50 protein-coding genes, 1 other RNA gene and 1 riboswitch (2 of these 52 running past the window's edge) are annotated in these 57,671 nt (G+C 61.8%); of the genes, 21 read left to right on the top strand and 30 right to left on the bottom strand.

What is annotated here, in order from left to right; translation table 11 throughout:
• The 3 genes from metE to dusB form a co-directional block, all read right to left on the bottom strand.
• On the bottom strand, positions 1-2,246 hold the 5' portion of the coding sequence (gene metE, locus HDE76_RS11570) for a 5-methyltetrahydropteroyltriglutamate--homocysteine S-methyltransferase (protein ID WP_184507600.1). 46 nt of this gene lie to the left of the window's left edge; the window shows 2,246 of its 2,292 coding nt (coding positions 1-2,246); the start codon lies at positions 2,244-2,246; its stop codon lies beyond the left edge, outside the window.
• Between the two features lie 193 nt (positions 2,247-2,439).
• Positions 2,440-2,651, bottom strand: a riboswitch (cobalamin riboswitch).
• Between the two features lie 58 nt (positions 2,652-2,709).
• Positions 2,710-3,660: an alpha/beta hydrolase gene (locus tag HDE76_RS11565; protein WP_184507790.1), complete on the bottom strand. Its 951-nt coding sequence runs from the start codon at positions 3,658-3,660 to the stop codon at positions 2,710-2,712.
• 93 nt (positions 3,661-3,753) lie between these two features.
• On the bottom strand, positions 3,754-4,740 hold the full coding sequence (dusB, locus tag HDE76_RS11560; protein WP_184507597.1) for a tRNA dihydrouridine synthase DusB: 987 nt from the start codon (positions 4,738-4,740) through the stop codon (positions 3,754-3,756).
• A gap of 79 nt (positions 4,741-4,819) precedes the next feature.
• Between dusB and HDE76_RS11555 the strand changes: the two genes are divergently transcribed.
• Both HDE76_RS11555 and HDE76_RS11550 read left to right on the top strand, forming a co-directional pair.
• Positions 4,820-6,610 (top strand): diguanylate cyclase, encoded by a 1,791-nt coding sequence (locus tag HDE76_RS11555; RefSeq protein ID WP_184507593.1) that lies wholly within the window; start codon positions 4,820-4,822, stop codon positions 6,608-6,610.
• A 27-nt stretch (positions 6,611-6,637) separates the two neighbouring features.
• Positions 6,638-7,252 carry a flagellar basal body-associated protein FliL gene (locus tag HDE76_RS11550; protein ID WP_184507591.1) on the top strand — a complete coding sequence of 205 codons (615 nt, stop codon included), beginning with the start codon at positions 6,638-6,640 and terminating at the stop codon, positions 7,250-7,252.
• On the opposite strand, the gene HDE76_RS11545 is transcribed toward HDE76_RS11550, so the two are convergent.
• The 20 genes from HDE76_RS11545 to HDE76_RS11450 form a co-directional block, all read right to left on the bottom strand.
• Complete coding sequence (locus tag HDE76_RS11545) at positions 7,253-8,542, bottom strand: nucleoside permease (protein ID WP_184507588.1); 1,290 nt, start codon at positions 8,540-8,542, stop codon at positions 7,253-7,255.
• Positions 8,543-9,561: 1,019 nt separating this feature from the next.
• Positions 9,562-9,903 carry a hypothetical protein gene (locus tag HDE76_RS11540; protein WP_184507585.1) on the bottom strand — a complete coding sequence of 114 codons (342 nt, stop codon included), beginning with the start codon at positions 9,901-9,903 and terminating at the stop codon, positions 9,562-9,564.
• Positions 9,904-9,943: 40 nt separating this feature from the next.
• Complete coding sequence (locus tag HDE76_RS11535; protein WP_184507583.1) at positions 9,944-10,117, bottom strand: hypothetical protein; 174 nt, start codon at positions 10,115-10,117, stop codon at positions 9,944-9,946.
• A 548-nt stretch (positions 10,118-10,665) separates the two neighbouring features.
• Complete coding sequence (locus tag HDE76_RS11530) at positions 10,666-11,058, bottom strand: hypothetical protein (RefSeq protein WP_184507580.1); 393 nt, start codon at positions 11,056-11,058, stop codon at positions 10,666-10,668.
• Positions 11,059-11,069: 11 nt separating this feature from the next.
• Entirely contained in the window at positions 11,070-12,266 is a 1,197-nt protein-coding gene (locus tag HDE76_RS11525; protein WP_184507577.1) for a glucosaminidase domain-containing protein, read from the bottom strand.
• A gap of 13 nt (positions 12,267-12,279) precedes the next feature.
• Positions 12,280-12,936 (bottom strand): hypothetical protein, encoded by a 657-nt coding sequence (locus HDE76_RS11520; protein WP_184507574.1) that lies wholly within the window; start codon positions 12,934-12,936, stop codon positions 12,280-12,282.
• Between the two features lie 503 nt (positions 12,937-13,439).
• Positions 13,440-13,973 carry a DUF4189 domain-containing protein gene (locus HDE76_RS11515; protein WP_184507571.1) on the bottom strand — a complete coding sequence of 178 codons (534 nt, stop codon included), beginning with the start codon at positions 13,971-13,973 and terminating at the stop codon, positions 13,440-13,442.
• A gap of 11 nt (positions 13,974-13,984) precedes the next feature.
• A complete protein-coding gene (locus HDE76_RS11510) occupies positions 13,985-15,088 on the bottom strand; it encodes a type IV secretion system protein (protein ID WP_184507568.1) in 1,104 nt (367 codons plus the stop codon).
• An 89-nt stretch (positions 15,089-15,177) separates the two neighbouring features.
• Positions 15,178-15,918: a hypothetical protein gene (locus tag HDE76_RS11505; protein ID WP_184507565.1), complete on the bottom strand. Its 741-nt coding sequence runs from the start codon at positions 15,916-15,918 to the stop codon at positions 15,178-15,180.
• Positions 15,919-15,958: 40 nt separating this feature from the next.
• On the bottom strand, positions 15,959-18,421 hold the full coding sequence (locus tag HDE76_RS11500) for a VirB4 family type IV secretion/conjugal transfer ATPase (protein WP_184507561.1): 2,463 nt from the start codon (positions 18,419-18,421) through the stop codon (positions 15,959-15,961).
• A 57-nt stretch (positions 18,422-18,478) separates the two neighbouring features.
• Entirely contained in the window at positions 18,479-18,784 is a 306-nt protein-coding gene (locus tag HDE76_RS11495; RefSeq protein WP_184507557.1) for a VirB3 family type IV secretion system protein, read from the bottom strand.
• Between the two features lie 18 nt (positions 18,785-18,802).
• Positions 18,803-19,138: a TrbC/VirB2 family protein gene (locus tag HDE76_RS11490; protein WP_184507555.1), complete on the bottom strand. Its 336-nt coding sequence runs from the start codon at positions 19,136-19,138 to the stop codon at positions 18,803-18,805.
• Between the two features lie 428 nt (positions 19,139-19,566).
• On the bottom strand, positions 19,567-20,463 hold the full coding sequence (locus tag HDE76_RS11485) for a lytic transglycosylase domain-containing protein (RefSeq protein WP_184507552.1): 897 nt from the start codon (positions 20,461-20,463) through the stop codon (positions 19,567-19,569).
• A gap of 37 nt (positions 20,464-20,500) precedes the next feature.
• Positions 20,501-21,544 carry a P-type DNA transfer ATPase VirB11 gene (gene virB11, locus HDE76_RS11480; protein ID WP_184507549.1) on the bottom strand — a complete coding sequence of 348 codons (1,044 nt, stop codon included), beginning with the start codon at positions 21,542-21,544 and terminating at the stop codon, positions 20,501-20,503.
• A gap of 32 nt (positions 21,545-21,576) precedes the next feature.
• Positions 21,577-22,761 (bottom strand): TrbI/VirB10 family protein, encoded by a 1,185-nt coding sequence (locus HDE76_RS11475; RefSeq protein ID WP_184507546.1) that lies wholly within the window; start codon positions 22,759-22,761, stop codon positions 21,577-21,579.
• Positions 22,758-23,480 carry a TrbG/VirB9 family P-type conjugative transfer protein gene (locus tag HDE76_RS11470; RefSeq protein WP_255481573.1) on the bottom strand — a complete coding sequence of 241 codons (723 nt, stop codon included), beginning with the start codon at positions 23,478-23,480 and terminating at the stop codon, positions 22,758-22,760. The genes HDE76_RS11475 and HDE76_RS11470 overlap by 4 nt, the downstream gene beginning before the upstream one ends.
• Positions 23,481-23,524: 44 nt before the next feature.
• On the bottom strand, positions 23,525-24,481 hold the full coding sequence (locus HDE76_RS11465) for a type IV secretion system protein (RefSeq protein WP_184507540.1): 957 nt from the start codon (positions 24,479-24,481) through the stop codon (positions 23,525-23,527).
• Positions 24,482-24,524: 43 nt separating this feature from the next.
• Positions 24,525-25,007 (bottom strand): hypothetical protein, encoded by a 483-nt coding sequence (locus tag HDE76_RS11460; RefSeq protein WP_184507537.1) that lies wholly within the window; start codon positions 25,005-25,007, stop codon positions 24,525-24,527.
• Between the two features lie 453 nt (positions 25,008-25,460).
• Positions 25,461-25,814, bottom strand: coding sequence for a YraN family protein (locus tag HDE76_RS11455; RefSeq protein WP_184507534.1), 354 nt, complete (start codon positions 25,812-25,814; stop codon positions 25,461-25,463).
• Positions 25,814-27,694, bottom strand: a complete 1,881-nt coding sequence (locus HDE76_RS11450; protein WP_184507531.1) for a penicillin-binding protein activator — start codon at positions 27,692-27,694, stop codon at positions 25,814-25,816. The genes HDE76_RS11455 and HDE76_RS11450 overlap by 1 nt, the downstream gene beginning before the upstream one ends.
• Before the next feature lie 81 nt (positions 27,695-27,775).
• Between HDE76_RS11450 and rsmI the strand changes: the two genes are divergently transcribed.
• The 17 genes from rsmI (at position 27,776) to lpxC (ending at position 46,297) form a co-directional block, all read left to right on the top strand.
• The gene (gene rsmI / locus HDE76_RS11445; RefSeq protein WP_184507528.1) at positions 27,776-28,615 is read left to right on the top strand and encodes a 16S rRNA (cytidine(1402)-2'-O)-methyltransferase; all 840 of its coding nucleotides are present in this window, start codon (positions 27,776-27,778) and stop codon (positions 28,613-28,615) included.
• A gap of 88 nt (positions 28,616-28,703) precedes the next feature.
• An RNA gene (gene rnpB / locus HDE76_RS11440) (RNase P RNA component class A) lies at positions 28,704-29,070 on the top strand.
• Positions 29,071-29,397: 327 nt separating this feature from the next.
• Positions 29,398-29,844, top strand: coding sequence for a division/cell wall cluster transcriptional repressor MraZ (mraZ, locus tag HDE76_RS11435; protein WP_179477818.1), 447 nt, complete (start codon positions 29,398-29,400; stop codon positions 29,842-29,844).
• 44 nt (positions 29,845-29,888) lie between these two features.
• Positions 29,889-30,845, top strand: a complete 957-nt coding sequence (rsmH, locus tag HDE76_RS11430; protein WP_184507525.1) for a 16S rRNA (cytosine(1402)-N(4))-methyltransferase RsmH — start codon at positions 29,889-29,891, stop codon at positions 30,843-30,845.
• A gap of 5 nt (positions 30,846-30,850) precedes the next feature.
• Complete coding sequence (gene ftsL, locus HDE76_RS11425; RefSeq protein WP_179477923.1) at positions 30,851-31,111, top strand: cell division protein FtsL; 261 nt, start codon at positions 30,851-30,853, stop codon at positions 31,109-31,111.
• Complete coding sequence (locus HDE76_RS11420; RefSeq protein ID WP_184507522.1) at positions 31,111-32,934, top strand: penicillin-binding protein 2; 1,824 nt, start codon at positions 31,111-31,113, stop codon at positions 32,932-32,934. Before ftsL ends, HDE76_RS11420 begins: the two co-directional genes overlap by 1 nt.
• A complete protein-coding gene (locus HDE76_RS11415; protein WP_179477815.1) occupies positions 32,931-34,439 on the top strand; it encodes a UDP-N-acetylmuramoyl-L-alanyl-D-glutamate--2,6-diaminopimelate ligase in 1,509 nt (502 codons plus the stop codon). Before HDE76_RS11420 ends, HDE76_RS11415 begins: the two co-directional genes overlap by 4 nt.
• Entirely contained in the window at positions 34,436-35,839 is a 1,404-nt protein-coding gene (murF, locus tag HDE76_RS11410) for a UDP-N-acetylmuramoyl-tripeptide--D-alanyl-D-alanine ligase (RefSeq protein WP_179477814.1), read from the top strand. Before HDE76_RS11415 ends, murF begins: the two co-directional genes overlap by 4 nt.
• Positions 35,829-36,929, top strand: coding sequence for a phospho-N-acetylmuramoyl-pentapeptide-transferase (gene mraY, locus HDE76_RS11405; protein WP_179477813.1), 1,101 nt, complete (start codon positions 35,829-35,831; stop codon positions 36,927-36,929). Before murF ends, mraY begins: the two co-directional genes overlap by 11 nt.
• A complete protein-coding gene (gene ftsW, locus HDE76_RS11400; RefSeq protein WP_179477812.1) occupies positions 36,929-38,167 on the top strand; it encodes a putative lipid II flippase FtsW in 1,239 nt (412 codons plus the stop codon). Before mraY ends, ftsW begins: the two co-directional genes overlap by 1 nt.
• Positions 38,164-39,237: an undecaprenyldiphospho-muramoylpentapeptide beta-N-acetylglucosaminyltransferase gene (murG, locus tag HDE76_RS11395; protein WP_184507519.1), complete on the top strand. Its 1,074-nt coding sequence runs from the start codon at positions 38,164-38,166 to the stop codon at positions 39,235-39,237. The genes ftsW and murG overlap by 4 nt, the downstream gene beginning before the upstream one ends.
• Positions 39,234-40,676, top strand: coding sequence for a UDP-N-acetylmuramate--L-alanine ligase (gene murC, locus HDE76_RS11390; RefSeq protein ID WP_184507516.1), 1,443 nt, complete (start codon positions 39,234-39,236; stop codon positions 40,674-40,676). The genes murG and murC overlap by 4 nt, the downstream gene beginning before the upstream one ends.
• Before the next feature lie 14 nt (positions 40,677-40,690).
• Positions 40,691-41,629 (top strand): D-alanine--D-alanine ligase, encoded by a 939-nt coding sequence (locus HDE76_RS11385; RefSeq protein WP_179477809.1) that lies wholly within the window; start codon positions 40,691-40,693, stop codon positions 41,627-41,629.
• On the top strand, positions 41,626-42,366 hold the full coding sequence (locus HDE76_RS11380; RefSeq protein WP_184507513.1) for a cell division protein FtsQ/DivIB: 741 nt from the start codon (positions 41,626-41,628) through the stop codon (positions 42,364-42,366). Before HDE76_RS11385 ends, HDE76_RS11380 begins: the two co-directional genes overlap by 4 nt.
• 10 nt (positions 42,367-42,376) lie before the next feature.
• On the top strand, positions 42,377-43,609 hold the full coding sequence (gene ftsA / locus HDE76_RS11375; RefSeq protein ID WP_179477807.1) for a cell division protein FtsA: 1,233 nt from the start codon (positions 42,377-42,379) through the stop codon (positions 43,607-43,609).
• A 131-nt stretch (positions 43,610-43,740) separates the two neighbouring features.
• The gene (gene ftsZ, locus HDE76_RS11370; protein ID WP_184507510.1) at positions 43,741-44,931 is read left to right on the top strand and encodes a cell division protein FtsZ; all 1,191 of its coding nucleotides are present in this window, start codon (positions 43,741-43,743) and stop codon (positions 44,929-44,931) included.
• A gap of 451 nt (positions 44,932-45,382) precedes the next feature.
• A complete protein-coding gene (gene lpxC, locus HDE76_RS11365; RefSeq protein ID WP_179477805.1) occupies positions 45,383-46,297 on the top strand; it encodes a UDP-3-O-acyl-N-acetylglucosamine deacetylase in 915 nt (304 codons plus the stop codon).
• A gap of 228 nt (positions 46,298-46,525) precedes the next feature.
• Here lpxC and HDE76_RS11360 read toward each other — a convergent pair whose 3' ends face one another.
• Positions 46,526-47,008: a DUF721 domain-containing protein gene (locus HDE76_RS11360; RefSeq protein ID WP_184507787.1), complete on the bottom strand. Its 483-nt coding sequence runs from the start codon at positions 47,006-47,008 to the stop codon at positions 46,526-46,528.
• A gap of 27 nt (positions 47,009-47,035) precedes the next feature.
• Between HDE76_RS11360 and HDE76_RS11355 the strand changes: the two genes are divergently transcribed.
• Together HDE76_RS11355 and secA are read left to right on the top strand one after the other, a co-directional pair.
• Entirely contained in the window at positions 47,036-47,965 is a 930-nt protein-coding gene (locus HDE76_RS11355; protein ID WP_184507507.1) for a M23 family metallopeptidase, read from the top strand.
• Between the two features lie 258 nt (positions 47,966-48,223).
• On the top strand, positions 48,224-50,956 hold the full coding sequence (gene secA / locus HDE76_RS11350) for a preprotein translocase subunit SecA (RefSeq protein WP_184507504.1): 2,733 nt from the start codon (positions 48,224-48,226) through the stop codon (positions 50,954-50,956).
• A gap of 66 nt (positions 50,957-51,022) precedes the next feature.
• Here the strand turns inward: secA and HDE76_RS11345 are convergent, their stop codons facing one another.
• The 6 genes from HDE76_RS11345 to lptD form a co-directional block, all read right to left on the bottom strand.
• The gene (locus HDE76_RS11345; RefSeq protein WP_184507501.1) at positions 51,023-51,874 is read right to left on the bottom strand and encodes a symmetrical bis(5'-nucleosyl)-tetraphosphatase; all 852 of its coding nucleotides are present in this window, start codon (positions 51,872-51,874) and stop codon (positions 51,023-51,025) included.
• A 59-nt stretch (positions 51,875-51,933) separates the two neighbouring features.
• Positions 51,934-52,317 carry a Co2+/Mg2+ efflux protein ApaG gene (gene apaG, locus HDE76_RS11340; protein WP_179477801.1) on the bottom strand — a complete coding sequence of 128 codons (384 nt, stop codon included), beginning with the start codon at positions 52,315-52,317 and terminating at the stop codon, positions 51,934-51,936.
• A 71-nt stretch (positions 52,318-52,388) separates the two neighbouring features.
• Positions 52,389-53,186 carry a 16S rRNA (adenine(1518)-N(6)/adenine(1519)-N(6))-dimethyltransferase RsmA gene (gene rsmA / locus HDE76_RS11335; protein WP_179477800.1) on the bottom strand — a complete coding sequence of 266 codons (798 nt, stop codon included), beginning with the start codon at positions 53,184-53,186 and terminating at the stop codon, positions 52,389-52,391.
• On the bottom strand, positions 53,183-54,238 hold the full coding sequence (pdxA, locus tag HDE76_RS11330; RefSeq protein ID WP_184507498.1) for a 4-hydroxythreonine-4-phosphate dehydrogenase PdxA: 1,056 nt from the start codon (positions 54,236-54,238) through the stop codon (positions 53,183-53,185). The genes rsmA and pdxA overlap by 4 nt, the downstream gene beginning before the upstream one ends.
• Before the next feature lie 17 nt (positions 54,239-54,255).
• Positions 54,256-55,605 carry a peptidylprolyl isomerase gene (locus HDE76_RS11325; protein WP_184507495.1) on the bottom strand — a complete coding sequence of 450 codons (1,350 nt, stop codon included), beginning with the start codon at positions 55,603-55,605 and terminating at the stop codon, positions 54,256-54,258.
• 65 nt (positions 55,606-55,670) lie between these two features.
• Positions 55,671-57,671: the 3' portion of an LPS assembly protein LptD gene (gene lptD, locus HDE76_RS11320; RefSeq protein ID WP_184507492.1), read on the bottom strand. 438 nt of this gene lie beyond the right edge of the window; only the last 2,001 of its 2,439 coding nucleotides appear in the window; its start codon lies off the right edge, out of view; it ends in the stop codon at positions 55,671-55,673.

The raw sequence follows: 57,671 nt of genomic DNA, 5'->3' as shown, positions 1-57,671 counted from the left end.
ACCATATGCTGCAGCGCCTGTTCTACCTCGGGCCAGCCGCGCGTCTTCAGGCCGCAGTCGGGGTTGATCCAGAGCTGCTCCGGTTGCAGCACGTCCAGCGCCTTGTGCAGCAGCTCGAGCATTTCCGAGGCATCCGGCACGCGCGGCGAGTGGATGTCGTAAACGCCGGGGCCGATGCCGTTGGGATAGCGGAAGCGCACGAACGCGTCGAGCAGCTCCATGCGCGAACGGCTGGTCTCGATCGAGATCACGTCGGCATCCATCGCGGCGACCGCTTCGATGATGTCGTTGAACTCCGAGTAGCACATGTGCGTATGGATCTGCGTGGCGTCGCGCACGCCGCCTGCCGTAATACGGAAACACTCCACCGCCCACGCCAGATACGCCGGCCAGTCCGCGCGACGCAGCGGCAGGCCCTCGCGCAGCGCCGGCTCGTCGATCTGGATCACGCGGATGCCGGCGCTCTCCAGATCGTGTACTTCGTCGCGCAGCGCCAGCGCGATCTGCCGGCATACCGTTTCGCGCGGCAGGTCGTCGCGAACGAACGACCACTGCAGCATGGTGACGGGCCCGGTCAGCATGCCCTTCATGGGTTTGTCGGTCAGCGACTGCGCGTACTTCGACCAGCGCACGGTCATCGGGGCGGGGCGCGCAACGTCGCCGAAGATCACCGGCGGTTTCACGCAGCGCGAGCCGTAGCTCTGCACCCAGCCAAGCTTGGTGAACAGATAGCCGTCCAACTGTTCGCCGAAGTACTCGACCATATCGTTGCGTTCCGGCTCGCCATGCACCAGCACGTCCAGGCCGATGTGCTCCTGAAAACGAACGACGCGTTCGATTTCCGCCTCGAGCACCGCGTCGTAGCTGGCGTCATCGAGCTGGCCCGCACGATGCGCGGCGCGGGCCTTGCGCAGCGCGTCGGTCTGCGGAAAGGAGCCGATCGTGGTCGTCGGCAGCGGCGGGAGCATGAGTGTTTCGGACTGAACGACCTGACGCGTGGCATACGCCGACCGGCGCAGCGGCGCCTGCGGCCCAAGCGTACGCAGGCGCGTTCGCACTCCCGCATCGACGACGCCGGGTGCGTGCGTCTGCGCATCCAGCAGCGATTGCTGCGCGCTAAGTGCGGCGGTCGCTTCCGGTATGCCGGACAGCACATCGGCATATACCCGCAGCTCTTCGATTTTTTGCCTGGCAAAAGCCATCGATACGAGACGCGATGGATCGAGCGCGGTCTCCGCCTTGAGATCGATCGGCACGTGCAGGAGCGAACACGACGGCGCGACCCACAGACGTTCGCTGCCGACGCATGCCTGCGCCTTTTTCAGCAGTGCGGCCACGTGTTCGGGGCGACTACGCCAGATATTGCGCCCATCGACCACGCCGGCGCTGAGTACGCGGCCCTCGGGCAGCGCATCGAGCACGGCATCGAGCTGCTCCGGCGCACGGACCAGATCGATGTGCAGACCGTCGACGGGCAGGCTGGTCGCCAGCCCGAGATTGTCCCCCAGCGCGCCGAAGTAGCTGGCCAGCAGCAGCTGCGGCGTGCGTGCAGCTGCCAGCGCGGCATACGCCCGGCGATAGGCAGCGTGGTCGTCGCCGTCCAGATCGAGCACCAGGCACGGCTCGTCCAACTGCACCCATGCCGCGCCGGCATCGGCCAGCTGCCCGAGCAGTTCGATGTAGGCATGGACCAGATCATCCAGCAAATCCAATCGATCGCTGCCGTCGACGCTTTTCGACAGCAGCAGAAACGACACCGGCCCCAGCAGCACCGGCCGCGCGGTTTGACCCTGCGCCCGCGCCTCAAGGAATTCGGCCAGCGGCTTGTTGGCATTCAGGGCGAAGCGCTGGCCGGCTTCCAGTTCCGGCACCAGGTAGTGGTAGTTGGTGTCGAACCATTTGGTCATTTCCAGCGCGTGCAGATCGTGACCGCCGCGCTTGTGGCCGCGAGCCATCGCGAAATAGCCGTCCAAAGGATTTTCATTGAATACCGGCCGATAGCGCGCCGGTATGGCATCGAACAGCACGGCGGTATCCAGCACGTGGTCGTACAGGCTGAAATCGTTGCACGGCACCACGTCGGCACCGGCATCGACCGCCAGCCTCCAGTGCCGCCGCCGCAGCATCGCGGCGGTGTCGAGCAGCGCCTCGGCGCTGCTGTCGCCGCGCCAGTGCGATTCGAGCGAGCGTTTGAGCTCGCGTTTGAGTCCGATGCGTGGAAAACCGGAATAAGTAACGAGTGACATAAAAATTCCTCTTGCATGATGGGCAAAGAGGAACGAAGGGTGGTCGGCAACCGCGCCGCGCCGTTGACCTTCGCCCCCGCGGGCGAACCGGCGCTTGCGCGGGGCGTGCGAAGACAGCGCGTGGGCCGCAGACACGGCGACGCGATGGCTCCGGTGTTTCCCCGCGGAAACGCCAGGTCGGGCGGAAGTGCGTTGCCGCACTTCCGGCTGAGGCAGGTATTCGGGCTCGTGGACGTTGCGCTTGCGCCTACTGTCCGCCGCTTCCCGGGCTATTCGCCCAGTGCGTGTGACGGAGTTCGTTTCCACCTACCGCTGCGGGGCAGCGCCGGCTTGGTACCGGCTTCCCTTTTCATTTCATCTCTCCATTCGCATAGAAAGATGAAAACCTTCAGCGGGGCTGAAGTTAGTCCGGTGTCGGGCTCAAGTCAATGACGCATTCCGCTCAGCTGAGGCGCTGACTTGCTTAACGGCCATCGAGGGCGGCTTGCTTGCCGCCGTCACGCACGGCTTTGTGCTCGCGGATAAAGCGGACGATGTCGGCTAGCGTCGGCGCGTGGTGGCGCAGCGGTCGTGACAGCGCGAACAGCAGCGGCGAGTGGCCGATGCCGGGATACAGCTTGAGGGTGACGTCCTCATGCTGCGCCAGCATGGTCTTGTCCAGCGACAGCGCATTGGATGGATCGACCTCGTGATCGCCGGTGCCCTGCAAAAGCAGCATTGGCGGCTCGTGCCCGCTGACGTAGCGAACGGGCTGCGCACGGGCCTGCTCGGCCAGCGTGTGGCCGAAGGTGCCGAGCATGTCTTTTTCGCTGGCGGGAATCGGCATGAAATCGTAAACCCCGGCCAGCCCGATACATCCGGCCAGATCGCGCGGCTGCATACCGTACGGCTTCAGCCATTCGGGATCGGTGCTCAGCAAGGCTGCGATTTGGCCGCCGGCCGAGTGGCCCATCACGAAGAGGTCGTTCGGATCGCCGCCCAGTTCGGTGGCATGGGCATGCGCCCAGGCCACCGCCCGAGCGCCGTCCTGCATAAAAACATCCATGGTCACCTGAGGGTATTTGCGGTAGTCGGGTATCACTACCAGGATGCCTTTTGCGGCCAGCGCCGTGCCGACAAAGCGATACCACTGGCGTTTGCCGTGGGTCCAGTCGCCGCCGTAGAAGAACACCACCATCGGCGCACGGGCACTGGTCGGCTGCCCCGTGTTTGCCGGCAGATAAACGTCGAGCGCCAGATTGTGCGGGGCATCGAACACGATATTGCGCTGCTGCTCGATGCCGCGATGCTGGTCTGTGCTGTTGAGTCCGGCAAACAGCGTCGCCCGGCAACCGCCGAGCAGCAGGCTGGCCAGCAACGCGCCGTGCCGCAGCCACCATAACAAGCGGTCGGAAGGCGACAGGCGCAACGTCATCGTCGACAAGCGTGATAACCGCGGTGGATGGGATGCCGATGATGCGCCGATCCCGTCGCAAGTGGTTGCGACGCTTGCAATACGACGGCGCGTTCAGGCGGCCAAACGCACGCCTGCACTCAATGCTTCGAAATAATCCCGGGTCAGCCGCATCTGCGCCTCGGCCGATTCGGCCTGATTGACGACCTGCCGAAACGCGACGTTTTCCGGCCGATCCTTGGCATACCAGCCCAGATGCTTGCGCGCGATGCGCACGCCGGCCAGCTCGCCGTAGAAGGCGTAAAGCTGTTCGAGATGACCGAGCAGAATCGTGCCGACTTCCGACGGCTTCGGCTCGGGCAGCAGTTCGCCGGTGGCGAGATAATGCGCGATCTCGCGGAAAATCCACGGCCGCCCCTGCGCGCCGCGGCCGATCATTACCGCGTCCGCGCCAGTAATATCGAGCACGTGGCGGGCCTGTTGCGGCGTGCCGACGTCGCCATTGGCCAGCACCGGAATGCGCACGGCCGCTTTCACCGCGCGAATCGTGTCGTATTCGGCCTCACCCTCGTACTTGTCGGCACGGGTGCGACCGTGCACGGCCAGCGCGGCGATGCCACTGTCTTCGGCGATATGGGCAATCGTCAGCGCGTTCTTGTTCCGGCGGTCCCAGCCCGTGCGTATCTTAAGCGTCACCGGCACATTCACCGCCTCGACCACGGCGCTGACGATACGTGCCACCAGCGGTTCGTCCTGCAGCAGGGCAGAACCGGACCAAACGTTGCACACCTTTTTCGCCGGGCAGCCCATGTTGATGTCGATCAGCTGGGCGCCATTGGCGACGTTGAAACGCGCCGCTTCGGCCAGCATCGTCGGGTCGTAGCCGGCGATCTGCACGCTGACCGGCTCCGGTTCGCCGGCATGGTCCATTCTTTGCATAGATTTGCGCGTGTGCCACAGGCGTGGGTCCGCGTTGGTCATTTCCGACACGGCCAAACCGGCGCCCAGCCGTTTGCACAGCAGGCGGAAAGGCTTGTCGGTGACGCCGGCCATGGGAGCGAGCACTACCGGCGGATCGATGCGGTAAGGACCTATCTGCATAAGCCCATTGTAAAGGTCGCACCGGCATTCGTCCGGTTGACTATCATGAAGCCACGGGCACCTGAGAGATGAGTAGTCGATGACGCGGGGAATCAGGGGGCTGGCTTGTCTTCTACTGGCATCGATATGGCCGGTGCTGGGCATGGCCGCTGCGCCGATGAACAGCCTGCGCGGTCGCGCGGTTGACGACCCCCACGGTTTGATCAGCGACGTGCGGACGCAGTTGGATCGTTCGGGCTCGGCTCTGAGTGCGGCGCAGGAAAGGGCGCTGCTGTGGGGCATGGGTACGGCGGCCATCAACGCCAACGACGATGCGGCGTTCGCCGAAGCCACCCTGCGCCTCGATGGCTTGGCGAGCGCCAGCAACGATGCGGTGGCCACGGCCGCGGCAGGCTTCCTGCGTTCGCGCCACGACATCACCAACGGCACGGGCGATGGTATGGGCGAGGCATTGCGCGCGGCGGACAAGGTGCTGGGCAACGCCGATCCCGAACTGGTCGCCTGGGCGCGCTTTCAGCTGTGCGATGCCTACACGCTGGACGAAAAGCCCGATCGTGCGCTGCCGCTGTGTCGTCAGGTCAAAGGCGACTATCAGGCGCTGGGCGACGAATGGGGCGTCGCCGACGCCGAGAACGACGAAGGTCTCGCGCTGGCTACGCTCAATCGAGTCGATGAGGCGGCCAAAGCCTACGAAAGTTCGCGCCGTCATTTCATGGCGACCGGTGGCGCGCGCATGGCGGTGTCCGTCGGCGACAATCTCTCACAGATGTATCTGAAGCAAGGCCGCGCGCGCGAAGCGCTGCAGCTGTCGCAGACGTCCTTGAAGCAGGAGCTGGCCGACGGACGCATCAGCGACTCGATCGACTCCAACACGGATATCGCCCGCGCGATGGCAGCGTTAGGCGAGCATCGTCAGGCCTATGCGTTGATGAAAGCGACAGTCGCCAAGGCCCGCGCTGCCGGCATGAACGGCCAGCTGAGCGATCTTCTGGAAGTGGAAAGCAATCTGGCCGAGCAAGCCGGCGACCTGCGCCAGGCGCTCGCCGACGAGCGCGAAGTCGTCAAATTCGAGAACGCCACCAACACGCCGGCGCTGCGCGCGATCGAGGCGGAGCTGGAGCAGCGCTACGCCGCACGCGAAAAGGAGCTGCGCATCAACGATCTGGAGCGCACCAATCGTGATCAAAACCTGGAATTGAAAACCGCGCAGGCCGAGGCCGCGCGGCGCGACGAAATGCAGCGTCGCCAGAAGCTGGCCAATCTCGTGGTCACCATCGTGGCGGTCGGGCTGGTGCTCTTTGCCGGGTTGCTGTTCATGCTGCTGCGTGGGCAGCGCCGGCATGCGGCAGAACTGCGTGCGCAGGCCCTGTGCGATCCGCTGACCGGCATTGAAAACCGCCGCGCGTTTCAGCAACGCGCCACGGCGTTGCTGGCAAGTCATCGCGATATGCGCGATCCATTGCACGTATTGATGCTGATCGACTTCGACCACTTCAAGCACATCAACGACACCGTCGGTCACCAGCAGGGCGACCGGGTACTGGTGCTGGTCACCGACTATCTGCGCCGCGCCATCGGCGCCGCGGGTCACATCGCCCGCATCGGCGGCGAAGAGTTCATCGTGCTGTGCCCGAAGCTGGGTGCGGAGGACGGCATGCGACTGGCGGAAACCTTGCGAGCCGGCGTTGCCGCGCTCGCGCTGCCGGTCGAGCTGGGCGTGTCGCAGATCACCATCAGCATCGGCGTCGCGCTGTTCGACGGCGAGCGCTGCCACGACGTATCGAGCTGGATGCGCGCGGCGGACACCGCGCTGTACTCGGCGAAGTCGTACGGTCGCGATCGAGTCGTGGCCAGTACGCTGGTATCCTGACGCCCTTCATTCTGCGGACGCCCGATCATGCTGCGCAAATTCCTTTGCGTGTTGCTTCTACTCCCCGCGCTGGCTTCGGCCCACCATTCGCAAAAACATGAGGCCGACGACAGCTCCCGCGGTCTGCGCAACGTCATCGTGCTGATCGTCCGCCACGCGGAAAAACCCGAGCAGAGCGATGGTCCGAACAGCAGGGGGCTTACGCCACGGGGCGAGCAGCGCGCCGAAGCGTACGCAAATTATTTCGATCCGCTGCGCATCGACGGTCAGACGCTGCAGCCGCAGCGCCTGATTGCCACCAGCGACAGCAAGAACAGCGAGCGCCCGCGGCTGACGCTGACGCCGCTTGCCGCGCGTCTGCAGCTTCCGCTGGAGCAACCTTTCGCCGACAAGCAGGTGGACAAGCTCGTCGAGTCCTTGCGCCGGCAGAACCAGGCCGCCGTCGTGCTTATCGCCTGGCATCACGGTGAGTTGGGCAACCTGATCGACGCGTTCGGCGGCGATCTGAAAACCCTGGTCGGGAAGGACAAATGGCCAGGCGACGTTTACAACTGGCTCATCGTGCTGCGTTTCGACGATCGCGGCCAGCTGATGCCGTCGAGCAGCCATCTGGTGCAGGAACATCTGCTGCCTGGCGACTGATCAGTCGGCGATAGCGCCAGTCGCGGTATCCCGGGCGCCGTGCGGATGTATCACGGCGTTGCGATCATGCCGGTGCTTGAAGAGCAGCGAAAACAGCACCGCCACGGCCAGCGCGTAAAGCGCGAACGTGATCCAGATACCGTGCCAGTCTTTGCTGCCATCCGCGCGGATAAACCAGGCGTCGATGATCAGGCCGCTGAGCGAACTGCCCAGCACGGCGCCGATGCCGTTGGTCATCAGCATGAACAGGCCCTGCGCGCTGGCGCGTATCGCCGGATCGCTCTGTCCCTCGACGAACAGCGAGCCGGAAATATTGAAGAAGTCGAACGCCATGCCGTAGACGATGCACGACAGCACGATCATCCACAGCTGCGGACCGGGATTGCCGTAGGCGAAAAGCCCGAAGCGCAGCGTCCATGCCAGCATGCTGATCAGCATCACCGTCTTGATGCCGAAGCGCTTCAGGAAAAACGGAATAGCCAGAATGAACAGCGTTTCCGACACCTGCGAGATCGACATGATGATCGCCGGATAGCGCACAGCCATCGTGCCCTTGTACGAGTCCACCGTAGCGAAATCGTGCAGAAACGTATCGCCATAGGCGTTGGTCAGCTGCAGCGCCGCACCCAGCAGCATCGCGAACAGAAAAAAGATCGCCATCTTGCGATCGCGGAACAGCTTGAACGAGGTCAGCCCCAGCGTATCCAGCATCGATCGGCCACGCAGCTGGCCCAGTTTGGGTCGGCACGGCGGTAGGGTGAACGCATACGCGCCCAGCAGCAGCGACGCGCCCGACGCGACATAGAACTGGCCGGTCGTCGTTTCCAGATGCAGCAGGCTCACCACCCACAGCGCCGCGATGAAACCGATGGTTCCCCACACGCGGATCGGCGGATAGTCGATCACCACATCGCGCCCTTCAGCCTTCAGCGCGGAATACGCCACCGCGATCGATAGCGATATCGTCGGCATGTAGCACATCATGTTGAGCAGCATCACCCAGAAAAACGTCGTCGGGTTGTCGATCAACGGCGTGGCAAACAGCACCGCTGCGCCGCCAAGGTGAAGCAGGCCGTAAAGTTTTTCCGCATTGATCCATTTGTCGGCCACCATGCCCATCAGCGACGGCATGAACAGCGAAGCGATACCCATCGTCGAAAAAATCGCCCCGAATTGTGCGCCCGACCAATGCCGGTTCTGAAACCAATAGGCGCCAATCGTGATCAGCCACGAACCCCACACGAAAAACTGCAGAAAGTTCATGGCGATCAGGCGCGACTTGATACTCATCGATTCCCCATAATGACTGGCCGACCTCAGTACATCTGTTTAAGCTACGGCGAAGGTCGACATACAGCTATTGACACACAGCTACTGACAAAGGGTAGAGGCTGCAGCAATTGAGGGCAACCCGCGCCCAGCGTTTTTAGCACGTGGGCGGACCCGGCAGTTCGTCGAAAATAATGAGCAGCAAATGCCTCCGGAAATCACCGGTACCCATGCCGCGCTAGAGAATTTCCGTTGCGCCACCAACGTCTTCGACGTCTGTTGATCTATTGCCGGGCGTGAAGCCGGGGTGCGCTCACCGAAACCATGGCTACAGCCATCAAAGAGCGAGCCACTGTCGGGTATATCGAGTCGCAAAATCCAGAGTATGCGTTTGCTAGCCTGCTCGATGATGTAGGCCACTGGTTTTTGATTATGCCGTCTCTGTCAGTGGTTCGGTCAGCAACGCAGAGTCGGCTCTCGCCGATGGTCTGGGAAGCATGCGCCGTAAATGATCCGTGAGTTTCAGTCTCGCAGACTCCATCAAAGGCCTTCCACTGAAAGGATTGCTGACTAACGCGGTGTGGTTGGCTTACTGATCCGCCGGAATGGAATCTGCTTGGCTGGTGCAGGGTAGAAGTAAGTAAAAGTTAAAGGCAAGAGCGAGGCAGTCGCTGGTAATGTTTCGTAACGAACTGCATGCTGAGGTAATGGGTATGGACAAAACGAGCGCACATGGCGGGCTTATCGCATACCGATGGATTTACCGCATTTTTCGAACTCGCACAGACGGATTAATTCGCACCGTTATCTTCAAGGCCGTGCGTGTGCGGACGTCCGTCAAAGGATCGACGCTTGCTAGCGCTGCCCAAATGTTGCTCCCGATTCGGCGTAGCGCCGGTTTTTTATAAATACTGTCGCCTTCAAGCGATACGTCGAAAAATCTCGACGCCATATCAAGGTGGTATGCCGCCCGGACAGTGAGCGGCATACCGGCGATGGCGCTTTCGATCGAAAGGCAAGGATTTCCTCATTGCAACGGTCTACGGCGTAGCGGCATACCCGTGTTTGGCCATGATAGTGGCGATAACGCCGGGGTTGGCGGCTGCGCCCGGGACACAGGTGTTCAGGAAAGCCAATCGCACGTTGTAGCTGTCGACAGAGTCAAAATAAGGGTCATAAACTGCCAGGCCGGTGCCATCAGGCAGATACCAGTAAGCGATGGGAACGGTGCAGGCGGGATCAGCGGCGCTGATGCCGAAACCGGAGGTGCCGGCCATACACATGAGGACCGTACAGGGTAGTGGGATCACTTGAGCCTGGGCCGATGTGAAACATGCAGCCAAGCCCAATACGAGGATGGCGGCGAGGGTACGTGGCTTCATGGCAAATCTCCGATTTGGCAATATTGGCTGGGCAATCTGGCTAAACATGGCGAGCAAACGCCTTTGACGGGTCGTCCGTTTTTACCCGCACACAGCGTTCGTGCGCGTCTAACGCAATCAGTCCAGTGATGTTTTCTTCCAACGCATCCGTTACAGCATCGATTGCGGTTGACTGATTTTTACCGAAGGTGACGGAACTCAGGTTATGCGGCATAACTGTTCCTTGTTGTTTGCTCGAGGTACCCGTTACCCGTAACGGTCAGGTTGAATTTTTGGCTCTTCTCTCACTAACGCGACTAGATGCGGATGCACGGAAGCCTTTCGGCATCATGGAATGCAAAACCCCAACTACCAAACTGTACGGTAAGTCCTTGCGATTCTGCATTGTTTTTATTGGCCTCGCAAATTTTGAGCTGTGCCCGTTCGTCGAATCAGCTTACCGCCCCCTCCAATAAGTATATGTCCTCACTCGATACGAGGGATGCGTGTATTTAACTGCTATACCCTGCAATTTATTATTCATGTCCAGTGTGACAGCTGCCTGTCCGCTCACCCGGCGAAATTGATATTGCTTGGCGCATCCCGTTGAAATCGGTTGCTGTTCAAACAGTTACACATAATTCCTAAAAACGTGGTTATCCCCATTTTTGATATGCGATCACTCAACGCGGCTCGTCCGGCGCTAAGCTCGTTTGGCATATTGGGTCCCGTTCTGAAGCGCCTGAAGCTTTCTCGTTCTTCCGAGTCGCCCGGAAGTAGGGGTCAGTTGATGATGCCATGGCGTAGGCGACAGGCGAGAGTCCGCCGAGTGAGCGATGGGATCGTTGGTGGTAGTAAGCGGTGGCGCCAGTCTTCAGTGTAGTGACCGAGATGCCGTTCGGGTTTTGCCATAATCCTTCTCCTCATGCCGGTGGCTACCGTCACGATGAATCCGATACGCGCCATGTTGACCGTAAAGCCGATCATCGAATCGCGTCCCGGAAAAGGGATAAACGCCTGGCCGGTGACGAGGCGATAGCCCAGGATCAGCGGGCCATTGTCAGGCAGCGACCGGCCGCCGGTGAGGACGATCCACCACAGCGAAAGATCGGCCATGCGCCTGCGCGCATGGCCGATCTTTCTGCAACGGATCCGTGGCGGCACGATCGTATGCATGGCGACCCGGCTTACCGCGACATACCCGGGGTGGCCTGCGCCGGTGCGGGGGGCTGTGGCGGAGTCGCCGGTTGCACCTGCGCCTGCTGCTGAGTCAGCAGTTGCACCGCCGCGCTGCTCTTGTCGATCGGCGTATTGAGTGAGGGCAGCGTAGGTACTTCAGCGTACTTGTGTACGGATGCGTCGGTCTGCACGGCGAACACGCGCGATCCGCCGTCGGTGCTGAGCGCAACATGATCGATGCGGGTCATTCCCTCCTTCTTGGCCTCCACCACCAGCGCGGCAGCGAGATTGGCGCTGTGCTGGTCAGAGGTACGGCCGGCCTGGACATCGAGCTGGCGCACGCCGGCCAGCGCTTGTTCGTAGAGCGCGTGATCGGGGTTTTTGGGATTGTCGAGACCCGGTGACGTGGCTTTGACGTGCGCAGATCGTGTCTGCAACTCGGTGTGCAAAGCTTCCTGCGTCTTCGGCCCGACCTTGCCGTCCACGGTTAGATGGTGATGGCGCTGAAACGCTTCCACTGCCGCCTGCGTGGCCGGGCCAAAATCGCCATCGGCCTTCAACGGCTTTCCCTTGGCGTCGGTGTAGCCGAGGTGATTCAAGTCCGTTTGCAGCTGGCGCATGGCGGCGCTGTTATCGCCTTGTCCATGTACCGGCGCCGCATCGTGGAATGCCGTATTTGCGCGGTTGGCGGGCGTAGTCTGGCGATGTTCCGGAGCGGCCGACTGCTCTTGTGCTCGCTTGACGGCCCGCTGCATGGTTGAGCCGCTATAGACGGCGGCCAGCTGCTCGGCATACTTCGGATCGGTCGCATAGCCGGCTTTTTGCAGCGCGTTAGCTTCTTTTTCGAGATTGCCTTTGGTGCCTGGATCGAACAAGCCGCTTTTGGCATAGCGCGGGTTTTCCTGCAAAAATTTTACTCGGTCGTTTAGCGATTCCTCGACCGAACCGTAGACACGAAATTCCGCGTTTACCATCACCCTTTTGCCGTGCTCGAACTCCGGTACCAAGAAGGTTTTGGTCGGGCCATGCCAATCCGGCGATGCCTTGATGTTGAAAATATTGTTGGTGCCCGGCAGCACCTTTTCGCCCCAGCCCGTCTCCAGCGCCGCCTGCGCGAGGATCAGCTCTTTGGACATGCCGGTTTCCTGCGAAACCTTGGCCGCCGCTGGATACATATTCGCGATGAATTGCTCTTTGTCATTCATGCCGTGACTCCTTTCAAGGTTTGAGGTTGTCGTTCAAACGCAGCGTAAAAGCTGCTTGGTGAGCATGATCGGCATCGAGCAAATCGTGGCCCGTGATAACAAGACGGTCACCATTCCAAGCAAAATGGTTTGCGCCTTCGTCGACCCAGACGGAATACGCGGACGGCACATCGACATCCTGTTGAAGTTGCATGGCTCCGCTTGCCGCATTGAGCTTTACCACGCGCAGCAGGGTCTGCGACAAGGTCTGCTCCGATTGCGTATCGGACTGCAGCAGGATGTATAGCGAGTCACCGTGGCGGGCGCAGTGCGTGGCGCGGCTTTGATACATGTCCGCGGGCATATCGAGTCGCGCGATCCAGAGTACGCGTTTACTGGCTTGCTCGCCTACGTAAGCCACTGGCTTTTGATTCATGCCATCTGCGTTGGTGGTGCGGCCAGCAACGCAGATGCGATTGTCGCCGATTGGCTCGGAGGTGTAGGGCGTAAAGTGATCGGGAAGTTTCAGGCTGGCGGAATGCTGCGATGGTGTCTGGCTATAAGGATTACGGGTTAACGCCGCGGGGGTAGCTTGTTGGTCCGTTGGAGCAGGATTGGCACGGCTGACGCACGGCATCACACATGCAAGCGCTAAAAATAAAATCAATGCAAATGCTAAAGTGTTTTTCATCAGCAAAGTACCAGCTACATTTTTGTTTGGTATCGTCGATCATGGCACGCGGTATTGCCTGACGCGTTAAAGGACAGGCCAATGATCGCGATTTTTGGACGCTGCTTGACGCCGTTGAACGTTATGCTAAGCCTATGGCAATCCGCACCGATAGCTGATCCGAGCTGAGGCCGCTTTATCTAAGTTTGCTCCAAGGATTACATTGTATCTCTTTGGACTAACAAGCATTGCAGCGCATTGCGATAAAAGAGTTCAACCTTGCAAGTCAATCCATTTATCGATTGGCAATCCGCCATCACTGCGTTTTTCGCGCTGTCTGGGCTTGCTAAATCTCTGACTGCACCGAGGGCGTCTTTTTGTAATTCTGAGAATAGCAAGCCAATGATCATGCCAGCATTCGGGCGGACTCTACGGCGCTTGAAGTTGGCGGTCTTTCAGGCTAAATGTCAAATAGCGGGTTGATATCGACGCCAGAATCTATGGCTGAGATGAAGATCATTGACCTATTGGACCAACAACGGTTTACTGCATGCTGAGTAATAGACGTGGCAATTAGCTGTGTTAGCAGTGCATGTTTTCATGGCCAATTCAATGGCTTTATCAACAGATGCTGCAGCATTAGCATTGAATCCATTATCGCCTACCACCATAGCGGCGCATTCATTGTCGTAAGCTATTTGGATCTTGCACTGCAATCCACCTTTTGCCTGACATTCAGCCAATGCAGATTGTTGCGCTAAATCCTTGCCGGCTAAGTTGGTAACAGCTCCAAGAATACCTTTAGCGCCGTCTGTCGCAATCGCCCCCCACTGAGTAGTCCAGTGCATAGGCGGCCGTAGCGGTCCTTGGGACTGATTGCCGTTCGTCCAATTACACATAGGCGTGGGCGCTAGACCATTGCCGCCCGGAGATTCGCCGACCTGCACCTCGCCTGGTCCTGGGCCCGCTCCGCACGGATGTGTCTGCGCCTTGATCGGCGATGACACCAAAAACAGCAGAGCAAGGAGACTCCATGCTTTGACAGTGCAATGATTCATGGCTCGCTCCTTCAACCGTTGGATGATGGCGGCGCTGTAGGCGCATTGCCAAACTGTGGATTGGTACGGACACCGGAATCGGTCGCAGCGGTTTGACGGGGTTGGACAAGGCCGGGGTTGTTGAAGCCACTGCTACCGGCTTGGAATCCAGACTGAGCGGATTGCCCTGTATTTGATGGCGGCATGCCATACGACCCCGCCGGTTGTCCCTGCGGCCCGGGCCGGCCGCCGCCGATGCCGCCGCCGAAGGCGGAGAAATGCATGAAGTTGCCCAGCGTGCTGGAAAAGAAGTTGCCGGCCATGGGCGGCACGGAGAGGACGAGCATGGTCATCATGACGCCGATGCCGCCTTGTTCGAGAGACTGGGTGGATAGCCCCTCGCTGGAGACGCCGATGAGGTTGTTGATGGCGTTGCTGCTCCACAGGGCCACCGCCGCGCGCAGGGTGACCTGCAGCACGATGGCGGAGATGAAGCTGAGCATGGCCAGCGAAAAAAGCGTCGCGATGCCGTACATCAACCACTTCTCGAACAGCGCCTTGGTCTTGTTGAAGATGAGGCAGAGGATGAACAACGGTCCCAGGCCGACGAACAGGGCGATGGCGAAGTTGTACATCAGCATCAGCGTACCCACCGCGACCGGCGGGCTGGCGGTGCCGAAGATGGCAAAGTCCGAGGCGCGGGCCTTCTGCGTCACCGTCTGCACGTCGCCGGGGGGCGCCTGGACGGCATCGATGGCCCCCATCGCAAAAACGGTCTCGGCGAGGTTCTTGTTGACCGCGTCGATGATGGTGTCGCTGTTGCCGGTGAACATCTGGTTGAGCTCGCTCGGCAAAGTAGTTGTGGCCAGCGTATGGATATCGCTGCCGAAGATGCTCATGCCGGTGGCCACTGTCACGATGAATCCGATGCGCGCCATGTTGACCACCACCCCCATCAGAGGTTCGCGCATCTGGCCGGTAACGACCCGAAAACCCACCATCATGATCCAGATGGTGATCATCAATAACGCGATGCCCGACACAAACTGCATCATCTCATTCATGAGGTGGATCATGAAATCGTTGATGGCGTTGTTGATGTAGTTAAAGACCAGTGCGTAGATGGCAAGATTCATGACGTTCTTCTGTCCTTACGCGGTGAGCGGTAATCCATGGTGTAACGATGCTCGACGGCGGAGTGATGAGGTGGCGAGGGTTGCTTGCCTTACAGCGACGGTTGATAGTTGAAGGCGGCCGTCAGTGCGGCCGCCTCGACGGCATCGCCGGCCAAGTCCGGTTTGGCATTCATCACAGACTGGGCTAGCGTCGATTGCATGGCCTGCAGCGAGCTGATGATTTCGTCGTCGGCCTTCATCTGCGTTTGCCAGTTGTTCATTTCGGTGGTGAGGGCGTTGCTGTAGTCCTGTTGCATGGTCTGGGCGCGCCCGGAATCGGCAAGGGTACTGATGGAATTGGCCGTGGCTTCCACTTGGCTGGTGAACTGGCTGCCGCTGCTGCTGATCTGGGACAGGATCTGCAGAGTCGAGTTGTACTTGCTGACCTGGGTGTTGATGATCTGTGCGCATATCTGCTGCTGGCTTTGCATGGCGGACTGGTTGAGCAGCGAGGTGACGTTGTTCAGCAGATTGCCGACAATACTGTTGGAGCTGCCGCTGCACTGGGCCTGGACCAGCGGGGCTGGATCCATCGGCTGCAATGTATTGGGCAGCAGCGACATGCCGCTGGTCAGGCCCTTGATGCTCGATAGCATCTGATTCAGCTGGGCGACTGCGTTGGCATACTGTTCGCCCTTTTGGAATGCGGCCATTGCCGAGCTCCAGCCTTCCTCAACCGTATCCTGAGTAAGCACCCCGGTCTGCGCCTGCGCGCCGGCAGCGGCGAAGCAGCAGGTCAAGGCAAACGCGATGGCGGTCTTGCGGGCATTGTTGAATGATGTTGTGCGCATGGCGATTTTCTCCGTGATAGGTGAAAGGTCAGCTATTGGATCAGCGCGTAGCGCTGCGAGCGGTGCGCGTTGGGGTGGCGGATTTTTGCTTGCCGCTGCCCTTTCGTTGTTCGTAGAAGTTTGTCAGCCATTGCTCGGGCGTGAGCTGGTTGGCCGTTACGCCCTCGGCTTCGGCGCGCTCGGCCAGCACCCGGTGCATGATTTCGATGTTGTCGGTGGAGGCGGAGATCACCGACAGCGCGTCGTCCATGCCGCGAAGGTTGAGCTGGCATACCGCCGCAGCATGGCCCTGCTTGACCAGAAAACAGCGCGAGCGTTCATCCAGGGCAACGACTACGGCGTACTCGGCCTCGGTCAGTTTGAGGCCGTTGATATAGTCGTCGCGACTGGCGTTGGGATTGGGCAGGAGGATCATGGTGGCCGTCTGCTCGATCAGCGAGGCGGCGATATCGCTGGCGAGCGCGTCTTCCGGGCTCTGTGTGGCGAAAATGCCCAGGCCGTTCTGTTTACGAATGGTTTTCTGCTTGTTTTTGGCGAACTCTTTCAGCCCGCCCTTGCCGTCAAGGATCTTCCAGAATTCGTCCATGACATAAATGAGCGGGCGGCCGTCGATCAGTTCTTCCAGCCGGTGCAGCAGGTAGTTGATGACCGGCACACGCACTTCAGGGTTGTCGATGATGTCGGTGTAGTCGAAGCCGATGATGTTGGCTTTGGAAAGGTCGATGGTATCCACGGGGTTGTCGAACACCCAGCCGAGTGAGTTGCCTGTAGTCCACTTTTTCATGCGTACATAGAGACCATCGTCACCCATGTTGGGCAGGCTCTTCATGAAATTGGTAACGTTGCGCAAGTGCATCGGTGTGTCCAGCATGCTTTCCACTGCGCGGAAGATGTCTTCCTCCTCGCGTGAGGAATACACGCTTTTACCGGCCATCACCTTGATCAGATCGGAGAGGAACTGTACGTTGGCTTCGGTGTAATCGCACTGGAAGGGATTGAACCCGGTGGGCCTGCCGTTTTCTAGTGCCAAATAATTGCCGCCGCAGGCACGCACGAAAATTTCCGCGCCGCGATCTTTGTCGAAGAAGAAGATGGTCGGCGTGGGCTTGAGCTTCTGCACCTGACTGAGCAGGAAATTGATGAGCGCGGTCTTGCCGGTACCCGACTTGCCGATGACCATGGTGTTGGCGATGGCTTTTTCGCCGAGGGAGTTTTCCGACGGGTGTGTGGCGTGGAAGTTGAAGTAGTACGGCTGGCCGTTGGTGGCCTGCAGGGTGGTAACGCACTCGCCCCAGGGGTTGTTGTCTTTTTTGCCGGCGGCAAAGTTGTGCAGTGGCGACAGACCCAGAAAATTGAGGGAGCTGAGATTGGCTAGCCGGGTGCGGTATTTCCAGTTGCCGGGAAACTGCGCGTAGAAAGCGGCGGCCACCGCTATGTCCTCTTTCACGGTGACGAAGCCAGCGTTGGAGAGTTCTGCCCGTGTGGCGGCGATCTGCTGCGAAAGCGTGGCCTGATCCGCCGCGTAGACGGCGATGCTGAAATGATATTCACCCAGCACGAAGTTGCCGGAGGCCAGTTGGTCCATCGCGTGGTCCAGTTCGGCGATCTGGGTGAAGGACTTGTCGCCGGAGGAAACCATCATGCCCTTGGTGCGCTCCAGGGCCTTGAGCGCATCCTGCCGTCCTTTCGGGGTGAACGAATGGGTGATGACGTATTCAAAGTCGAGGTACTTGAGTCCGTTCAGGATGCCGGGATAGCTGCCATCAGCGAACTCTTTGAGATTGAGCATGGCGCCGAAATGGTTGACTCCGGTCGGCGTGGTAACTACGTAGTCGCCGGTCTTGGCCGAAAACCGTTGCTTGCTGACCGCCAGATAGCGGTAGATGGGCGCACTGAGAACCGGCACCGGTTCATCGATGCGGTTCAGCAGATAGCCGAAGAATTCCAGCGTCTCAGAAAACACCACGCCGTTGGCGGCCTCGTACATGCCCATGCGGTAGGGCGAGTAGTCCTTTAGCACCGCCTCGACGTTGCCTGCCAACTCAAGGATCGTACTGACGGCTTGCTCTTGTTCGGCTTGCAGTTGGCTGACATCGGCGGATTTTTCGGCCAGGCGCTTTCCGCCGACCACGGGTCGGTAGAGCAACGTAAGGTACAGCTCGTTCTGCATAAGCTTTTGCGACGACAGCGCGCCGTAGTAGGCATCTGACATCTGCTGGTTGAACGCATGCTGAAAATGACTGTGGTCGGTGAGTTTGCGGCGGCGGCGGACGTCATGCGCCCAAAAGGCAACGTTGACGAAATCCGGTGCGCGTAAGGTCTGCAAAAGACGGTTGAAGGTATTGTGCTTGTGTTCCAACTCCCACTCATCGCGACCGACAAAAGGCAGGCCGCCCATGCGCCAGCTGAGCATGAAATCGCCACCCGTGGTCTTGATCACGGTGGGCGAGACGTGCGTGGACAGTGGCAGAAATTCACTGATGGGGGTGTCGGGGCTGAACATGTTTTGTACCGATGGATTTACACGGAATACCCCGGCACGAGTGCCGGGGCGTAGTCGTCAAGGTTCCTGTTTGTTGCCGCGATAGCTGTTGGGGGTAAATACCCACATGCCATCGTTTTCTTGCAGGTTTCTCACTTTTGTACGGAATTGCAGCCGGAGGCCGAGCAGCCGGAAGATCATCTCGTCGCGCTTTGCCATGGTCCGCATGATGAAGATAATCACCGGTATCAGAAAAAGAATGTAGAAGCTGAAATAGACGGCCATCAAAAAACAACCGCCCACGCAAACGAAGAAGGGCACGTAAGGCACTCCCAAAAACATGGGCGGGCGAGTGCAGCCGCGGAACAATGCGTTTTTTTGCATGGGCATTCTCGGAACGTATCAGCAGTTACCAGCGGTAATGAACATGGTGGCGATCTGTGCCGCGGCACCGATCAGCACAGCACCGATGAGTACGGGAGCTACTTCTGAGATGCGTTTGTGTGCAAAGGCAATCTGGTAACCAGCAAAGATCACAGCAACCGTCACGACAATGACGGATATCGCAGACAACAAACTTTTCACCGTCGTCATGGAGGTAAGGACCGTCGTACAGGCCTCGTTATCGGCAAATGCCATGCAAGGCATCAGCATCATCGCGATTGCGACCAGCTTGAAGTAGGTGCTGAAAAGCGCACGCTTGCGTTCGGTGTTGCCGGCAAACAATTGAATTTTCATCTCAGATTCCTTTTATGGAGTATTTGAACGAAGGCGGGCAGCTGCCGCACCCCTGAAGAAATAGCTGCGTTGTGCGCAACCACGATTGTTGCAAAACACCTCGCTGACCCGAGGTTATACCGCGGCTCTGGTGAGAGCCCTCCCTAGCAAGCAGCAGGATGCTTGCATGGCGAGTACTGACCCGATCGATTGATCGATCGGTAGTGTCCGGATACGACGTTGATTGCTTCAAAGCTGCGGCCCAGAACCGTGCAGTCAAGTTAACGCGCTTGTTGGCCTGATCCACTGCGGCGGTTGTCGATCTTAATGGTAAGTCGACAATATTCCCGTTGCGGCGCACGGAACAGGGTAGGCAAGGTTGGGAAAAATTGGCCGCCGGCAGCCATCCGGATTTTGGGCCTGGCCTGAGCTTGCCCGCTTTTCCCCCATTAGAAAACAAAAGCATCGTCGCTTCCTTTCTGGCGCAGATCGGTGGGATCGCCGGCTGGCTTGCTTGATGCATTCTGTGCGGCAGCTTGCGCCGCAGGTGGTTCATTGCCATTCGGAGTGGATTTTGGTGCATCTCCCACATAGCCGACCTTGGGCACGAAGATGTCCGAGCTTGGTGCGGAAGTCTGGGCTGTCGACGCCGGGCTCGTCGCCGGTGCTTCAGGCGCGGCAACTTTTGCATCGGGCGTGCCGGTGGCGGCCGCGACGGTGGCACCCACCAGCGGCGCAACAACCGCGTCCAGCAAGTTGGTGCTGCGAAGGGAGATACGATAAGCGGCGGTGTCCTGTTGTGCGATGGATGCATGTGTGCCGCTGACAATATCGGCACGCGAAACAGGCCGGGCAGCGGTCGGTGAGCCCACTTTCAACGGGATCGGGGCGGCGCTGCTGTCAGCTTGCGCGTTCTGGCTCATGGAAGCGAAAACTTTTTGCACGTAGCCCTGACGGAAACCAGTCACGAAATCGCCGGAGTAGTAGCAACTGAAAGCTTTGCCCCAGTCGCCACCGGAACTGTAATAACACTCGTTGAGGATGCGCGAGCCAGCGGACAAGTTGAGACAGGGATTGAACGCCTTGGCATAGGTATCCAAACCGTATTTGGTCAGATTGCTGCGATTCACCTGCGACACGCCGAGAGAATAGTTGTATCCCTTGGTTTCCAGCATTTGCGCCGTCGCAATGGCCTCATCAAGACTCTGCGGCTGGCGCACCAGTTGACCGCCGACGACACCGATGGCAAACGGGTTGTAGCCGGATTCGACATGCACGATGTGGTGCATGACCTCGGCCGGCACGGCCTGGTTTGGGCACGACATCAATTCCATTCCGGTCAGCATGAGCTTGCCTTTTGGAGCCATGGATTCGACAGGGTCATCATGCAGCCTTCTGCGCAAAGTGCCGTTCAGGGTTGAAGTCGATACCGGTGATGTGGCGGCTGCCAGCATGCGCCTTGACATGAACAATGATGTCTATGGTCATCATCAGCAGGCGCTTGATGGTGGAAAACTCTAGGCCGGCGCCCTCGTTGGACGCCTTGACCATCAGTCCCAGCTGATCCCATGTTTGCTCGGTGCTGCCAGAGTGGCAGCTGGTGATGGAGCCAGGGTGGCCGGATGCGCAGTTACGGATGAAGTAGAACGCTTCGTCGCCACGCAGCTCCGCCAGAATGATGCGATCCGGCTTCATGCGAAGACAGGCTTCCATACAGCTTTTGGCGGTGACATTGCTGGCGCTCTGGCCACCCTTGGAGTAAAGCAAATGCACGACGTTGGGTTGTTCAATGAACAGCTCGCGTGCGTCCTCGATGGTTACCAATCGCTCATTGCCTGGAATGTGCTGTACCAGCGATTTCATGAAGGTGGTCTTGCCGCTGCCGGTAGCGCCGGAGACGACGATATTTTTTTTGTACAAAACCGCTTTTTTGAAAAATTCTGCATAGTTGCGCTGGGCGCGGAGGTCCAGCAACTCGCGGTCGTGGTCGCTGAGGCTATGCGTGTCTTCGAGAATCTGATTGAAAAAGCCGTCTTCCTTGTACTGGGCCAAGGTCTTGGTGTGCTTGGAAGGTATTCGAATAGTGATCGAAACTTTGCCCGCCTCCACTGCCGGAGGCAGAACGAATTGCGCACGCTGACCAGTTGGAAACGTCAGCGATACGACAGGGTCCACGTCGGTGATGCGCTGGCCCGTCTTACTCTCGTTGACAACTGATGTGCAGAACTGCCTGGCGCGCTCGAACGTCAGGCTGGGAACTTCCACCCGCTCCCAGCCGTTGCGATTCTCCAGATACAACTCGCCTGGACGGTTGATGCATATTTCGGTGACATCGGGCGACGCCATGAAGTCACGAACACCCAGCACTTGGTACTGGTAGTCCAGAAACTCGTTCGAGACTTCGGCGATGGGTGCAGCGTCGTCCATAAATAAGTATCGCGTTACCGTTTGTTGAAGAATCAGAATTTCGAAACAACGCCACCGAAATCGACGTCCTTTGAGACATAAACATCGATGATGGTGCCTTGATTGATGGTGATCGTGGCAGGCCGGTTTGCCGATTGCTGCACCGCCTGACTGGCCAGATTTTGCAGCGTTTGTGCCGTGTTGCTCTGGAATGGGGTCTCCACCGCGACGCCGCTACCCGAAAGGCTCGTGGTCTTTGGGCCATGCTCTGCCGCTTCATACGAGAACGCATCGCTCAGCGTACTAATCAGCAGTGCTGCCGCGATGCGGCTTCCCCAGTGCGAATCGAGATACCCGGGATCGCCGGAGCTGCCAAGGTCATCGACACCCGGACTGGACATGTTTACGTCGATTCCGGTCGGCGTAATGATGCGGTCCCAGACGACAAAGAGGCGATTGCCGATAATCGGTTTGGACCGGTAAGTGCCTAGCACTTTTGATCCCTTAGGCAAAAGCAAGTGCTTTCCAGTGAAAGAGTAGACAGGCTCGGTGACTACACAAGAAGCAAAACCTGGAAAGTCACTAATGATCCGCGTCTGAAGTACGCAACGTATGAAGGTACCCCGAACCATGATGGCGTCCGGGTTGCTCAGCGGCTGAGCGCTGGTCTTTGCGTCTTGCATGGCTGCCATTTCGTCCCCTGGGTTTCTAGGGGGGCTAGCCGCCGGCGCCTGCGGCATTTCCGAAGTTGAACTGCCTTGCGTCTCCTCAATCCGGCGTTCGAGCAAGCTGGGACCCTGTTGCTTAGTAGGCTGAGGCTGGACGGTTCGATTCACCACGGGCAAGGGTGGGGTAGGCGTGGTGTTGAGCGGAATTGCCTGCGCGGGCGCAGTGGCAGGCAGCCGGGGAAGCGCAACAGGCGCGACTGGCGCTGCCGGCACGGTAATCGTCTCCACTTGTTTGGGAGCGTCTGCTTTTCTGGAGGGACCTTTGATGAGCCAAAAGGCGACGGCCAGCATCAGTGCGACGATTGCCGCAAGGTAGAAAAGAGCCCGGCGATTCATCCGACGGAAATCGCTGGATTTCAATGTCGGCGCATTTGCATCCAGATCCGGCGCCGTGTCGTGCCGATACTGATTGGAGTATGGGTTACTTGCCAGCGGATCGTGATGGCCGGCTGACGACGCGTTCTCGCGATCGAAGTCATCGCCAGGTTGGTTGGGAGTATTTGAGCTCACTTTTGAGTGTTCCTTCTCAGGCCAACGACATTCTTGCCATGACGAATGACCAGGTAGGCGTAGGTGCCGTGGACGACGATGGTGTTGCCTTCCACGGTTGTGTTGACCAACACGTCTCCACCATGTCTGGTTTCGCGCATATAGACAGTGGGAAAGTTACCGGTGGGAAACTGCTTCAGATCGCTCATCTTGATGTAAGTGAAGCGGCCGTCGTCATACACCGTGACCGGGACGAGCCAAGGGGCGTCCTTGTTGCGGGTTGCATAGCTGTAATCGAAGTTGTAGTCACGATCTTTGACGAGAGAGGTATCCAGCTCCGATGCCGCTTCCTTTTTGCTGGCCGCCGCCGAAAAGCTAGTGTCCCCGGGATAGGTAAAGGCGATCTTGTATTGAACGCCAGCGCGCTTTGCCTGCTCCAAAGTTTTCCAGTCGGTAGCAACGACCTTCAGTTCGAAAATATAGGAGTGGGTTGCCGTACGAATCATCATGTTCGTGTCGACATCAACGTTTTTTGGCTTTAGATAAAAAACGTTTTCACGACGGGTCAGATCCCACCCTCCGCTAAAACCAGTGCTGAAGTCGAGAATTTTTTCGTTCGGGCTCAGCTCGATCTGTGTCGTGATACCCAGCCCGGTACGCACAGGATAGATGCGATCGGGTTGAAATTCGTATTGCTGCATGACCTGCGCTTTGGCGGAAAAACTCATGACGGTTGCCATAAGAAACACCGCACCGGCGAGCCTCAGCTTGCTTGGTTGGTTCATCAGTGACCCACTCCATTGGCGGTATTGTTCGGGGAAGGCGCAACCGGGGCCGGAACTTGGGGAACTTCACGTTGTGGAGTGGACGGCTGCGGGGGCAAACCTGGCTGCATGGCTTGAGGCGTTATTGCTGCGGACGTAGCCGCAGGCATGACGCTATTCGCGTTGGCCGCACCAGGTAACTGAGCATTGTTGGCAATTGGGGCGCCTTGAACCGCGGTCGGTGCGGACGACTCATAATCGTTATCAATACGATAGTCAGTCACCTGGAAGCCGAGGGGGTTCTGAATGCGATATTGGTCGTCCATGCGCAGGTCGGGCATGTATGTAAATTCCAAGGTGGCAATTTTGCTGTCCAATGGCTTGGTCGAGCCGCTTGTCTTTTCGTAGACATTTCTTTGGAAGCGCACGGTGGCGCTTTTCGGCGTTTGGCCTACCCCATCACCATGTAAAGAGATGCTGAGAATGTTGATTTGCAGCGCATTGTCTTTCCCGTATAGCTTGGACGGACTATCGGGATTTGTGGTCGATAAGATTTGATTCTTGTAGGCAACGGCTATTTTCGGGGATGACATGACGATCGACGTGATCCATCCATTTTGATAAGCCGCTGGAGAGCTGTCGTAAGACTCGCGCGCCATGATGTAGTGCGCGACGTTGCTCTTGTTGATCGCCTCGCTGGTGGTGATCTGGTGATTGGTGAAGTCTTCGGTCAGGCGAGCGACTGAACTGGTGCCCGTGTAGGCATCGGCCATGATGACGTAAGGAACTTTTTCTTTGAGCGGCAGCATGTAGAAATAGCCGCCCAAAAGAATCAGTGCCACGACGACGGCGGAAAAGGCGACCCACCAAGCGCGGCGTTCGCTGCGCTTGGCTAGGTCGGCGATGGTCAGCTCGAAACTGACCGATCGTTTGACCGTGTCGTCAATTTTTCGAGTGGTGGTTTTCTTGTCGGCCATTAGCAAAGATCCAGACGGTCGGCGGCAGAGTGAGGGTTTGTTTTCATGACTTGCTGCTCGTGGGAGCTGCCGGTTTCACTGCGCCGGACGCGGCCTTGGTTTCTGACGCATCCGGCTTCGACACGTTTGCGACCGTGACCAGAATCTGCTTGTCATTGATGGTTACGAGGATGCCCTCGGCGGCGTAGATCGAGTTCAGCTCGGCTGCTGCCGATCGAACATCGCGCGTATGGATTTGCGCGACCGGCTTGTAGAGCGTGTAGTCGGACATGAGCTGGTAGGAGAGCGTCATGCCGGTGTCTTTCGACCACCGCGTCAGCATGGTTTTCAGCGTGCCGTCCATCGGCGAGGCGTAGAAGGTGTAGGCCTGTGCCAGCGGTATTTCCGTGGGCTGATCCTGAAAGCGGTTCACCGGCTTCCAGGATCCGCCGAAGTCCTTGGCCGCGGGCGTTCCACAGCCGGCAAGCATAAGAGTCAGGGCCAGCGGAATGCCAATCACGGCGGTGGTTGAAAAGACCTTATTCACATCGCGCTCGCAAATGTTGTGGGGAGGGAATGAGTTGGGCGGCAAGTCTGCTGTGGGGGCGTTGCAAAACGATGGCGCATGGAAGCGCGCGCCACGTCAGTCGATAGCGGCGGGGAAGCATAGGTAAGTGGTCGCTGTGCGACTACAGCCCGTGTCAGCGAAGAGTGACGGGAATAGGCTGAAACAGTTGTAGGGTTTTTCCCTACAACTCGGTATTGTTGCTGCGGAAGAACTGGCTTCCGCCCTGCAAGACTTTCCGACTCCATTCAAACGCTCCCCCCGGCAGGCATCAAGCCTGCCGAAACTAACTTCACAAAAGCTATTGTGTTTTGGAAATCGGCCGCCTGGCCCCGCCGATTTCCGCGTCGGCAGGGGGAATACCCTGAACAACGGTTAACTTAATTCTGCCGCAGTAAATTACATAAAGCTAGTGTTATATAACCGTTATCTTGGTCAGGTCTCAAATGCGCCGCGTAGCCACACGGCATGTGCCGCATCTCGCGGGCCGTCGTAGGTTATGACATCGAAACGGCAACTGGCATTGGACTTTTTCGGATTTGCCGCCAGCCACAGCTGCGCGGCTTTTATCAGCTTCAGGCGTTTGCCGACCGTCACGGACTCGGCGGCGGTGCCGTGTGCCGCGTGTTTTCGGTAGCGCACTTCCACGAAGACGATGGTGTCGCCGTCGCACATGACCAGGTCGAGCTCGCCGAAGCGCGTGCTGTAACTGCGATCCAGCAGTTTCAGGCCGGCGCGTTCCAGTTCGGTGCAGGCGCGCCGCTCGAAAACGTCGCCAAGGGCACGCATCAGTGGCCGGCGGGCGGGTTTGCGTCGGGCGGCGCTGAACTGCTGGCGGCGCCTGCTGGCGGAGTGTCGTCAGCGGGTGGCGTCATGGCATCGCCGCTAGGCGGCGCGCTCGCTGGAACGTCGTCCATTTGCAGGCTGCCGCTGAGCGGGCGAGCCAGCCCGTCCTGAAATTTCGCCCAGATCAGCACGCGGCGCACCCGGCCGAACGGGTCGGCGGTGAGCTGACCACTGGCGCCGGGTAAGTAGCTACCGACATGGGCGCGCAGCCAGTCGAGATACGGCACCAGATTCCACGCGTCCATGCCGAAAGCGAACAAGCGCGCGGCGCTGCCCTGTGCCGCCGGTAGCTGTGTCGCGATGTCATCGTGATTGGGCAGACCCGGCTGGGCGTTGAACAGCCAGGGCGCGTCGGAAAACTCCACGCCCTCCAGGTCGCGATTGCTCGCGGCGTTGTCGCTACCGTCATAAATATGTGAGGTGGCGAATACCGGCAGGTGCACGTTGGCGACGGCAAGCTGCGGAACGAGCAGGCGCGCCTGGTTCGGGCGCATGCTGATGAAAATGGCCGCATCGCTGGGTGCGTTGTTGAAGCTGATGCCGGCCAGCGCGCTGGTGAACGTGGTCAGCGTTGTCATATTGACCAGCTCGCCGCCGCGCGCCGCGAACTCGGCCTTGAACGCACTGGCCGCACGCTGGGCGAAGTCGTCGCCGGAAACCAGCACGTAGGCATGCTTCAGGCCGCGCTCGACGATATGGTCGGCCGCCTGCGCGCCCTCGGTTTCGGGGAGTAGTCCGAATTCGCTGGTGTCATTGCCGGGCAGCTGCTTGTCGTCGGGATGGTTGAGCGCGAGCAGCGGCACCGGCAGGCTTTTCTGGCTGAATACGGCGGCGACTTCGCCGCGGGTGAGTGGTCCGACGACCAGCTGCGCACCGTCGGTCACCGCCTGTTGGTAACTCTTCACGGCGCCATCGGCGGTGCCGTGGCTGTTGTAGACGCGCACGCTGGGGCGTGGGGCGTGATTGTGGCCGGCGTCGATGTAGGCGGCGAAAAATCCTTCGCGTACCGATTCGCTGGCCGCGGCAAAGTTGCCGTCACCGGGTAGCAGCAGGGCGATTTGCTGCGGAACTTTGTAGCCCTCGCGCACGTTGGCGTCGGCACCGGGCAGCAGCGTGCCGACCGGTTGCTGCAGCGTCGGCTGCGGTCTGGCGACGGCCACACCCAGCTGAGCCAGTGCTTCATTGACCCAGGTAAGCATGCGGTCGCTGGGCTTCATGGCGGCAGCGCGCTGTTTCAGCGGCTCCACGCCCACCTTGCCGAGCAGGTCGAGGATTTGCTTGCGGTTTTGCGAGTGGTCGATGCCGCTGAGCTGATCGTCCATCTGCACCCGCGTGCGTGCTGCGCCCCAGTAGTCGCCGCTGTCGGTCATCGCCCGGGCGCGCAGCTCCAGCAGGCGCAGCTGGTATTCCGGTGGAACCGTCACGTTGACCTGGGCGGTGAGCTGCAGAGCCGTAGCGGTGTCGTGCTGGCTCAGGGCGAGTTCGGCGCGCAGAAGATCCAGGCGCAGCGGCTCGTTGCCCGTGAGCCGGTCGCGCTTGATCAAAGCCAGCGTCGGTGCGGCGCGCTGGATCTGGCCTTCCTGCCGCCATGCCTCGGCGGCCAGCAGGCGATAGTGATCGGCGCTGCCGGATGACTGCCCGGCGAGCGTAAGGTAGGCCTGCGCCGCCTCGTCGAACTGGCCCTGGTTGGCCAGTGCCGCCGCGCGCTGTTCGGCGGCGACATCGGTCGGCGAAGGCTGCACATTGTTGGGCACGCAGCCGCTCAGGGCCAATGAAACCAGCAGTCCGATCGCAGCGGCGCGCGGATGGCGCATGAGGCGCATGAGAAATCCCTTGATCGTCATGGTCGGCAATGCGCGATCATAGCCGATCAACTTGCCGGCCCGCGGCGCAGGAGTTCTCCGATGTCATCAGTTCAGCCAGGCAGCCTATGGGTGGTGGCGACGCCTATCGGCCATCGCGACGACTTTTCCGCGCGCGCCATCGCGACGCTGCGCGCCGTGGCGGTGATTGCGGCGGAGGATACGCGGCATAGCCGTCCGCTGCTGGTGCATCACGGCATCGATACGCCGTTGATCGCGCTGCACGAGCACAACGAGCGCGATGCGGTGGACGGCATCGTTCGCCGGCTGCTGGGCGGCGATTCGGTGGCGCTGATTTCCGATGCCGGCACACCGCTGATCAGCGATCCCGGTTTTCGCCTGGTGCGCGCCGCGCGGGCCGCTGGCGTGCGCTGCATTCCGCTGCCCGGTGCTTGTGCCGCGATTGCCGCCCTGTCGGTCGCCGGACTGCCCAGCGATCGTTTTGTATTCGAAGGTTTTCTGCCGGCCAAGGCGGCCGCGCGGCGCGCTCGCTTGCAGGAGCTGGCTGGCGATGCGCGCACGGTCATCTTTTATGAATCCTCTCACCGCGTGGCCGAGAGCCTGGCCGATATGCGCGATATTTTTGGCGGCGAGCGCGAGGCGGTGCTGGCGCGCGAGCTGACCAAGATGTTCGAAACAGTGATCGGCGAACCGCTGAACGATCTGGCGGCGAAGGTCGTTGCCGATCCCGATCAGCAGCGCGGTGAGCATGTGATTCTGGTGGCTGGCCGCGGAGAAGAGGCTGACGCCAAGCTGGCCGAAGGTCGGCGCGTGTTTGCCATTTTGCGCGACGAGCTGCCGCCCGCGAAGGCAGCCAAGCTGGCGGCCGTCATCAGTGGTGCGCCGCGCAAGCTTTTGTATGAAGTGGGCAGCGCGGAATAAAGGAGCGGGCAACCGTGAGCTTTACGTAGGTTTCCCGTTCGCGTGTCGTGCGGCGCTCTTCGAGTGCGCTTCCTCTATACTTCGCCACGGAGTCGGCCGGACAGTCGCGTCGCGCGCAAGCGCATCGAGGAAAGTCCGGGCTCCGCAGGGCAGAGTGCCAGGTAACTCCTGGGCAGCGTGAGCTGACGGCCAGTGCAACAGAGAGCAGACCGCCGAACGGCATCTTCGGATGTGCGTGGTAAGGGTGAAAGGGTGCGGTAAGAGCGCACCGCGTACGGGGCTAACGTCGTACGGCACGGTAAACCCCACTCGGAGCAAGACCAAATAGGGGAACGATAACGCGGCCCGCGTTGTTCCCGGGTAGGTTGCTGGAGCCAGACGGTGACGTCTGGCCGAGAGGAATGACTGTCGCGTCGCAAGACGTACAGAACCCGGCTTACAGGCCGACTCCACCTCTTCGCAAGTTTCCCACCGGTGCGGCTTCGTGCTCGCCGGTGGAGAACTGTGGGCGTTTCGATGGCGGTTTTGACGTGCCTTTCACGGGTTATCAGGGCTTCCGGCGCCGTGTGCATGACGGCTGTGCGTCCGGGAGAGGGGTGCGTTTTTCTAAAAACTCACTGTATTCAAGCACCTTGCAGGGGTTTGTGAGAAATCGCTGGAATTACGAACACAATCTCGCCTTTCTCCTTGATTCACAAGCGAAATTTCCTTGACAGTCTCATGCTGCGAGACTATCGTGGGTTCACGTGTGGAATTGTGGGTTTTAGTGGAGTCAATGCATCGTGTTCCAGGGCGAGACCGCCATCACCGTCGACGACAAGGGCCGCCTGGCCATCCCGACCGCGTATCGGGAGCAGGTTGCCGGCGAGTGCGCGAATCGTCTGGTCATTACCTACAACCCGTTCGAGTCGGGCTGCCTGTGGCTGTTTCCGTATGCGGAATGGGAGCAGGTGCGCGATCAGGTCAATGCGCTGCCCAAGGTCAAGGCGGCCCACCGCGACATGCAGATGAAGCTGGTCGGTGCAGCCAGCGTGGTCGAGCCCGACAGCGCGGCGCGCATCTTGCTGCCGGCCAGCCAGCGCGCCGCGGCCGGCATCGAGAAGAAGGCCGTGCTGCTGGGCATGGGCAACAAGTTCGAGTTGTGGAGCGAACAGGCTCACCTGGCGAAGATCCGTCAAACCATTGGCGAGGACGAGATTACCGATCACATGGCAGACCTGCGCCTGTAAGTCACAGACGCAGCGGCAAACGCAGGACAGGAGCGGGAGTGCACATGGCCGAGCAACAGTTGCGGCACATCCCGGTGATGCTGGGCGAAGCGGTGGAGGGGCTGTCAGTGCAGGCTGAGGGGCGCTATCTCGACGGTACATTTGGACGCGGCGGTCATGCTCGCGCCGTGCTGTCGCGTCTCAATGCCGATGGTCGTCTGCTGCTGATGGATCGCGACCCGCAGGCCATCGCTGCCGCGCAGGCTGAGTTTGCCGCCGATGCGCGCGTGTCGATCCGTCACGCCAACTTTTCCTCGCTGGCCGAATGGGACGAAACCGCCGAGGGCCTCGACGGCGTTCTGCTGGATCTGGGCGTGTCCTCGCCCCAGCTGGACGACGCCGCGCGCGGCTTCAGCTTTATGGCCGACGCGCCGCTCGACATGCGCATGGACACCACCCAGGGCGAAAGCGCGGCGGATTTTCTGGCGCGTGCGACCGATCGTGAGATTGCCGACGTGCTGTGGAATTTCGGCGAAGAGCGTCACAGCCGCCGCATCGCGCGGGCGATCGTCGAAGACCGCGATGCCAAACCGTTCACCCGCACCGGTCAGCTGGCCTCGCTTATCGAGCGCATCGTCGGCCGGCGCGAGCCGGGCAAGCATCCGGCGACGCGCAGCTTTCAGGCGCTGCGCATTCATGTCAACGGCGAGCTGGACTCGCTGCAGCAGGGTTTGAACGCCGCGCTGGAACGGCTGCGTCCCGGCGGTCGTCTGTCGGTGATCAGTTTTCACTCGCTGGAAGACCGCGCCGTGAAAATGTTTATCCGCGATCACTCCGGTCGCGTGCAGAACAGCCGTCGGGGTCCGCCGGTCGCGGCGGTCGCGGCGCGGCTTGCAGCCATCGGCAAGGCGCAGTTTCCCTCCGACGCCGAACTGGCGGCCAATCCGCGTTCGCGCTCCGCCGTGCTGCGCGTGGCGGAAAAGCTTGCCGAGCAGACGCCGCTTATTGAGGGTCATGCATGAAGGCGATCGGCACATTCGTCATGCTGGTTCTACTGGCGGCCGTGCTGGGCAGCGCGCTGGGCGTGGTGTGGACGCGGCACGAGAGTCGCGTGCTGTTCGTCATTCTCACCACGCTGCAGAATCAGCGCGATGAATTGAATATCGAATACGGCAAGCTCGAACTCGAGCAGGCCACCTATGCCGAGCCGCGTCGCATCGACGACGAGGCGCGGCAGAAGCTGGGCATGGTCAATCCGCGTCCGCAAGACATCCGGTTGCTGCACTGATGGCGCCGCGCAAACCGAATCAGCCTACGTCGCGGCAAGGGCGTCGCCACAAAGCCGGCCCGATGGTCGGCAAGCGCATGATCGTGGTGGTCAGCCTGCTCGGACTGGCCTCGATCGGCCTGATGGCGCGTGCGTTCGATCTGCAGGTGATCGGCAAACAGTTCTATCAGCGCCAGGGCGATGCGCGCTTTCTGCGCGAGATGCCGATACCCGTTTCTCGCGGCACGATTTTCGATCGCAACGGCGAGCCGCTGGCGGTGTCGACGCCGGTGATGTCGATCTGGGCCAATCCGTCGGAGTTGCTGGATAACGAAGACCGCATTCCGCAGCTGGCGCAGGCACTGGGCGTGGATGCCGACGATTTGAAGGGGAAGCTCGAGCAGCGTTCCGACCGCGAATTTTTGTATCTGCGTAGGCAGATGTCGCCAGAAGCGGCACAAGCGGTGCTCGATCTGGGTATTCCGGGCGTCAACGGCCAGCGCGAATTTCGCCGCTTTTATCCGTCCGGCGAAGTGACGTCGCATGTGCTCGGTTTCACCAATATCGACGATCACGGTCAGGAAGGTCTGGAGCTGGCCTACGACGACTGGCTGTCCGGCAAGCCGGGCGAGAAGCGCGTCATCCGCGATCGCATGGGCCACATCGTGGAAGACGTCGAACAGGTGCACGCGCCGCAGCCCGGTCGCAACCTCACGTTGAGCATCGATCGACGCGTGCAGTTTCTTGCTTATAGCGAACTGAAGTCGGCGATCGAAAAATCGAACGCCGATTCCGGCTCGATGGTGATCCTCGATATCAAGACCGGCGAAGTGCTGGCGATGGTCAACCTGCCCACCTACAACCCGAATGCGCTGACCAACACGCCGCCCGGCAATCGACGCAATCGCTCGATGACCGACGTGTTCGAGCCCGGCTCCACTATCAAGCCGATCCTTATGGCGGCAGCGCTGTCCAGCGGCAAGGTCACACCGACCCGACCGCTGATCGATACCACCGGCGGACACTGGTTTTTCCTCGGTCACGATATCCACGATACGCACAACTGGGGCGTGCTGACGCCGACCGGCGTGATCACCAAGTCCAGCAATGTGGGCGCGGCGCATATCGCGGCCGATCTCGACACCGGCCTGATGTACGACACCTATCGCGCGTTCGGTTTCGGTTCCAGCACCAACAGCGGTTTTCCTGGCGAAGCTTCAGGCCATCTCAAGCCCGGCGGCAGCTGGGGTCTGCGCGAAAAGGCGATTCTCGGCTACGGCTACGGCCTCAACGTGACCGTGCTGCAGCTGGCCAACGCCTACGCCACGATCGCCGACGGCGGCGTCATGCATCCGCCGACCTTTATCAAGGGCGGCGAGAACGAGGCCAAGACGATCATCGAGCCGCAGATCGCCAAAGAACTGATCGACATGCTGGAAACCACCACGCAGCCCGGCGGCACGGCAGCACCGTACGCGTGGATCGCCAACTACACCGTTGCCGGCAAGACCGGCACGGCGCACAAAGCGACTGCTGGTGGCTACTCGAAAGACAACTACGGCGCCGCTTTCGCCGGCCTGGTGCCGGCCACCAATCCGCGTCTGGTGGCGGCCGTCGTGGTCGACAACCCGAAGAAGGGCAGCTACTACGGCGGTCTGGTTTCCGGCCCGGTATTTGCCAAGGTCATGGATGGCGCGCTGCGCCTGCTCGATATTCCGCCGGACAACATCGGCCGCTGGTACGTCGGTGGTCCGATGCAGGAGCAGAACGGCCTGATCGGCAATAAGGCGCCGGATGCGCCGAATATCGAAGAAGCCCCGGTCGACAGCGGGGACACGCCATGAGCACCGGCCAACTCGACCAGTTGCTGATGGGTATTGCCGACGCGCAGGTGGCGCAGGCGCGAGGCGCGGCGCGCATCGTCGTTTCCGGGCTGGCGTTGGACTCGCGACGCGTGCGCCGTGGGGACGCTTTTTTTGCGCTGCGTGGAACTCAGGGCCACGGCATCGAATTTGCCGCCGGCGCGGTGCAGCGCGGTGCGCAGGTGGTGCTGGCCGAGGCGCCGGCAGTCCACGGCGTGGCGCCGCTGGATGTGCCCCTGCTGTGGATCGACGGCCTGCGCGATCAGGTCGGCGAAATCGCCGCGCGCTTTTACGATCGCCCCACTGAAGCGATGCGCGTGATCGGCATCACCGGTACCAACGGCAAGACCTCCTGCGTGCAGTTGCTGGCACAGGCGCTGACGTTTCTAGGTCATCGCACGGCAACCATCGGCACGCTGGGCGCCGGCATGCACGGCAAGCTGCTCGAAGGCGAGCGCACCACGCCCGACGCCATCACCTTGCAGCAGCAGTTGGCCGAGTTTCGCGATGCCGGCGCCAGCCATGTGGCGATGGAAGTTTCCTCGCACGCGCTGGAGCAGGGCCGCGTAGCGGCCGTCGATTTCGAAGTGGCGGGGTTTACCAACCTCACCCGGGATCATCTCGACTACCACGGCAGCATGCAGGCTTATGGCGCCGCCAAGGCCAAGCTGTTTTCGTGGCCCGGCCTGCGTTCGGCCGCGATCAATGTCGACGACGCTTTCGGCGCCGATCTGATGACGACCTTGCCCGCTGGCGTGCAGGCGCTTCGTGTGAGCAGTGCCGACGCCAGCGATGCCGATGTGGTGGCCAGCGCCGTCGTGACATCGGCCGAAGGTCTGGCGTTCCAGCTGCATACGCCGTGGGGCATTCGCTCGGTAAACAGCCGCCTGCTGGGGCGATTCAATGTGGCCAACCTGTTGACGGTGGTGGCTTGTTTGGGCGCGCTGGGCGAGCCGTTCGCGAACATCGTGGCCGCGCTCGAGCATTTGCAGCCGGTCAGTGGCCGCATGAGCCGGCTTGGCGGTTTGCATGGCATGCCGCTGATTGTGGTGGATTACGCCCACACGCCCGACGCACTGGAACAGGCGCTGACCGCGCTGCGCGCGCATTGTGCGGGGCGGCTGATCTGCGTGTTCGGTTGCGGCGGCGAACGCGATGCCGGCAAGCGGCCGCTGATGGGCGAGATCGCCGCGCGCCTGGCCGACGTCGCCATCGTCACCGACGACAATCCGCGCGGTGAGGATGGCGATGCCATCGTGGCGCAGATCGTTGAAGGTATGCATGCCGCACGATCGATGGCCGTCGAGCGCGATCGCGCCAAGGCCATCGCCCAGGCGCTGCAGCTCGCACGTGCGGGCGACGTCGTGCTTTTGGCCGGCAAGGGTCATGAAAGCTATCAGGAGGGCGCCGCCGGCAAGCGGCCGTTCGACGATCTGGCGATCGCGCATGCGGCACTGGAACGGCTTTCGCGGGAGGCGCGCGCATGATGCGCCTGAGCGCTATCGCCATGTGGACCCACGGCAGCCTGCTGGGCGCCGATGCCGACATCGATGGCGTGGCCATCGATACCCGCAAGATCGCGGCCGGCGACCTGTTCGTCGCGATCAAGGGCGAGCATGTGGACGGCCATGATTTTCTCGCCGAGGCCGCAGCGCGCGGTGCGGTCGCCGCGCTGGTGACGCGCGCGATCGACAGTCCGCTGCCGCAGGTATTGGTGAAGGATGCCACCCTGGCGCTGGGCGATCTGGCCAGCGCCGCTCGCGCGCGGCACGACGCTCGCGTAGTGGGTATCACTGGCTCCAACGGCAAGACCACGGTGAAGACGCTGACTGCGTCGATCCTGTCGCGCCACGGCCGCACGCATGTGAGTTCGGGCAACTACAACAACGAGCTGGGCCTGCCGCTGACGCTGCTGTCGATGCCGCAGGACACGCAATACGCCGTGCTGGAAATGGGCGCAGGCAAGCCGGGCGATATCGATTATCTGGCGGCCATCGCGCGGCCCGATGTCGGCCTCGTTACCCTCATTGCGCCGGCGCATCTTGAGCGCATGGGCAGCGTGGAAGGCGTGGCGGAAACCAAGGGTGCCTTGTATCAGGCGCTGCCGGCCGACGGCGTGGCAATCATCAACGCCGACGACGCGTTTGCCAGCTTTTTCGCCGGGCTGGCCGGTTCGCGTCGGGTGCTGCGCTTCGGGCTGGATCATGCCTCGGACGTCGGTGCCGACATTATCGAGCAGGCGCTCACCGGCTCGCATTTCGTGCTCAGCACGCCGCAGGGCGATGCCGAGGTCCGGTTGCCGCTGCCCGGTCGCCACAACATCGCCAACGCGCTGGCCGCGGCATCGATTGCGCTGGCGCTGGATATTCCGCTGGAGACCATCGTCGCAGGCCTCGAACAGGCCAGCGGCGTTGCGGGTCGGCTGCGGCGGATCACGACACGCGGCGGCTGGACGCTGATCGACGACAGCTACAACGCCAATCCCAGTTCGATGGCCGCGGGCATCGATACCCTGCTGCTGGCCACCGGCGAGCGCTGGCTTGTGCTCGGCGACATGGCCGAACTCGGCACCGACACGCGCGCCCTGCATGCAGGCATTGGTCAGCGTGCGCGCGAGCGTGGTGTGGAACGGCTTTTTGCCGTGGGCCCGCTGAACCAGGCAACGGTCGAGGCGTTCGGTGCCGGCGCTACCCATTTTGCCGACAAGGCCTCATTGATCGCCGGGCTGAAAGAGAAACTGCACGCCGGTGTTACCTGCTTGATCAAGGGCTCGCGCTCGGCTGGCATGGAGCAGGTGGTGGCGGCATTGGCTGACCACGCCGACGTGGGCGCGGGCAAGGCATCCACTGAAGACACGCACAAGGGGAGGGCATCCGATGTTGCTTGAACTATCGGACTGGATGACCCGGCACTTCACCGCCCCGCACCTTTTTCAGTACATCACTTTCCGCACGATTATGGCGGCGCTCACCGCGCTGGCCACATCGCTGCTGTTCGGTCCGGCGCTGATCCGCAAGCTGGCGGCGCTGAAGGCCGGCCAGGTCGTTCGCACCGACGGTCCGCAGACGCATCTGATCAAGGCCGGCACGCCGACGATGGGCGGCGTGATGGTGCTGCTCTCGGTGGCCGTGGCGACGCTGCTTTGGGCCGATCTGCACAACCGCTACGTGTGGACGGTGCTGGCCGTGATGCTGGCGTACGGCGCCATCGGTTTCTACGACGATTACCGCAAGCTGGTGTTGAAGGACAGCCGCGGACTGGCCAGCCGCTGGAAGTATTTCTGGCAGTCGGTGTTCGGCGTCGGCGCGGCGCTGTTTCTCTATTACAGCGCGCCGCATGCGGTCGGCAATCTGCCGGTCGCGGAAACCGCGCTGTACGTGCCGGTGTTCAAGCACGTGGTCATTCCGATGGGTGTGTTTTTCATCGTGCTGACGTATTTCATGATCGTCGGGTTCTCCAATGCGGTGAATCTCACCGATGGCCTCGACGGCCTGGCGATCATGCCGACCGTACTGGTGTCCGGTGCGCTGGGCGTATTCGCGTATCTGGCCGGCAACAAGGTGTTTTCCGAGTATCTCGGCATTCCGTCGATTCCCGGTGCGGGCGAGCTGGCGATTTTCTGCGGCGCGCTGGCCGGTGCGGGCCTGGGTTTTCTCTGGTTCAACACGTATCCGGCTCAGGTTTTCATGGGCGATGTGGGCGCGCTGGCGATGGGTGCGGCGCTCGGCTGCGTGGCCGTGATCGTGCGGCAGGAAATCGTGCTGATCATCATGGGCGGCGTGTTCGTGATGGAAACCGTTTCGGTGATGCTGCAGGTCGCCAGCTTCAAGATGACCGGCAAACGGATATTCCGCATGGCGCCGATCCATCACCACTTCGAATTGAAGGGCTGGCCCGAGCCCCGCGTCATCGTGCGTTTCTGGATCATCAGCGTCGTGCTGGTGCTCGTCGGCCTCGCTACCTTGAAGGTGCGCTGATGTTCGACTTCGACAACACCCAGGCCAAACGCCGCGAAGGTCCGCGCGGTCGCTTCGATATGCTGCTGCTGATCGGCCTGATTGGGCTGGCCAGCGTCGGCGTGGTGATGGTGACATCGAGTTCGATCGCCGTGGCGGACAGCCAGCATCTGGGCGCGTTCTATTTTCTCAAGAAGCATCTGCTCTTTCTGACCGTGGGCATGATTGCCGCCGGCATGGCGATGCGCACCGAGCTGAAGCTGTTCGAGAAGTATGCGTTTCCACTGCTGGCCATTGCCTTCATCCTGCTGCTGGCGGTGTTCGTCCCGCATCTGGGCATGCGCATCAACGGCGCGCGGCGCTGGCTGAATTTGCTGGTGACCAGCTTCCAGCCGGTCGAGGCGGTGAAACTCATTTTGGTCATCTATATCGCCAGCTATCTGGTGCGTCATCGCGAGAGCGTCGAGACGCGCTTCATGGGCTTGATCAAGCCGATCGCCGTGGCAGGCATCATCGTGCTGATGCTGCTGGCGCAGCCGGATTTCGGTTCGGCCACGCTGGTGATTGCGGTGAGTATCGCCATGGTCTGGCTCGGCGGCGCGCGACCGATCTTTCTCTTTCTAATGGGCTTGCCGCTGATGCCGCTGCTGTATGTCGCGGCGACCGGCGAAAGCTACCGCATGAAGCGGCTGACCACGTTCATGCATCCCTGGGATCACCCGTTTGACGACGGCTTCCAGCTGACTCAGTCGCTGATGGCGATCGGCCGCGGCGAGTGGACTGGCGTCGGCCTGGGTTCGAGCGTGCTCAAGCTTTCCTATTTGCCCGAGGCGCACACCGACTTTATTTTCGCCGTGATCGGCGAGGAGCTGGGCATGGCCGGCGTGGTGCTGGTGATGGGCCTGTTCGCGATCGTAGTGGGGCGCGGCCTTTACCTGGGTTTGAAAGGCGTGGAGATCGGCCAACGTTTTGCCGGCTACGTGGCCTTTGGCATTTCGCTGATGATCGCGATGCAGGCGATCGTGTCGGTGGGCGTGAACCTCGGCGCGCTGCCGACCAAGGGTCTGACCCTGCCGCTGATCAGCTACGGCGGTTCGTCGATGGCGCTGACCTGCGCGATGGCCGGTGTGCTGCTGCGCGCGACGTTCGAAATCAACCGCGCGCTCGACGCGCGCGAAGTGCGCAATCGCATGTCGCTGGCCGTATCGGCGCCAGATGCCAACACGGCCGTTCGACCGGCCGAGGCGATGGCTGCATGAGCGCCAACTCGCCCGTGTTGATCATGGCCGGCGGCACCGGCGGACACATTTTTCCCGGACTGGCCGTGGCCGAATGCCTGCGCGCGCAGGGCGTACCTGTGGTCTGGCTGGGTGCCGTGGGCGGCATGGAAACCAAGGTGGTGCCGGCCAATCAGATCGAGCTGCATACCGTGGCCGTGGGTGGTCTGCGCGGTAAGGGCTGGCCTACGCGGCTGCTCGCACCGCTGATGCTGCTGCGGGCGCTGTTCGCTTCGCTCGTCACCTTGCAGAAAATCAAACCGCGCAGCGTGCTGTCAATGGGCGGCTATGTCGCCGGTCCCGGCGGACTGGCGGCGTGGCTGCTGCGCCGGCCGCTGCTGGTGCACGAACAGAATCGTGTGGCCGGCTTCACCAATCGCAAGCTGGCAGGTCTGGCCAAGCGCGTGCTGATAGGTTTCGCCGATGCGCTACCGAACGCCGAGTGGGTCGGCAATCCGGTGCGTGCTGCCATCGCGTCGTTGCCCGAACCCGCGCAGCGTATCGGCCCACGCGCGGGCAAGCCGCGGCTGCTAGTACTTGGCGGCAGCCTGGGCGCGCGCGGACTGAATCTCGCCGTGCCGCAGGCGCTGGCACAGCTCACCCTGGCCGAGCGGCCGGAGGTACTGCATCAGTGCGGCAACCGCGGCCTCGACGAGGCGCGTGATGCTTATACGAAGGCTGGCGTCGATGCACAGGTCGTTCCTTTTATCGACGATATGGCCGGCAGCTACGGCTGGGCCGATCTGGCCGTGTGCCGTGCCGGTGCGCTGACGCTGGCCGAGTTGACCGCGGCCGGTCTGGGCGCTTTGTTGGTGCCATATCCGCACGCGGTGGACGACCATCAGACGCACAACGCCGAAGCGTTGGTCGCCATCGGCGCGGCGGAGCTGATTCAGGAGCGCGATCTCGACGCACAGCAGCTGGCACAGCGGCTTTCGGCGATGCTGCGCGACCGCGATCGCATGACGGCGATGGCGGTGGCGGCTCGCACGCTGGCCAAACCCGACGCCGCGCAGGTCATCGCGCGCGCCTGCATGGAGGTCGCCGCATGACGCTGCGTCGCCTGCATGCACACGAGGATCTGATGAGCACGTTTCGTCGCGTGCACTTCATCGGCATCGGCGGCGTCGGCATGAGCGGCATCGCCGAGGTGCTGCATAATCTCGGCTACGCGGTGTCCGGTTCCGATCGCGCCAACTCGCCGACGGCGCAGCGGCTGCAGCAGCTTGGTATCAGCGTGCATGTCGGACATGCGGCCGAACATATCGGCGACGCCGACGTGGTGGTGACGTCGAGCGCGATCAGCAAAGAAAATCCCGAGCTAGTTGCGGCTCGTGCAGCGCGCGTTCCGGTGATTCCACGCGCGGAAATGCTGGGCGAGCTGATGCGTTTTCGTCGCGGCATCGCCATCGCGGGCACGCACGGCAAGACCACCACGACCAGCCTCACCGCCAGCGTGCTGGCCGAGGCGGGCTACGATCCGACCTTCGTGATCGGTGGCCAGCTCAACGCGGCGGGCGCCAACGCGCGGTTGGGCACCGGACAGTATCTGGTGGCCGAGGCGGACGAGTCCGACGGTTCGTTTCTGCTGCTGTCGCCGGTGATCGCGGCGGTGACCAACGTCGACGCCGACCATCTGGAAAATTACGGCGGCGATTTTGCGCAGGTCAAAAAGGCCTTCGCCGATTTTCTGCACCGGCTGCCGTTCTACGGGCTGGCCGTGCTGTGCGTCGACGACGAGGAAGTCGCCGAGCTGGCCAAGACCACCACGCGCCGCGTGATGACCTACGGTATCGATGCGCCAGATGCCGATGTACGGGCGATCAACGTCAGCCAGCACGGGTTCGAGATGCATTTCGACGTCGTGCTGCCGGGGCGCGATGCCGCGGTGCCGATGAAGCTCAATCTGCCCGGTCGGCACAACGTGCTGAACGCGTTGGCCGCGGTGACCATCGGCTGGCAGCTCGGCGTCGAAGCCGGCGCGATGGCGCATGCGCTGCAGCACTTTCAGGGCGTCGGCCGACGCTTCCATCCGCGCGGCGAGATAGCGCTGGACCGGGGCAGCGTGCTGCTGGTCGACGACTACGGTCATCATCCGCGCGAGCTGGCCGCGGTGTTCGCGGCGGCCCGCGGCGGCTGGCCGAAGCGTCGTCTGGTGGTGGGCTTTCAGCCGCACCGCTACAGCCGCACGCGCGATCTGCTGGACGACTTCGCCAACGTGCTGGCCGAAGCCGACGTGCTGGTGCTGACCGACGTCTATCCGGCCGGCGAAGCCCCGATCGCTGGCGCCGACGGTCGCGCGCTGGCGCGCGCCGTGCGCGCTCGCGGCAAGGTCGATCCGGTGCTGATCGACCATCCGCGCGAATTCAAAGACACGCTGCCCACCCTGCTGCGCGACGGCGATCTGCTGCTGCTGCTGGGCGCGGGCGATATCGGTGCCGCAGCGCTGGAGCTTTCGCAGCTCGGCGAACTGAGGACGCATAAATCATGAGTCAGCCAGCAAGCATGCCTAACAAAATCAAAGATCCCGCTCAGTTCGGCCGCGTCGCCGTGGTGATGGGCGGCAGCTCGGCCGAACGCGACGTGTCGCTGGACTCCGGCCGCGGCGTGCTCGCTGCGCTGAAGGCGCGCGGCGTGGATGCGCACGCGATCGACGGCATTCCGGCGCTGCTGGACGCCGTGCGCGCCGGCCACTTTGCCCGCGTGTTCAATATTCTGCATGGCGCGGGCGGCGAGAACGGTGAGCTGCAGGGCGCGCTGCAGTCGCTCGGTGTGCCGTTCACCGGCTCGGGCGTGCTGGGTTCGGCGCTGTCGTTGGACAAGATCCGCGCGAAGCAGGTGTGGCAGGCGATCGGTTTGCCCACGCCGATCTTCAAGGCGCTGCCGCGCGGCGCCGACATGCACGCCGCGGCGCGCGAAATCGGTTTTCCGCTGGTGGTAAAGCCGGCCTGGGAAGGTTCCAGCGTGGGCGTGACGCGCGTGTTCGACGAGCAGGATCTGGATGCGGCCGTGGCACTGGCCGCCAAATATCCGGGCGACCTGATGATGGAAACCCTGATCGAGGGCGGCGGCGAATTCACCGTCGGCATTCTCGATCGGCAGGTGCTGGCCAGCATCCGCATCGTGCCCAAAGGCGAGTACTACGACTACAACGCCAAATACATCGCCGACGACACGCAGTACATCTGCCCCGGGCTGGAGGGCGACGCCGAGCAGCAGCTGCGCGCGCTGTCGCTGCGCGCCTTCGATGCGCTGGCCTGCAGCGGCTGGGGTCGCGTCGACGTGATGCGCGATGCCGCCGGCCGCAACTGGCTGCTGGAAGTGAACACCGCGCCGGGCATGACGTCGCACTCGCTGGTGCCGAAGGCCGCCGCCGAAGCCGGGATCGATTACCAGGAGCTGTGCTGGCGCGTGCTCGAGACGAGCTTCCGGGGGAATGCATGAGGGGTACCGTCCGCCTTGTCGCCTGGTGCCTGGCCGTTGCGCTGGTCGCGCTGCCGATCGTCGGCGTGCTGCGCGGCTGGTTTGCGGTCAATCGCTGGCCGGTGACGCAGCTCACCGTGCAGGCCGAGTTCAAGCACGTCACGCCGGATCAGCTGCGTGCGGTCGTACTGCCACATCTGGGCAAGGGCTTTTTTGCGCTGGATCTGGATGCGGTGCAAAAGGCGGTCGCGGCGCTGCCGTGGGTGGAGTCGGTGCAGGCGCGCAAGCGCTGGCCCGACACCCTGCTGCTGCGCATCTACGAGCGTCAGCCGTTCGCCAGCTGGAACGACAAGCAGCTGATCAGCCGTCAGGGTCTGGTCTTCGACGCGCCGGACAGCGACGACACCGGCGCCCTGCCGAAACTCAGTGGTCCCGACGCCCGACTGGTCGAGGTGGTGAGCTTCTACGCCGAAACGCACAAGGCGTTTGCCGGTACGCATCTGGATATCACCGGCGTGGCGCTGACCGAGCGCGGCAGCTGGAGCGTCACCACCGCAACGGGTGCGCAGATCGTCATCGGCGATCGCGATCAGGCCGGTCGCCGGCTGCGCCGCTTCCTCGACGTCTATCCGCAGATGACGGCCGGTCATAGCGACGCCTTCGCCTACGCCGACCTTCGCTACACCAATGGATTTGCCGTGCGCTGGCCGCAACCGCCGATCGCCACCCACGCTGCTGGAGGCCCGACCCGCATATGAGCATCTCCCTATGAAGCCGCGTAATGACAAACAGCTGGTCGTCGGCCTCGATATCGGCACATCGAAAGTGGTGGCCATCGTGGGCGAGTACGAGCCCGGCGAGCCGATCACCGTCATCGGCATCGGCACTCATGTGTCGCGCGGCATGAAGCGTGGCTCGGTGGTGGACATCGAATCGACCGTGCACTCGATCCAGCGCGCGGTGGAAGAGGCCGAGCTGATGGCCGGCTGCGACATTCGCTCGGTGGTGGCCTCCATTTCCGGCAGCCATCTGGAAACGCGCAACTCGCACGGCAACGCCGCGATCCGCGACCGCGAAGTGACGGCGGGCGATCTGGAGCAGGTGCTGGAAGCGGCCAGCGCGGTGGCGATCCCCGCCGATCGCAAGGTCCTCTATAAGGAGTCGCAGGAATATCGCATCGATGGCCAGGATGGCATCCGTTCACCGGTCGGCATGAGCGGCGTGCGGCTGGAGGCCAACGTGCATCTGGTCACCGGCGCGGCGGCCGCCGTGCAGAACATCACCAAGTGCATCCAGCGCTGTGGCCTCTCGGTCGACGAGCTGGTGCCCTCGGCGCTGGCCAGTGCCAAGGCGGTGCTGACCGACGACGAGCGCGAGCTGGGCGTCTGTCTGGTCGATATCGGTGCCGGTACGACGGACATCGCCATCTACACGCAGGGCTCGATCCGCTTCACCGCTTCGCTGCCGATCGGCGGCGATCAGGTGACCAGCGACATCGCCTACGGCGTGCATACGCCGACCGCGCACGCCGAGGAAATCAAGATCAAATACGCCTGTGCGCAAACCGGGCTCGCGCACGCCGAGGAAACCATCCAGGTACCCAGCGTCGGCGATCGCCCGCCGCGTCGACTGGCCAGGCAGTCGCTCGCGCAGAGCGTGCAGGCGCGCTACGAGGAAATTTTCGAGATGGTGCAGGACCAGTTGCGCCGCTCCGGTTACGAAAGCCTGGTGGCGGCTGGCGTGGTACTGACCGGCGGCGCGTCCAAGATGGAAGGCGCGCTGGAACTGGCCGAAGAGATCTTCCACAAGATGGTGCGCATCGGCGTGCCGCAGCAGATCACCGGTTTGGGTGAGGTCGTGGCCAGTCCTCTGCACGCCACCGGCGTGGGTCTGCTGCTGCACGGCGCACGCGCGGGCGGCATGCGCGTCAGCGGTCCGGCTGGCGGCAGCGTCGGCGGCCTGGTGGACAGGCTGCGCAGCTGGATCACCAAGAATTTCTGAGTTGAAACACGCTTTATCGGGTGACGCATGGAGTTGTCACCCGGGGCAGAAGGAACCAGCCCACCACCATGGACCGACACGGAGTCGCGTTCCCTGGTTACAACGACAACAACTCTTTAGGAGGACGGGAAATGTTTGAACTCATCGATAAGCTCGCACCAAATGCAGTCATCAAAGTCATCGGCGTAGGCGGTGGCGGCGGCAATGCCGTGGCCCACATGCTCAATGCCAACATCGAAGGCGTCGAATTCATCGTCGCCAACACCGACGCGCAGGCCATGACCAGCTGCGGCTCGCGTACTCACCTGCAGTTGGGTGGCAACGTGACCAAGGGTCTCGGCGCCGGTGCCAACCCGGAAGTCGGCCGTCAGGCCGCGCTGGAAGATCGTGAACGCATCGAAGCGATGCTCGAAGGTGCCGACATGGTGTTCATCACCGCCGGCATGGGCGGCGGCACCGGTACGGGCGCGGCGCCGGTGGTGGCCCAGCTGGCCAAGGAAAAGGGCATTCTCACTGTGGCGGTGGTCACCAAGCCTTTTCCGTTCGAAGGCCGTCGGCGCATGCAGGTCGCGTTGAAGGGCATCGAAGACCTCTCGCAGCATGTGGATTCGCTGATCACCGTGCCGAACGAGAAGCTGCTCAGCGTGCTGGGTCGAGACGTGACGCTGCTGAACGCGTTCAAGGCCGCCAACGACGTGCTGCAGGGCGCCGTGCAGGGTATCGCCGATCTGATCACGGCGCCGGGCCTGATCAACGTCGACTTCGCCGACGTCCGCACCGTGATGTCCGAAATGGGCTTGGCGATGATGGGCTCGGGCACCGCCCGCGGCGACGATCGCGCACAGGCGGCCGCCGAGGCCGCGATCAAGAACCCGCTGCTGGAGGACGTCAACCTCAACGGCGCCTGCGGCATCCTGGTCAACGTGACGGCCGGCACCAACCTGACCATGCGTGAGTTCGACGAGATCGGTCGCATCATCCACGACTTCGCCAGTGAAGACGCCACGGTGGTGATCGGTACCTCGCTCGATCCGGACATGAAGGACGACGTCCGTGTCACTGTCGTCGCTACCGGGCTGAACCGCGCCGCCGCCTCGCGTCAGCAGATGCGCATGGTGGAAACCCAGCAGGTGCAGATGCGCCCGCGCCCGGTGGTGCTGCGTACCGGCACGGGCAACGAAGTGGTCGACTACGCTCAGCCGGAGACCAACACGGTCAGCCACGGCGCACGCGTCGATACCAACAGCGCGCCGGCTAAGAGTGCTGAGCCTGGCTTCGACTACCTCGATATCCCGGCATTTCTGCGCCGCCAGGCCGACTGAAGTGAAAAGATTCGCTAAGGAGGCGTGAAATATTGAACAAACGTCCGTTTAGCCTGTCCATCTGAGATCGCATTCTTTGCGCGTGCCCGCACGCGCCAGGAATGACGGTTCGGCAGCGTTCTCTTGCCGAGTATGCCGACCAGGCGTTCGGACCGGTGGTTTGTTCGTGTGGGGAGCAACGACTATGCGTCCACAGTGGCGCATGGCTGGCAAGTCAGGCGCTGTCTGATTCGCCGGTTCAATGCCCATGCCGGATTCCCGTCCCAGGCACGGGTGTTGTGTCGAGCAGCAGGATTTGTCGGGAGCAGGAGGTTGCCTGAATGTCGCGTTCAGTGATGAAGGAAACATGAAGGCTTAATCAGACTGTACGGTATGGTTTGCTATTGCCGCAGGTTAAAACTGTGTTAGCATCCGCTCCTAATTGGCTGTGCCTACACGGGTACCAACAAAAATGATCAAGCAGCGTACGCTTAAAAATATTATCCGCGCCACGGGCGTTGGCCTGCACACAGGCGACAAGGTCTACATGACCCTGCGGCCCGCAGCGCCAAATACCGGTATCGTTTTTCGCCGCACGGATCTTGAGCCGCCGGTCGACATTCGCGCCCGTCAGGACAACGTCGGCGACACGAGCTGGTCGACCACGCTGGTCAACGGCGAGGCCAAGGTTTCCACGGTTGAGCATCTTCTTTCCGCCATGGCGGGATTAGGCATCGACAATGCTTACGTGGACCTTTCAGCACCTGAAGTTCCGATCATGGATGGCAGTGCAGGCCCCTTCGTGTTTCTGCTGCAGTCAGCTGGCATTGAGGAACAGAACGTCGCCAAGCGCTTCATCCGCATCAAAAAGCCGGTGAAAGTGCAGGAAGGTGATAAGTGGGCGAGCATCTCGCCGTTCGAAGGTTTCAAGGTCGGTTTTTCGATCGACTTCAATCACCCCATCATCAGCAAGCGCACTTCGCGCGCCGAAATCGACTTCTCCACCACTTCCTTTGTCAAAGAAGTCAGCCGCGCCCGCACGTTCGGCTTCATGCGCGACATCGAAATGATGCGTGAGAAGAACCTCGCGCTCGGTGGTTCGATGGACAACGCCGTGGTGCTCGACGATTACCGCGTGCTCAACGAAGACGGTCTGCGTTACGAAGACGAATTCGTGAAGCACAAGATTCTCGACGCGATCGGCGACCTGTACCTGCTCGGTCACAGCCTGATCGGCGCCTACAGCGCGCACAAGTCGGGTCATGAGCTCAACAACAAGCTGCTGCGCACGCTGATGGCCGACGTGACCGCGTGGGAAGAGGTTAGCTACCAGGACGACCCGGCCACCTCGCCGATTTCTTACGCGCATCCCGCTCAGGCGATTTGATCGACGGCTAGAACGGCCGCTCAACAACCGTTTCGAACAAAGGCCACGTCTTGGGACGTGGCCTTTTTGTTTTTGCGACGTCTGCCCGGTTTCGCTGTTTTCCTTCACCTCTTTTAGACATTTGTTGCCAACAGGTGAGGAGCGCGTGCTATAAATCGAGGCTTGCCATGCGCCGAACCACCTTGTTGGAGGTTCGAGCGCAAGCATGAGATAACAGCCAAAAGCGGTTCAATCTCGATTTTTTGCTTTGGAATCAGCACTTTCGGCGAGGGACGCCAGCCCAAGGAACAGATCCCGTAGTTCAGGGTCTGAGAGCGAGGCAGCGGTGGCCTGGAGATGGGCGGCCGCCGCGGGAGAAAGCGGTTTTGACCGTTCCGGCTCGATCACGAGCGGCGGTTGGGGAACCACTTTCACGGTGACGGAACTGGCGCTCGTGCCGATGGCGTGGGCAGCGGCGAGAATCTGCGTCTGCATAAGCCGCAGGCGCGTTGCCCAAGCCGGTGAAGACGCCAGAAAGACGAGGCGGCTGTTGCGCAGGTCGGCGAAACGAACCTGCTCGCGCAATGGCGACGGCAGCGTCTGACGCAGTGCGCGATCCAGCGCTTCGAGCACGCCGGCCCTTTTGGCCAGTGTGGCGAAGGAGCCACAGTCGACGATGGACTTCGGTCCGTTGCCGCTGCGGCGGGCGATGGCAGGTGAGACGCGCTGCATGGTGCCGGCATTCGATTTTGGAAACATATGCAAATCATACTCGTCTCACGTTCGCGTAAATTGCCCAAAACCCTCGATTTGGCCGACTGGCGCTTGCGCTGGAAGCTGCTTTCCCTGCTGGCATTGAGCGTTGTGGGCTGCATCGGCGCGGGAGTGGCGCTTGCGCTGACCGTAGCCAGTCCTCGAAATCGGGCGCTGTCGCAGATCCGCGAGCTGCAGCAGCAGGTGAAGCAGCAGAGCACGCAGCTCAGCGGTTTGCGCGGGGATTCCCAGCGCGATCTGAATGCGCTGGCGGTCAAGCTCGGCCAGCTGCAGGCGCAGTCGACGCGGCTGAACGCGCTGGGCGAGCGGCTGACCGAGGTCGGCAAGCTGGACGCGACCGAATTCAATTTCGACCAGCCGCCGGCCGTCGGCGGCGTGGAAGATGTCAGCGGCAGCGCCTACGCCTTGCCGCAGACGCTGGACAGCAGCATCAGCCAGCTGGCCAGCCAGTTCGACACGCAGCAGGCACAGCTGTCCGCGCTGCAAAGCCTGTTGCTCGACGCCAAGATCGAATCGAATCTCAAACCCACCGGCATGCCGGTCGAGGGCTATATTTCTTCGTACTTCGGTGCGCGGCCCGATCCGTTCGACGGCCGCGCCGCCCGCCATACCGGCATCGATATTTCCACGCCCTATGGAACGCCGGTGCATGCCGTCGCCGAGGGCATGGTGACCTATGCCGGGCTACGCAACGGCTATGGCAATGTGGTCGAGATCGATCACGGCAATGGCTACATGACACGCTATGCGCACAACAGCGCGCTGGATGTGCATGCCGGCGAGCATGTCCAGGTCGGCACGGTGGTGGCGCAGGCCGGGTCCACCGGTCGGTCGACCGGCTCGCACGTGCACTTCGAGGTCTGGTACGACGGCCATGTGGTCAATCCGCTGGCCTTTGCGCGCAACCACCGCTGACCCAAAAAGCTCCGGCGTCGCCGGTGACCTTGAATCCCATCGACCCAGCCGCCATCCGGTATCACTAGTCGGATGCCAGACGATGCTTGTCTGCGTCCGTAACACGTACCGGCCCCGCAAGCCGCAACCACTCCGCTGTAAGGACAGATTCAAGTCCCGAGGCGGCCAGCGTCCGGCATGCAGGACTTGGGCATGTAGTAATATGCCCGACTGGCTTGCGTCCGCTGCAGTCAACTTGTTTCCCAATCCGGAAGATCGATGTTCAACCGTGCCCTGACGAGTCTTTTCGGTAGCCGCAACGATCGCGTGCTGCGCCAGCTCTCCCGCAGCGTTTCCCGCATCAATGCGCTGGAGCCGGAGTTCGAAAAGCTCAGCGACGACGCCCTGCGTGACAAGACGGCGGAATTCAAGCAGCGCGTGGCCGGCGGTGAGACGCTGGACAAGCTGCTGCCGGAAGCCTTCGCGGTGGTCCGCGAAGCGGCCAAACGCACGCTCGGCATGCGCCACTACGACGTGCAGATGATCGGCGGCATGGTGCTGCATTCGGGCAAGATCGCCGAAATGCGCACCGGCGAGGGCAAGACCCTGGTCGGTACGCTGCCGGTATACCTCAATGCGCTGGCCGGCAACGGCGTGCACGTGGTCACGGTCAACGATTATCTGGCGCGCCGCGACTCCGCCCAGATGGGCAAGCTGTACAACTTTCTGGGCCTCGACGTGGGCGTCGTGTACCCGGGCATGGAACACGCCGACAAGCACGCGGCCTATGCGGCGGACATCACCTACGGCACCAACAACGAGTTCGGTTTCGACTACCTGCGCGACAACATGGCGCTGAGCAAGGAGCAGCGCTACCAGCGCGGCCTGCACTACGCCATCGTCGACGAGGTCGACTCGATTCTGATCGACGAGGCGCGCACCCCGCTGATCATTTCCGGCCCGGCCGAGGACTCACCGCAGCTGTATCTGGCGGTGAACAAGATCGTGCCGCGGATGATCCGCCAGGCGGACGAAAACAGCCCAGGCGACTACTGGGTCGATGAAAAACAAAAGCAGGTGCACCTGTCCGAAGAGGGCATGCAGCATGCCGACGAGCTGCTGCGCGAAGCCGGCGTCATCGAGCAGGACAGCGGCCTGTACGATTCGAAGAACCTGGCCGTGGTGCATCACCTCAATGCGGCGCTGCGCGCGAACGGCATTTACCAGCGCGACGTGGATTACATCGTGCGCGACGGCGAGGTCATCATCGTCGACGAGTTCACCGGCCGCACCCTGGCCGGGCGCCGCTGGTCCGACGGCCTGCATCAGGCGGTCGAGGCGAAAGAGGGCGTGCCGATCCAGCGTGAGAACCAGACGCTGGCCACGGTGACGTTCCAGAACCTGTTCCGCATGTACAAGAAGCTGGCCGGCATGACCGGCACGGCGGATACCGAAGCGTTCGAGTTCCAGAGCATCTACGGTCTGGAAGTGGTGGTGATCCCCACCCACCAGCCGATGATCCGCAAGGACAACTCGGACATGATCTTCCTGTCGCAGGAGCCGAAATACCGCGCGGTGATCGAGGACATCAAGGCGTGCCACGAGCGCGGCCAGCCGGTGCTGGTGGGTACCACCTCGATCGAAGTGTCCGAGCTGCTGTCCGGCCTGCTGACCCAGGCCAAGGTGGCGCACGAGGTGCTCAACGCCAAGCAGCACGAGCGCGAGGCGCACATCGTGGCGCAGGCCGGTGCGCCGGGCCAGGTGACCATCGCCACCAATATGGCCGGTCGCGGCACCGATATCGTGCTCGGCGGCAGCCTCGAGGCCGCCATGTCCAAGCTGCCGGAAGACGCCACCGATATCGATCGCCAGCGCGTCAAGGCCGAATGGAAAAAGCTGCACGAGCAGGTGCTGGCGGCGGGCGGCCTGCACATCATCGGTACCGAGCGCCACGAGTCGCGCCGCATCGACAACCAGCTGCGTGGCCGTTCGGGCCGCCAGGGCGATCCGGGTTCGTCGCGCTTCTACCTGTCGCTGGAAGACAACCTGCTGCGCATCTTCGGCGGCGAAGGCCTGATCCGCTGGATGAAGCGCTTCGGCATGAAGGACGACGACGCGCTGGAAGATCGCATGATCAGCCGGCAGATCGAGAAGGCCCAGCGCAAGGTCGAGCAGCACAACTTCGACATCCGTAAGCACCTGCTGGAATTCGACGACGTCGCCAACGACCAGCGTAAGGTGATTTACCGCCAGCGCGATGAGCTGCTTGAGGGTGAGGACGTGTCCGCCACCGTGGCCGATATCCGCGAGGACGTCGTGCAGTCGATGGTGCGCGCGCATGTGCCTGCCGAGAGCATCGACGAGCAGTGGGACATCCCCGCGCTGGATCGTGAGCTGGAAAGCGAGTTCGGCCTGTCGCTCGAACTGCCGAAGTGGATAGAGCAGCAGCACGAGATCGACGCCGAGATGATTCTCAACCACGTGCGCGAGTCGGTGGAGCAGTTCTTCCAGGCCAAGGAGGCGCAGGTCGGCGCCGAAACCATGCGTCAGCTGGAAAAGCACATCATGCTGACCGTGGTCGACAACGCCTGGAAAGATCATCTGGCCAATATGGATTATCTGCGCCAGGGTATCTACCTGGTCGGCTACGCCCAGCAGGATCCGAAGCAGGCGTTCAAGCGCGAATCGTTCAAGCTGTTCTCCGACATGCTCAATCGCATCAAGGCCGAAGTGGTGCAGATGCTGGCGCGCATTCGTATTCGCAGCGAAGAGGAAGTCGCCGCGATGGAAGCCGAGCAGCAGCGCATGGCCGAACGCCTGCAGGCACAGATGCTGGCCACCGGCGGCGGCGCGTCGGAGAGCGCTTTCGGTGCAGCATTGCCGACAGCTGGCGGCGACGCCGGCAGCTACCAGCGCCTGCCGGAGCAGGACAGCCCGAAGGTCGGCCGCAACGATCCTTGCCCCTGCGGATCGGGCAAGAAATACAAGCATTGCCACGGTCAGCTGGCCTGATCGAAAGCCGCTCGAAGGCAATAAAAACCCCGCTTCCGCGGGGTTTTTTTATGAGCTGAAGCTCACTCAGTCTTCGCCGCCGGGCGGTCTATGTCGGTGCGGCTCGGCGTCGACGGTGATGTACTGCGGTTCCTCCTCGTCGATGCGCAGCGCGGTCAGCTTGCCGCCCCAGACGCAACCGGTGTCGATGGCGTGCACGCCCAGGCCGGCAAAACGGCCCAGCGCCGACCAGTGGCCGCAGACGATCCGCGTATCGCGGCGGCGCATGCCTGGCACCTCGAACCAGGGATACAGACCGGGCTTTTGTGTGCCGGGAATGTCCTTGGCATCGAAGTCGATGCGGCCGTTGACGTCGCAATAGCGCATCCGCGTCATCGTGTTGATCGTGGCGCGCTGCCGGTCCAGGCCTTGCAGTCGGCTCGACCAAACTGCCGGACGGTTGCCGAACAGATTGCGCAGCAGCCGCGGATGGCGCGGGCTGGACAACTCGCGCTCGACATCCTGTGCTGCGCGTTGCGCTTGCTTCAGCGTCCACATCGGCGCGAGGCCGGCGTGCACCATGGTCCAGTTGAGCTGTTCGTCGTGATGGAGCAGCTTTTGCGAGCGCATCCATTCGAACAGCACCGGCGCGTCGGTGGCGAACAGCACTTCGCGCAGCTCGGGATTCACCCGCGCCTGCGCGTCCGGTCTGCGCTGCGAAATCGCCAACAGGCTCAGATCATGATTGCCCAGCGTGACTACGCAGGACTCGCGCAACTCGTGAATCAGCCGCAGCGTTTCCAGCGATTGGCCGCCGCGGTTGACCAGATCGCCGCAGAACCAAAGCTGGTCGCGCGCCGGGTCGAAGCGCAGTTTTTCCAGCAGCCGCTGCAGCTCGGGATAGCAGCCCTGCACGTCGCCGATGGCGTACGTTGCCATGTCAGTCCGCGTCCGTTGCGGCGGGGAAGGGCCGAAGCGAGTCCATCACGATTGCCCGGTCAATGCAGTGTGCGCGGAATGGACAGGGTGAAGGTCGGTATCGGCGCGTCGAACCGCGTACCGTCGTCGGCCAGCATCTGGTAACTGCCGCCCATGGTGCCCACCGGCGTTTCCAGCACGGCGCCGGAGGTGTACTCGAAATCGTCGCCGGGGCGCATCCACGGCTGCTCACCGACGACGCCGTCGCCGCGCACTTCTTCGACCTTGCCGTTGGCGTCGGTGATCATCCAGTGGCGGGTCAACAGGCGCGCGGGCATGTCGCCCGCGTTGCGCAGGGTGATCGTGTAGGCGAAAACGTAGCGATTGTCACCGGGCTTCGATTGGTCGGGGACGAAGCGCGTTTCGACCTGCACATCGATCGTGTAGGAAGCTTTTTCATTCATGCGCCGATTGTAAGGCCTGCCACCGTGAATGGGGCGCAGCCTTCACGTCTGTGATGAGCCGGCGCGATGAACTACGTCTGCGACTGCGTGCTGTAGATTTTTGCCAGCCGCACAAAGTCTGCCGGTGCCAGCGTTTCCGCGCGAGCCTTTGGGTCGACATCGGCGCGGCGAATGGCGTCGCCGTCCAGCAGCTGCTTGAGCGCGTTGCTGAGCGTTTTGCGCCGCTGCGCGAAGGCCGCTTTGACCACCGCGTAAACGTGGGCCGGATCGGCGTCGTGCTTTTGTTCGGTCGACAGCGGCAGCAGTCGCACGACCGACGATTCCACTTTCGGCGGCGGGCGAAACGCCTCGGGCGGTACATCGAACAGCGGCTCGACCCGGCACGCCAGCTGCAGCATGACCGACAGCCGGCCGTAGACCTTGCTGCCGGGTTCGGCGGCCATGCGGTCGACGACCTCTTTCTGCAGCATGAAATGCAGATCCTGGATCGCATCGAAATGATCGACGCAGTGAAACAGGATCGGGCTGGAAATGTAGTACGGCAGATTGCCGGCGATGCGCAGCCGCGGCACGCCCAGATTTTTCGCCAGCGCGGTGAAGTCCACTTTCAGCACGTCGGCGTGAATGATCTGCAGCTCGCCGACGCCGGCAGCGCGCGCCTGCAGGCCCGGGATCAGATCGGTGTCCAGTTCGATCGCGGTGAGTTTACCGGCGGCCTTCAGCAGTGGCAGGGTCAGCGCGCCTTCGCCGGGGCCGATCTCGACCACGACGTCCTCGCGTTGCGGTGCCATCATACTGACGATCTGATGGATATAGCGCTGGTCGTGCAGGAAGTGTTGACCGAAGCTTTTCTTGGGGCGGGCGTTCATGGCTTTCCCGGCGAGCTTGGCCGCTCGGCCATTTCCTCTGTGGGTAGAGGAACGGATGGATGAGTGGTGCGGCGCGCTGCCAGATCCAACGCCATATGCGCGGCGGCGATCAGGCTCGCCGGATCGGCCTTGCCGGTGCCGGCGAGATCCAGCGCCGTGCCGTGGTCGACCGAAGTACGGATAAACGGCAGGCCGAGCGTGAGGTTCACCGTGCGATCGAACGCCTCGCTTTTCAGCACCGGCAGCGCCTGATCGTGATACATCGCCAGAACGGCGTCGTACAGCGGCCGCTGCGCCGGCACGAAGGCAGTGTCGGCTGGCAGCGGTCCGAGCAGATGCATGCCTTCGGCGCGCAGCGCGTTCAAGGTGGGGATGATGGTGTCGATCTCCTCGTGGCCCATATGGCCGGCCTCGCCGGCGTGCGGGTTCAGGCCCAGTATGGCGATGCGCGGCCGGGCCAGGCCAAATTTGGCGCGCAGCTCCGCATGTACGATGCGCAGCGTGCGCGTGAGCGCGTCGCGGGTGATCGCGGCCGATACCGCGACCAGGGGCAGATGTGTCGTGACCAGGGCCACCCGCAGCTCGGGGCTGGCCAGCATCATCACCACATCGGCATGCGCGCGCTCGGCAAAGTATTCGGTGTGTCCGCTGAAGCGAATACCGGCGTCGTTGATCGAGGATTTCTGCAGCGGCGCCGTGACCACCGCATCGTAGCGGCCGGCCATGCAGCCGTCCGCCGCCTCCCCCAGGGTGACGAGCACGTGGTGGGCATTGGCTGGATCGGGATGGCCGGGGTCTTCCGGCGCCGCCAGCGGCACATGTTTGACGCGCAGCGCGCCCGGCTGGCGCTGCAACTGCACGCTGCCGTCGTCATCGATCAGGTCAATGGTCGTGCCGCAGCGTGCAGCGGCGCGCTCAAGCAAGTGACGATCGGTAATCGCGATGAGGCTGGCCGCCAGCGGCGTGGCGGCGAGTCGTATCACCAGTTCCGGCCCCACGCCCGCCGGCTCACCGGCGGTGATGGCAAGGCGCGGGAGGGGAGTCCCGTTCAAGTGAACAGGCTCTCCGCTCAGGGCGTGGTGCTGGTCGGGGCAGCCTGATCGTCGGCCGAGCGCAGTTCGGGCACCAGGATGTTGATGTAGGCGGTGGAGCGCATCTGGCGCAGGTAATCGTCGTAAACCTGCTCGGACTTGCGGTTGCCGATGGCCTGCCGTGCTTCGTTGCGTGCCGTCTCGTCGGTGACATCGCTCTGCCGGGTTCCCAGACGCTCGATGATGTGCCAGCCGGCTTCGGTCTGGAACGGCTGGGAGACTTGGTTGTCCTTCAGCGCATCGAGCTGCTGCGCCACGCTCGAACCCCAGTCCTGCTGCTTGAACCAGCCCATGTCGCCGCCGGCATTGGCGGTGGTGGGATCGGCCGAATCCTTTTTCGCGATGGCGGCAAAGTCCTGGTGCTTGTTGACGATGCGGTTATAGATGTCCTGTGCCTTCTGCTGCGCCTGTTCCGGGCTGATCAGTTCGCTCGGCTTGATCAGGATCTGGCGCGCGTGATATTCGGTGACCACCTGACGGCTGGGCTCGCGCTGGCCGATCAGCTTGATGATGTTGAAGCCGGTCGGGCCGCGCAGCGCCGGGCTCACGTCGCCGGGCTTCATGGCCGCAATGGTGTCGACGAAAGCGGGCGGGATGGCGTCCATGCGGCGCCAGCCGAGGTCGCCGCCTTCCAGCGCATCGGAGGCATCGGAAAAACGGATGGCTGCGGCGTTGAAATCCATGCCGCCTTTGAGCGCGGCCACCGCCTGTTCGGCCTTGGCCTGCGTCGCCTGGATCGCGGTCGCATCGGCGCCGCTGGGCGTGCTGATCTGGATGTGCGCCAGATGCACTTCGCCGGCCTTGTAGGTGGGGCTCTCGAGGAGATTGGTGACTTCGCTGTCGGTCACCGATACGGAATCCTGGATCACGCTCTGGTGCAGTCGCTGAATGGTGATCTGGTCGGCCAGTTGCTGGCGGAACGCCGCGAAGCTGCCGCCGTCGTGCTCCACCGCCGCGCGCAGCTGGTCGGGCGTCATCTTGTTCTGCTGGGCCACGCCGTTGACCGCCTGATCGACGTCGGCGTCGGAGACGTGGATACCCTGATCGTCCGCTTTCTGAAGCTGCAGCCGGTTCAGGATCAGGCGATCGAGCACCTGCTTCTGCAGCACGTCCGGCGGCGGCAGCTGGCCGGGCTGGCTGGCGTACTGCTGCTGGACCGAACGCGTGGCCTCGTTCAACTCGCTTTGCAGGATCACGTCGTCATTGACCACAGCCACGATGCGATCGATCGGCTGATTGGCCGATGCCGCGGCGCCCGGCAACAGCTGGGCGTGCACGGGGAGCGCCGTCGCGAGCGCCAGCAGGAAAAGTGCAGAAAATTGCTTCATCGGTGAAAAGCCTGGGTCGTCACGGTTGCTGACAACATGGGTGGATACAAGAGAAGAACAGCCAATTACTGATAGCCGAGAATATCACGGCGCAAGGTGGGATCGATTTGACCGCCGGTCGAACCCAGTCCCTTGAACACCACTTCGAACATGATGGCGTTGTCGCGAAGATTGGTATTGCTGGCGGTCGGCACCGCCACGGTGCCGTAGTAGGTCTGGTTGACGTAGTTGCGATCGACCAGCCTCAGCGTGACGCAGCAGCTGTCGTACTCGATGCCCGCCAGGGCCTCCACCGTTCCCGTCGCCGTATTTTCCAGACCCTTGATCGGCTCCTCATAGCTCCATGACCCGATCAGGCGCCAATAAGCGGATATCGGATAAACCGCCGAGACGCTGTATTGATCCAGCAGCCCGCGTCGATAGTGGTAGGAAAAATTCAATATGCCGTCGTTGCCCAGGCGATGCTGCAACTCGAAGGCGGCCATGTCGGTTTGATGGGTATTCGGGCTCCACTGGTACGCCGTATTGACACGCCAGCGGTCGTTTAGTTGCATGTCGATCTGCGCAACGTAATCGGAGCCGTTGAAATTGGTGGCTGCCGGAACGGTATTGTCTCCGTACGGGATCTGCACGCGTTGCGGGGTGAAATACCGGATTTGTCCGAAGCTGGCCGAAAATTTCTCCGCGCCGTTTTCGTCGAGCAGACGGGTGGTCAGCGCGCCGGTGAGGTTGTTCGCGTTCATCTGGCGATCGTCGCCGGCAAACTGGTTGGGCGTGAAGAGCTGGTAATAGTCGAACGACGTCAGCGACGTATCGAACAGCGGCAGGTTGTCCTGATTGCGGTACGGCACGTAGAGGTAGTAGGCCCGCGGCTCCAGCGTCTGGGTGTAACTGTCGCCGAAGAACGACACGCTGCGATCGAAGACCAGGCCGCTGTCGAGGCTGACGATCGGCAGCGCGCGGCTCGGCGACTTGTCCGTGAACGGTGACGTTGCACCGGTGCTCAACAGGCCCGAATAACCGTAATTCTGATAATCGCCGCTGAGATCGTAACCGGTGTAGCGATAGGCCACTTTCGGCCGCACGAACCAGGCCGAATTACCGAAGTCGGCCTGGATGTAGGGATACAGATCGAGACGCTCGCCTTCGACGAAGTTCGCCTTGTGGAAGTCGTCGAATTCGTTGTTCGCGCCGAATTCCAGCCAGCGCGAGATCGGCACATTCAGGTTGAGTGTCGCGTATGGCAGCTTGTCGTACGGATTCACCGCGTCGGTCGCGAACGGGTTGGTGTTTTGATAAACCAATCCGCCGAACGAGGCATTCCACCAGGTGCCGCCGCCGACGATGGCCGCGTTCGACGCCAGGGTATAGATCACCGTGCTCGACAAGGCGTTGCCGAAGTCATACAGATACGCGCTGTCCGACGCATGATTGTACGAGCCCACGAAGCTCCAGTTGTCCCACAGGTGGGTGGTGTCGCTGTAGTCGATCAGGTAACGCGACTGGCCGTTGGTATTGGTCGTGCCGTCGCTGGTGCCGCTGTCGTTGGGTACGTACTCGACGTTGAGCTGGCCATTGCTGGCATGGCTGCCGGGCAGCAGATAGCGAAACTCGCCCGCCAGCATCGGTCCGCGCGAACTGTAGTAGCGCGGATCCAGCGTGGCGTCATAGTTCGGCGCGAGGTTGAAATAGTACGGCGTGCTGATCTCGAAGCCCGAACGGCTGGTGTTTCCCAGCTTCGGGTCGAGAAAGCCGCTCTTGCGCCGATGATCGATCGGAAAAGTGAAGTAAGGCAGATAAATAAACGGAAAATTGCCGACGCGCATGGTCGCATTGCGCGCGGTGCCGACACCGTTGACCTTGTCCATCGTGATTGACTTGCCGCGGAACTCCCAGATGTGGTGCCCGACGTCGCAGGTCGAGTACGTCGCCATCGAGTAGCGTGTGTGCATGTCGTCGAACATCTGGCCTTGCTTGGCCACGCCGTTGCCGCGCTCGTCGAGCATTTGGTAGTGCACGTTGTCGGCGATGCCGCGGCTGTCGTTGGTGTTACCGCGCATGTGGCT

This window comes from Rhodanobacter sp. ANJX3, assembly GCF_014200755.1.
Classification (GTDB): Bacteria; Pseudomonadota; Gammaproteobacteria; order Xanthomonadales; family Rhodanobacteraceae; genus Rhodanobacter.
This window is presented reverse-complemented; position numbering and strand designations above follow the sequence as displayed.

Coding starts and splice junctions, on each gene's coding strand:
- HDE76_RS11490 (WP_184507555.1), bottom strand. CDS start 19,138: ATGAAAATTCAATTGTTTGCCGGCAACACCGAACGCAAGCGTGCGCTT.
- rsmH (WP_184507525.1), top strand. CDS start 29,889: ATGGCCGAGCAACAGTTGCGGCACATCCCGGTGATGCTGGGCGAAGCG.
- HDE76_RS11385 (WP_179477809.1), top strand. CDS start 40,691: ATGCCTAACAAAATCAAAGATCCCGCTCAGTTCGGCCGCGTCGCCGTG.
- HDE76_RS11510 (WP_184507568.1), bottom strand. CDS start 15,088: ATGAATCTTGCCATCTACGCACTGGTCTTTAACTACATCAACAACGCC.
- HDE76_RS11535 (WP_184507583.1), bottom strand. CDS start 10,117: ATGCCGCATAACCTGAGTTCCGTCACCTTCGGTAAAAATCAGTCAACC.
- HDE76_RS11540 (WP_184507585.1), bottom strand. CDS start 9,903: ATGAAGCCACGTACCCTCGCCGCCATCCTCGTATTGGGCTTGGCTGCA.
- HDE76_RS11345 (WP_184507501.1), bottom strand. CDS start 51,874: ATGGCAACGTACGCCATCGGCGACGTGCAGGGCTGCTATCCCGAGCTG.
- HDE76_RS11530 (WP_184507580.1), bottom strand. CDS start 11,058: ATGCATACGATCGTGCCGCCACGGATCCGTTGCAGAAAGATCGGCCAT.
- HDE76_RS11565 (WP_184507790.1), bottom strand. CDS start 3,660: ATGACGTTGCGCCTGTCGCCTTCCGACCGCTTGTTATGGTGGCTGCGG.
- HDE76_RS11505 (WP_184507565.1), bottom strand. CDS start 15,918: ATGCGCACAACATCATTCAACAATGCCCGCAAGACCGCCATCGCGTTT.
- HDE76_RS11415 (WP_179477815.1), top strand. CDS start 32,931: ATGAGCACCGGCCAACTCGACCAGTTGCTGATGGGTATTGCCGACGCG.
- HDE76_RS11495 (WP_184507557.1), bottom strand. CDS start 18,784: ATGCAAAAAAACGCATTGTTCCGCGGCTGCACTCGCCCGCCCATGTTT.
- dusB (WP_184507597.1), bottom strand. CDS start 4,740: ATGCAGATAGGTCCTTACCGCATCGATCCGCCGGTAGTGCTCGCTCCC.
- HDE76_RS11525 (WP_184507577.1), bottom strand. CDS start 12,266: ATGAATGACAAAGAGCAATTCATCGCGAATATGTATCCAGCGGCGGCC.
- HDE76_RS11360 (WP_184507787.1), bottom strand. CDS start 47,008: ATGCAGCGCGTCTCACCTGCCATCGCCCGCCGCAGCGGCAACGGACCG.
- HDE76_RS11555 (WP_184507593.1), top strand. CDS start 4,820: ATGACGCGGGGAATCAGGGGGCTGGCTTGTCTTCTACTGGCATCGATA.
- HDE76_RS11550 (WP_184507591.1), top strand. CDS start 6,638: ATGCTGCGCAAATTCCTTTGCGTGTTGCTTCTACTCCCCGCGCTGGCT.
- HDE76_RS11420 (WP_184507522.1), top strand. CDS start 31,111: ATGGCGCCGCGCAAACCGAATCAGCCTACGTCGCGGCAAGGGCGTCGC.
- HDE76_RS11485 (WP_184507552.1), bottom strand. CDS start 20,463: ATGCTGACCGGAATGGAATTGATGTCGTGCCCAAACCAGGCCGTGCCG.
- HDE76_RS11465 (WP_184507540.1), bottom strand. CDS start 24,481: ATGGCCGACAAGAAAACCACCACTCGAAAAATTGACGACACGGTCAAA.
- secA (WP_184507504.1), top strand. CDS start 48,224: ATGTTCAACCGTGCCCTGACGAGTCTTTTCGGTAGCCGCAACGATCGC.
- HDE76_RS11355 (WP_184507507.1), top strand. CDS start 47,036: ATGCAAATCATACTCGTCTCACGTTCGCGTAAATTGCCCAAAACCCTC.
- ftsW (WP_179477812.1), top strand. CDS start 36,929: ATGTTCGACTTCGACAACACCCAGGCCAAACGCCGCGAAGGTCCGCGC.
- ftsZ (WP_184507510.1), top strand. CDS start 43,741: ATGTTTGAACTCATCGATAAGCTCGCACCAAATGCAGTCATCAAAGTC.
- lpxC (WP_179477805.1), top strand. CDS start 45,383: ATGATCAAGCAGCGTACGCTTAAAAATATTATCCGCGCCACGGGCGTT.
- mraY (WP_179477813.1), top strand. CDS start 35,829: ATGTTGCTTGAACTATCGGACTGGATGACCCGGCACTTCACCGCCCCG.
- HDE76_RS11520 (WP_184507574.1), bottom strand. CDS start 12,936: ATGAAAAACACTTTAGCATTTGCATTGATTTTATTTTTAGCGCTTGCA.
- ftsA (WP_179477807.1), top strand. CDS start 42,377: ATGAAGCCGCGTAATGACAAACAGCTGGTCGTCGGCCTCGATATCGGC.
- rsmA (WP_179477800.1), bottom strand. CDS start 53,186: ATGAACGCCCGCCCCAAGAAAAGCTTCGGTCAACACTTCCTGCACGAC.
- apaG (WP_179477801.1), bottom strand. CDS start 52,317: ATGAATGAAAAAGCTTCCTACACGATCGATGTGCAGGTCGAAACGCGC.
- virB11 (WP_184507549.1), bottom strand. CDS start 21,544: ATGGACGACGCTGCACCCATCGCCGAAGTCTCGAACGAGTTTCTGGAC.
- murC (WP_184507516.1), top strand. CDS start 39,234: ATGACGCTGCGTCGCCTGCATGCACACGAGGATCTGATGAGCACGTTT.
- rsmI (WP_184507528.1), top strand. CDS start 27,776: ATGTCATCAGTTCAGCCAGGCAGCCTATGGGTGGTGGCGACGCCTATC.
- HDE76_RS11500 (WP_184507561.1), bottom strand. CDS start 18,421: ATGTTCAGCCCCGACACCCCCATCAGTGAATTTCTGCCACTGTCCACG.
- HDE76_RS11380 (WP_184507513.1), top strand. CDS start 41,626: ATGAGGGGTACCGTCCGCCTTGTCGCCTGGTGCCTGGCCGTTGCGCTG.
- HDE76_RS11470 (WP_255481573.1), bottom strand. CDS start 23,480: ATGGCAACCGTCATGAGTTTTTCCGCCAAAGCGCAGGTCATGCAGCAA.
- HDE76_RS11515 (WP_184507571.1), bottom strand. CDS start 13,973: ATGAATCATTGCACTGTCAAAGCATGGAGTCTCCTTGCTCTGCTGTTT.
- HDE76_RS11545 (WP_184507588.1), bottom strand. CDS start 8,542: ATGAGTATCAAGTCGCGCCTGATCGCCATGAACTTTCTGCAGTTTTTC.
- murG (WP_184507519.1), top strand. CDS start 38,164: ATGAGCGCCAACTCGCCCGTGTTGATCATGGCCGGCGGCACCGGCGGA.
- HDE76_RS11325 (WP_184507495.1), bottom strand. CDS start 55,605: ATGAAGCAATTTTCTGCACTTTTCCTGCTGGCGCTCGCGACGGCGCTC.
- HDE76_RS11450 (WP_184507531.1), bottom strand. CDS start 27,694: ATGCGCCTCATGCGCCATCCGCGCGCCGCTGCGATCGGACTGCTGGTT.
- HDE76_RS11455 (WP_184507534.1), bottom strand. CDS start 25,814: ATGCGTGCCCTTGGCGACGTTTTCGAGCGGCGCGCCTGCACCGAACTG.
- murF (WP_179477814.1), top strand. CDS start 34,436: ATGATGCGCCTGAGCGCTATCGCCATGTGGACCCACGGCAGCCTGCTG.